The organism is Roseomonas gilardii (assembly GCF_001941945.1).
Lineage (GTDB): Bacteria > Pseudomonadota > Alphaproteobacteria > Acetobacterales > Acetobacteraceae > Roseomonas.
The window spans coordinates 632443-688923 of the sequence record NZ_CP015584.1 but is presented as its reverse complement, the minus strand read 5'-3'; the positions used below and the strand labels follow the sequence as shown (position 1 = coordinate 688923).

53 protein-coding genes and 2 pseudogenes (1 of these 55 only partly in view) are annotated in these 56481 nt (G+C 65.9%); 29 read left to right on the top strand and 26 right to left on the bottom strand.

What is annotated here, in order from left to right; translation table 11 throughout:
* Window positions 1–275: the end of an LLM class flavin-dependent oxidoreductase gene (locus RGI145_RS22535; protein ID WP_075800737.1), read on the top strand. The gene continues 1054 nt to the left of window position 1, outside the view; the window shows 275 of its 1329 coding nt (coding positions 1055–1329); its start codon lies off the left edge, out of view; its stop codon occupies window positions 273–275.
* A gap of 174 nt (window positions 276–449) precedes the next feature.
* Here RGI145_RS22535 and RGI145_RS22530 read toward each other — a convergent pair whose 3' ends face one another.
* Window positions 450–1352: a LysR substrate-binding domain-containing protein gene (locus RGI145_RS22530; protein WP_156878732.1), complete on the bottom strand. Its 903-nt coding sequence runs from the start codon at window positions 1350–1352 to the stop codon at window positions 450–452.
* A 147-nt stretch (window positions 1353–1499) separates the two neighbouring features.
* Here RGI145_RS22530 and RGI145_RS22525 point away from each other — a divergent pair, with 147 nt between their 5' ends.
* From RGI145_RS22525 to RGI145_RS25910, 8 genes and pseudogenes are all read left to right on the top strand, one after another.
* Window positions 1500–2249, top strand: a complete 750-nt coding sequence (locus RGI145_RS22525; RefSeq protein WP_075800735.1) for an SDR family NAD(P)-dependent oxidoreductase — start codon at window positions 1500–1502, stop codon at window positions 2247–2249.
* 48 nt (window positions 2250–2297) lie between these two features.
* Window positions 2298–3137, top strand: a complete 840-nt coding sequence (locus RGI145_RS22520) for a transketolase (RefSeq protein WP_075800734.1) — start codon at window positions 2298–2300, stop codon at window positions 3135–3137.
* Window positions 3134–4162 carry a transketolase family protein gene (locus tag RGI145_RS22515; RefSeq protein ID WP_075800733.1) on the top strand — a complete coding sequence of 343 codons (1029 nt, stop codon included), beginning with the start codon at window positions 3134–3136 and terminating at the stop codon, window positions 4160–4162. Before RGI145_RS22520 ends, RGI145_RS22515 begins: the two co-directional genes overlap by 4 nt.
* A 22-nt stretch (window positions 4163–4184) precedes the next feature.
* A pseudogene (locus RGI145_RS26045) lies at window positions 4185–4661 on the top strand (NAD(P)-dependent oxidoreductase); the annotation flags it as partial.
* Window positions 4635–5069, top strand: a complete 435-nt coding sequence (locus RGI145_RS26040; protein WP_257787122.1) for an NAD(P)-dependent oxidoreductase — start codon at window positions 4635–4637, stop codon at window positions 5067–5069. The pseudogene RGI145_RS26045 and the gene RGI145_RS26040, both read left to right, overlap by 27 nt.
* 35 nt (window positions 5070–5104) lie before the next feature.
* On the top strand, window positions 5105–6127 hold the full coding sequence (locus RGI145_RS22505; protein ID WP_075800731.1) for a TRAP transporter substrate-binding protein: 1023 nt from the start codon (window positions 5105–5107) through the stop codon (window positions 6125–6127).
* 102 nt (window positions 6128–6229) lie between these two features.
* Window positions 6230–8119: a TRAP transporter large permease gene (locus RGI145_RS22500; RefSeq protein ID WP_075800730.1), complete on the top strand. Its 1890-nt coding sequence runs from the start codon at window positions 6230–6232 to the stop codon at window positions 8117–8119.
* A gap of 639 nt (window positions 8120–8758) precedes the next feature.
* Window positions 8759–15136 (top strand): autotransporter domain-containing protein, encoded by a 6378-nt coding sequence (locus RGI145_RS25910; RefSeq protein ID WP_083671395.1) that lies wholly within the window; start codon window positions 8759–8761, stop codon window positions 15134–15136.
* Between the two features lie 372 nt (window positions 15137–15508).
* Here the strand turns inward: RGI145_RS25910 and RGI145_RS22485 are convergent, their stop codons facing one another.
* Window positions 15509–16195 (bottom strand): TetR/AcrR family transcriptional regulator, encoded by a 687-nt coding sequence (locus RGI145_RS22485; protein ID WP_075800728.1) that lies wholly within the window; start codon window positions 16193–16195, stop codon window positions 15509–15511.
* A gap of 37 nt (window positions 16196–16232) precedes the next feature.
* Window positions 16233–16964 (bottom strand): SDR family oxidoreductase, encoded by a 732-nt coding sequence (locus RGI145_RS22480; protein WP_075800727.1) that lies wholly within the window; start codon window positions 16962–16964, stop codon window positions 16233–16235.
* Window positions 16965–17126: 162 nt separating this feature from the next.
* Here RGI145_RS22480 and RGI145_RS22475 point away from each other — a divergent pair, with 162 nt between their 5' ends.
* The 6 genes and pseudogenes from RGI145_RS22475 to RGI145_RS25905 form a co-directional block, all read left to right on the top strand.
* Window positions 17127–17798, top strand: coding sequence for an amino acid ABC transporter permease (locus tag RGI145_RS22475; RefSeq protein WP_075800726.1), 672 nt, complete (start codon window positions 17127–17129; stop codon window positions 17796–17798).
* 24 nt (window positions 17799–17822) lie between these two features.
* The gene (locus RGI145_RS22470) at window positions 17823–18473 is read left to right on the top strand and encodes an amino acid ABC transporter permease (protein WP_075800725.1); all 651 of its coding nucleotides are present in this window, start codon (window positions 17823–17825) and stop codon (window positions 18471–18473) included.
* A 25-nt stretch (window positions 18474–18498) separates the two neighbouring features.
* Window positions 18499–19323, top strand: a complete 825-nt coding sequence (locus RGI145_RS22465; protein WP_075800724.1) for a transporter substrate-binding domain-containing protein — start codon at window positions 18499–18501, stop codon at window positions 19321–19323.
* Between the two features lie 21 nt (window positions 19324–19344).
* Complete coding sequence (locus tag RGI145_RS22460) at window positions 19345–20094, top strand: amino acid ABC transporter ATP-binding protein (RefSeq protein ID WP_156878731.1); 750 nt, start codon at window positions 19345–19347, stop codon at window positions 20092–20094.
* 21 nt (window positions 20095–20115) lie between these two features.
* Window positions 20116–20562: a type II 3-dehydroquinate dehydratase gene (locus RGI145_RS22455; protein ID WP_075800723.1), complete on the top strand. Its 447-nt coding sequence runs from the start codon at window positions 20116–20118 to the stop codon at window positions 20560–20562.
* Window positions 20563–20746: 184 nt separating this feature from the next.
* Window positions 20747–21102, top strand: a pseudogene (locus RGI145_RS25905) (IS3-like element ISMtsp5 family transposase); the annotation flags it as partial.
* Window positions 21103–21170: 68 nt separating this feature from the next.
* On the opposite strand, the gene RGI145_RS22450 reads toward RGI145_RS25905, so the two are convergent.
* Genes RGI145_RS22450 through RGI145_RS22430 form a run of 5 tightly spaced genes read right to left on the bottom strand, consistent with a single transcriptional unit; the run spans window position 21171 to window position 26516 of the window.
* Entirely contained in the window at window positions 21171–22166 is a 996-nt protein-coding gene (locus tag RGI145_RS22450; RefSeq protein WP_083671389.1) for a Bug family tripartite tricarboxylate transporter substrate binding protein, read from the bottom strand.
* A gap of 39 nt (window positions 22167–22205) precedes the next feature.
* Window positions 22206–23054, bottom strand: a complete 849-nt coding sequence (locus RGI145_RS22445) for a fumarylacetoacetate hydrolase family protein (RefSeq protein ID WP_075800721.1) — start codon at window positions 23052–23054, stop codon at window positions 22206–22208.
* Complete coding sequence (locus RGI145_RS22440) at window positions 23051–24619, bottom strand: bifunctional 3-(3-hydroxy-phenyl)propionate/3-hydroxycinnamic acid hydroxylase (protein WP_075800720.1); 1569 nt, start codon at window positions 24617–24619, stop codon at window positions 23051–23053. Before RGI145_RS22440 ends, RGI145_RS22445 begins: the two co-directional genes overlap by 4 nt.
* Window positions 24616–25509: a VOC family protein gene (locus RGI145_RS22435; RefSeq protein WP_075800719.1), complete on the bottom strand. Its 894-nt coding sequence runs from the start codon at window positions 25507–25509 to the stop codon at window positions 24616–24618. Before RGI145_RS22435 ends, RGI145_RS22440 begins: the two co-directional genes overlap by 4 nt.
* The gene (locus RGI145_RS22430) at window positions 25509–26516 is read right to left on the bottom strand and encodes an amidohydrolase family protein (protein WP_075800818.1); all 1008 of its coding nucleotides are present in this window, start codon (window positions 26514–26516) and stop codon (window positions 25509–25511) included. Before RGI145_RS22430 ends, RGI145_RS22435 begins: the two co-directional genes overlap by 1 nt.
* 116 nt (window positions 26517–26632) lie before the next feature.
* Here RGI145_RS22430 and RGI145_RS22425 point away from each other — a divergent pair, with 116 nt between their 5' ends.
* Together RGI145_RS22425 and RGI145_RS22420 are read left to right on the top strand one after the other, a co-directional pair.
* Window positions 26633–27310: a GntR family transcriptional regulator gene (locus RGI145_RS22425; RefSeq protein ID WP_075800718.1), complete on the top strand. Its 678-nt coding sequence runs from the start codon at window positions 26633–26635 to the stop codon at window positions 27308–27310.
* A gap of 300 nt (window positions 27311–27610) precedes the next feature.
* Window positions 27611–28957, top strand: a complete 1347-nt coding sequence (locus RGI145_RS22420) for an MFS transporter (protein ID WP_083671386.1) — start codon at window positions 27611–27613, stop codon at window positions 28955–28957.
* 89 nt (window positions 28958–29046) lie between these two features.
* On the opposite strand, the gene RGI145_RS22415 is transcribed toward RGI145_RS22420, so the two are convergent.
* From RGI145_RS22415 to RGI145_RS22385, 7 genes are all read right to left on the bottom strand, one after another.
* On the bottom strand, window positions 29047–30042 hold the full coding sequence (locus RGI145_RS22415; protein ID WP_075800717.1) for a Gfo/Idh/MocA family protein: 996 nt from the start codon (window positions 30040–30042) through the stop codon (window positions 29047–29049).
* Window positions 30039–30953 (bottom strand): sugar phosphate isomerase/epimerase family protein, encoded by a 915-nt coding sequence (locus RGI145_RS22410; RefSeq protein ID WP_075800716.1) that lies wholly within the window; start codon window positions 30951–30953, stop codon window positions 30039–30041. The genes RGI145_RS22415 and RGI145_RS22410 overlap by 4 nt, the downstream gene beginning before the upstream one ends.
* A gap of 11 nt (window positions 30954–30964) precedes the next feature.
* Window positions 30965–31798: a carbohydrate ABC transporter permease gene (locus RGI145_RS22405; protein WP_075800715.1), complete on the bottom strand. Its 834-nt coding sequence runs from the start codon at window positions 31796–31798 to the stop codon at window positions 30965–30967.
* Window positions 31798–32736 carry a carbohydrate ABC transporter permease gene (locus RGI145_RS22400; protein ID WP_208864027.1) on the bottom strand — a complete coding sequence of 313 codons (939 nt, stop codon included), beginning with the start codon at window positions 32734–32736 and terminating at the stop codon, window positions 31798–31800. The genes RGI145_RS22405 and RGI145_RS22400 overlap by 1 nt, the downstream gene beginning before the upstream one ends.
* 61 nt (window positions 32737–32797) lie before the next feature.
* Window positions 32798–34069 (bottom strand): ABC transporter substrate-binding protein, encoded by a 1272-nt coding sequence (locus RGI145_RS22395; protein WP_083671383.1) that lies wholly within the window; start codon window positions 34067–34069, stop codon window positions 32798–32800.
* Window positions 34070–34153: 84 nt separating this feature from the next.
* Window positions 34154–35110 carry an alpha/beta hydrolase gene (locus tag RGI145_RS22390; RefSeq protein WP_075800714.1) on the bottom strand — a complete coding sequence of 319 codons (957 nt, stop codon included), beginning with the start codon at window positions 35108–35110 and terminating at the stop codon, window positions 34154–34156.
* Window positions 35107–35799, bottom strand: a complete 693-nt coding sequence (locus RGI145_RS22385; RefSeq protein ID WP_075800713.1) for a GntR family transcriptional regulator — start codon at window positions 35797–35799, stop codon at window positions 35107–35109. The genes RGI145_RS22390 and RGI145_RS22385 overlap by 4 nt, the downstream gene beginning before the upstream one ends.
* Before the next feature lie 128 nt (window positions 35800–35927).
* Between RGI145_RS22385 and RGI145_RS22380 the strand changes: the two genes are divergently transcribed.
* Window positions 35928–37007 (top strand): ABC transporter ATP-binding protein, encoded by a 1080-nt coding sequence (locus tag RGI145_RS22380; protein WP_075800712.1) that lies wholly within the window; start codon window positions 35928–35930, stop codon window positions 37005–37007.
* Window positions 37008–37285: 278 nt separating this feature from the next.
* On the top strand, window positions 37286–37612 hold the full coding sequence (locus RGI145_RS22375) for a hypothetical protein (RefSeq protein WP_156878730.1): 327 nt from the start codon (window positions 37286–37288) through the stop codon (window positions 37610–37612).
* A 30-nt stretch (window positions 37613–37642) separates the two neighbouring features.
* Here the strand turns inward: RGI145_RS22375 and RGI145_RS22370 are convergent, their stop codons facing one another.
* Together RGI145_RS22370 and RGI145_RS22365 are read right to left on the bottom strand one after the other, a co-directional pair.
* Window positions 37643–38305 (bottom strand): LysR substrate-binding domain-containing protein, encoded by a 663-nt coding sequence (locus RGI145_RS22370; RefSeq protein ID WP_208864026.1) that lies wholly within the window; start codon window positions 38303–38305, stop codon window positions 37643–37645.
* A gap of 409 nt (window positions 38306–38714) precedes the next feature.
* On the bottom strand, window positions 38715–39626 hold the full coding sequence (locus RGI145_RS22365) for a LysR family transcriptional regulator (protein WP_335740096.1): 912 nt from the start codon (window positions 39624–39626) through the stop codon (window positions 38715–38717).
* Window positions 39627–39741: 115 nt separating this feature from the next.
* Here RGI145_RS22365 and RGI145_RS22360 point away from each other — a divergent pair, with 115 nt between their 5' ends.
* The 9 genes from RGI145_RS22360 to RGI145_RS22320 all read left to right on the top strand — a co-directional run bounded on the left by RGI145_RS22360 (window position 39742) and on the right by RGI145_RS22320 (window position 46092).
* Window positions 39742–40137 (top strand): (R)-mandelonitrile lyase, encoded by a 396-nt coding sequence (locus RGI145_RS22360; protein WP_075800709.1) that lies wholly within the window; start codon window positions 39742–39744, stop codon window positions 40135–40137.
* 8 nt (window positions 40138–40145) lie between these two features.
* Complete coding sequence (locus RGI145_RS22355; protein ID WP_075800708.1) at window positions 40146–40883, top strand: SDR family oxidoreductase; 738 nt, start codon at window positions 40146–40148, stop codon at window positions 40881–40883.
* A 4-nt stretch (window positions 40884–40887) separates the two neighbouring features.
* Complete coding sequence (locus tag RGI145_RS22350; protein WP_075800707.1) at window positions 40888–41649, top strand: glucose 1-dehydrogenase; 762 nt, start codon at window positions 40888–40890, stop codon at window positions 41647–41649.
* Window positions 41650–41673: 24 nt separating this feature from the next.
* Window positions 41674–41904, top strand: a complete 231-nt coding sequence (locus RGI145_RS22345; protein ID WP_075800706.1) for a tautomerase family protein — start codon at window positions 41674–41676, stop codon at window positions 41902–41904.
* An 89-nt stretch (window positions 41905–41993) separates the two neighbouring features.
* Window positions 41994–42464, top strand: coding sequence for a cytochrome P460 family protein (locus tag RGI145_RS22340; RefSeq protein WP_075800705.1), 471 nt, complete (start codon window positions 41994–41996; stop codon window positions 42462–42464).
* Window positions 42465–42957: 493 nt separating this feature from the next.
* Window positions 42958–44370, top strand: coding sequence for an aminotransferase-like domain-containing protein (locus RGI145_RS22335; RefSeq protein ID WP_075800704.1), 1413 nt, complete (start codon window positions 42958–42960; stop codon window positions 44368–44370).
* Window positions 44371–44480: 110 nt separating this feature from the next.
* Window positions 44481–44915: a DUF983 domain-containing protein gene (locus tag RGI145_RS22330; protein ID WP_075800703.1), complete on the top strand. Its 435-nt coding sequence runs from the start codon at window positions 44481–44483 to the stop codon at window positions 44913–44915.
* A gap of 25 nt (window positions 44916–44940) precedes the next feature.
* Window positions 44941–45090, top strand: coding sequence for a cytochrome ubiquinol oxidase subunit I (locus RGI145_RS25280; protein ID WP_390889921.1), 150 nt, complete (start codon window positions 44941–44943; stop codon window positions 45088–45090).
* A gap of 810 nt (window positions 45091–45900) precedes the next feature.
* Entirely contained in the window at window positions 45901–46092 is a 192-nt protein-coding gene (locus RGI145_RS22320) for a hypothetical protein (protein WP_075800702.1), read from the top strand.
* A gap of 224 nt (window positions 46093–46316) precedes the next feature.
* On the opposite strand, the gene RGI145_RS22315 is transcribed toward RGI145_RS22320, so the two are convergent.
* Both RGI145_RS22315 and RGI145_RS22310 read right to left on the bottom strand, forming a co-directional pair.
* Window positions 46317–47717, bottom strand: a complete 1401-nt coding sequence (locus RGI145_RS22315) for an MFS transporter (RefSeq protein WP_208864025.1) — start codon at window positions 47715–47717, stop codon at window positions 46317–46319.
* 160 nt (window positions 47718–47877) lie between these two features.
* The gene (locus RGI145_RS22310; protein WP_075800700.1) at window positions 47878–48810 is read right to left on the bottom strand and encodes a dihydrodipicolinate synthase family protein; all 933 of its coding nucleotides are present in this window, start codon (window positions 48808–48810) and stop codon (window positions 47878–47880) included.
* A 171-nt stretch (window positions 48811–48981) separates the two neighbouring features.
* On the opposite strand from RGI145_RS22310, the gene RGI145_RS22305 reads away from it, so the two are divergent.
* Window positions 48982–50010, top strand: a complete 1029-nt coding sequence (locus RGI145_RS22305; protein ID WP_075800699.1) for a LacI family DNA-binding transcriptional regulator — start codon at window positions 48982–48984, stop codon at window positions 50008–50010.
* Between the two features lie 233 nt (window positions 50011–50243).
* On the opposite strand, the gene RGI145_RS22300 is transcribed toward RGI145_RS22305, so the two are convergent.
* From RGI145_RS22300 to RGI145_RS22270, 7 genes are all read right to left on the bottom strand, one after another.
* Window positions 50244–51005, bottom strand: a complete 762-nt coding sequence (locus tag RGI145_RS22300; protein WP_075800698.1) for a LamB/YcsF family protein — start codon at window positions 51003–51005, stop codon at window positions 50244–50246.
* Window positions 51002–51397, bottom strand: a complete 396-nt coding sequence (locus RGI145_RS22295) for a hypothetical protein (protein ID WP_075800697.1) — start codon at window positions 51395–51397, stop codon at window positions 51002–51004. The genes RGI145_RS22300 and RGI145_RS22295 overlap by 4 nt, the downstream gene beginning before the upstream one ends.
* A 36-nt stretch (window positions 51398–51433) precedes the next feature.
* Window positions 51434–52429: a 5-oxoprolinase subunit C family protein gene (locus RGI145_RS22290; protein ID WP_075800696.1), complete on the bottom strand. Its 996-nt coding sequence runs from the start codon at window positions 52427–52429 to the stop codon at window positions 51434–51436.
* Complete coding sequence (gene pxpB, locus RGI145_RS22285; RefSeq protein ID WP_075800695.1) at window positions 52426–53091, bottom strand: 5-oxoprolinase subunit PxpB; 666 nt, start codon at window positions 53089–53091, stop codon at window positions 52426–52428. Before pxpB ends, RGI145_RS22290 begins: the two co-directional genes overlap by 4 nt.
* Complete coding sequence (gene accC, locus RGI145_RS22280; protein WP_075800694.1) at window positions 53084–54436, bottom strand: acetyl-CoA carboxylase biotin carboxylase subunit; 1353 nt, start codon at window positions 54434–54436, stop codon at window positions 53084–53086. Before accC ends, pxpB begins: the two co-directional genes overlap by 8 nt.
* Before the next feature lie 49 nt (window positions 54437–54485).
* Window positions 54486–54938 carry an acetyl-CoA carboxylase biotin carboxyl carrier protein gene (locus RGI145_RS22275; RefSeq protein WP_075800693.1) on the bottom strand — a complete coding sequence of 151 codons (453 nt, stop codon included), beginning with the start codon at window positions 54936–54938 and terminating at the stop codon, window positions 54486–54488.
* Window positions 54939–55054: 116 nt separating this feature from the next.
* A complete protein-coding gene (locus tag RGI145_RS22270; protein ID WP_075800692.1) occupies window positions 55055–56419 on the bottom strand; it encodes an MFS transporter in 1365 nt (454 codons plus the stop codon).
* Window positions 56420–56481 lie beyond the last annotated feature (62 nt).

Here is a 56481-nt window from a genome sequence, read left to right as displayed (position 1 = left end):
TCCGGCAGCTCTATCTCGCGATCGCGGCCGGGAACGGGCATTGCCAGGTGATCGGCACGCCGGCGGATGTGGCCGATCACATGCAGGACTGGATGGAGGCGGAGGCCGCCGATGGCTTCAACATCCTGCCGGCCCATGTTCCGACCGGCCTCCAGGACGTGGTCGATCTCGTCGTGCCGGAACTGCAGCGGCGCTCCCTGTACCGAACCCATTACGAGGGCAGCACTCTCCGCGAGAATCTCGGCATCGCGCCCGCGGTGAGTCGCTATGCCTAGGCGTGCCCTCCGATCGGATTACGAGTGCGGCACTGGAATTGACGACGCATGGCTCGACAGCGGAAGGCGAGCCTATCCACGTCGCAACCCCCACCCTGGTCCCACGCAGTCCAACGACGGCGCCCGGGGCCCCTGAAGGATTCCGCACAGCGAACACGGCAAGCCTTCCGGCCATCAGGAAGCCGGATGCCTGGTCGCCTCATCAGCCAACTGCACCACCAGCCATTCCCGAAAGGTCTTGATCTTCGGTACGTTTGCCTTGGATTTCATGAAAAGCAGGTGGTGGCAGACGCGGCGGATGCCGTCCGTGCCGAAGGGTAGCACCAGCCGGCCGGTATCGAGCTCACGCTGGACCATCAGACGGCTCTCCAGCCCGATGCCGAGCCCGTCGACCACGGCACCAACGGACATGAAGGTGCGATCGAAGCGGAGGCCCCGGTCCGTGGGAATGTCATGCGCGCCCTTGTGGTCCAGCCAGTCGCGCCAGGTGACGAGGTTCACCTCCGAGAAGATCAGCGTGTGGGAGCGGAGATCCTGCAGGGCACGGATCGGCCTGGGACCGTCCGCCACTTCCGGCGCGCACAGGACGACGAAGGTCTCCTCGGGGAAGGAGACGACCTCGACGCCTGGATCGGGAAATACGGTCCCGTAGCGGATGTCGAAATCGGCTTCCCCGGCCGCCAGGTTCACGCGATCCAGCGACGCGTTCAGCCGGATGTCGGTGCCCGGCTGCAAGGCGCTGTAGCGGGATAGGCGTGGCATCAGCCACTGCGTCGCGAAGCTGGGGACGGAGTGGATGGTCAGGATGTCCGACTTGCCCGCCCGGTCGATGTGGCGCGTCGCCGCCTCGATCAGGCCGAAGGCCTCGGCGATCTGCTCGGCATAGCGGCGCCCCGCGTCGGTGAGCACGATCGAGCGGTGCACCCGATGGAAGAGGGGCAGGCCGACCTCGCGCTCCAGGGCTCTGATCTGATGGCTCACCGCCGAAGGCGTGATCAGGAGTTCCTCGGCGGCGGCCGAGAAGGAGCCGAGCCGGGAGGCGGCCTCGAAGCAGCGGACAGCCTGTAACGGAGGCATTCTGCGCATTTTCGCATGAGCCTGATTCATCTATAGACCGATTTTATTCGTTTGAATTTGCGTCCGCAACGGCTCATCAGGAATCCATTCGAAATCGGACCGACCGCCCCGGCGGAACAAGGCCGGTACGGGAATGGAGGAACGACCATGCTGCTGCAGGGCAGGACATGCGTGATCACGGGCGCCGCGTCGGAGCGGGGCCTCGGCCGGGCGGCCGCGAAGCTCTTCGCCGAGCAGGACGCCAGGGTCGCCATCCTCGACCTCGATGAAGCCGCCGCGCAGGCTGCCGCCAAGGCCATCGGCCCGGATCATCGCGGCTATGCCTGCGACGTCACGGACCGGGATGCCTGCCTTGGCGCGGCCAGGCGCATCCGCGAGGATTTCGGCGGCATCGACGTGCTGGTGAACAATGCCGGCATCACCCAACCCGTCCGGACGCTCGACATCACGCCGGAAAACTACGAGGCGGTGACGGACGTCAGCCTTCGCGGCACGCTGTACATGAGCCAAGCCGTCATCCCCACCATGAAGGACGCCGGCCGGGGCGCCATCGTCTGCATGTCCTCCGTCTCCGCCCAGCGCGGCGGCGGTGTCTTCGGCGGCCCGCACTACAGCGCCGCCAAGGCCGGCGTACTCGGCCTGGCGCGCGCCATGGCGCGGGAGCTGGGGCCAGACGGCATCAGGGTGAACTCCATCACCCCCGGCCTGATCCAGACGGACATCACCGCCGGCAAGCTCAGCGACGCGATGAAGGCGGAGATCCTGAAGGGCATCCCGCTGAACCGGCTGGGCGATGCCATCGACGTCGCGCGCATCTGCCTGTTCCTGGCCTCGGACCTCTCCTCCTACGTGACCGGTGCCACGATCGACGTGAACGGCGGCATGCTGATCCACTGAGGCGGGCCTTGACGGCCATCGCATCCATTCGAGGGAGGAATACGCAACGTGACCCAGATCGGGCATAACCTGACCCTGGCCGAGCGGGCGCGGCGCATCCGCCGTCATGCGCTCCGCATGGGAGAGGTGCAGGGACAGGGCTATATCGCCCAGGCGCTCGGCGTCGCCGATGTGCTGGCTGTCTCCTACTTCCACGCCACCAACTATCGCCCCGAGGACCCGGAGTGGGAGGAGCGCGACCGCTTCCTCCTCTCGATCGGCCACTACGCCATCGCGCTCTACGCGGCGCTGATCGAGGCGAAGATCATCCCCGAGGAGGAGATCGAGACCTACGGCTCCGACGACAGCCGCCTGCCGATGTCCGGCATGGCCGCCTACACGCCGGGGATGGAGATCACCGGCGGCTCGCTCGGCCATGGCCTCGGCATCGCGGTCGGGATGTGCCTGGGGCTGAAGCGGAAGAAGTCGAACTCCTTCGTCTACAACCTCTTCTCCGACGGTGAGCTGGACGAGGGCTCGACCTGGGAGGCGGCGATGTCCGCCGGCTCGCACAAGCTCGACAACCTGATCGGCATCGTGGACGTCAACCAGATGCAGGCGGACGGCCCCTCCACCAGCGTCATGAACTTCGAGCCGCTGCTGCCGAAGTTCGAGGCCTTCGGCTGGTTCGCCCAGCGGGTCGACGGCAACGACATCGCGGCGCTGGTCAAGGCCTTCGACGCGGCCCGCCACCATGACGGCGCCCGGCCGCGCATCATCATCTGCGACACGAAGATGGCGAAGGGCGTGCCCTTCCTGGAAGCCCGCGAGCGCAACCACTTCCTGCGCGTCGAGGCCGGCGAGTGGACGGAAGCCCTTCAGATCATCGATGCGGGAGCCATGGCATGAGGCGCTCGAAGTACATCCGCCCGTCCCTGACGGGCGCGGACGGCAAGCCGCGACTCACGACCTCGGCGATGATCGCCTCGATCGCGGGCGCTGGGCAGAAGACGAAGCCCGCCCCCTTCGGCCACGCCCTCGCCGCGCTGGCGCGGACGGATGAGCGCATCGTCGGCCTCTCGGCGGACCTCGCCAAGTACACCGACCTGCACGTCTTCCGCGACGCCCATCCCGACCGCTTCTACCAGATGGGCATGGCCGAGCAGTTGCTGATGATGGCCTCGGCCGGCCTGGCGCGGGAGGGGTTCCAGCCCTGGGCGACGACCTATGCCGTCTTCGCCTCGCGCCGGGCCTACGACTTCATCTGCCTCGCCATCGCCGAGGAGATGCTGGACGTGAAGATCGTCTGCGCCCTTCCTGGCCTGACCACGGGCTACGGCCCCAGCCACCAGGCCACCGAGGACGTCGCGATGTTCCGCGGCATGCCGACCCTGACCATCCTCGACCCCTGCGACGCGCATGAGATCGAGCAGGCGGTGCCGGCCATGTCGGCGCACAAGGGGCCGGTCTATATGCGGCTGCTGCGCGGCAACGTGCCCTGCGTTCTCGACGAATACGGCTACCGCTTCGAGATGGGGAAGGCGAAGCTGATCCGCGATGGCAAGGATACGCTGATCGTCTCCTCCGGCCTGATGACCATGCGCGCGCTGGAAGCCGCCGAGACGCTGCGGGCGGATGGCGTGGATGTGGGCGTGCTGCACGTGCCCACGATCAAGCCGCTCGACGAGGCGACGATCCTGGCCGAGTGCGGCAAGGGCGGCCGGCTCGTCGTGGTCGCCGAGAACCACACGGTGATCGGCGGGCTGGGCGAGGCGGTGGCGGGCGTGCTGATGCGCGCGGATGTGCGCCCCGCCGGCTTCCGGCAGATCGGCCTGCCGGACGCCTTCCTCGACGCCGGGGCGCTGCCGACGCTGCACGACCAGTACGGCCTGTCCACCAGCGCCGTCGCGGCCAGCATCAAGGGCTGGCTGTGATGCCGCCCTTCCCCGAAGGCATGCGGCGATGAGGACCGTCGCCTTCGTCGGGCTGGGCGCCATGGGCCGCCCCATGGCGCGGAACCTGCTCAAAGCCGGGTTCCAACTGCGCGGCTTCGACGTGAACCCCGCCGCGCTGGAGGAGCTGGAGGCCGCCGGTGGCACACCGGCCGCCTCCGCCCGCGAGGCCTTCGCCGACGCCGAGGCCATCCTGCTGATGGTCGTCAACGCCGCCCAGGCGGAGGCGGCGCTGTTCTCCGACGGCGCGCTCGATGCCGCGCCGCCCGGGGCCGTGGTCTGCCTGATGGCGACCTGCCCGCCGCGGCAGGTCCAGGCCATCGCCGAGCGGGTGGTGGCGAGTGGCCGCCGCTTCGTCGATGCCCCCGTCTCCGGCGGCGTCGTCGGCGCGGTCGCCGGCAGCCTGACCATCATGGCCGCGGCCCCCGCCGGGACCTTCGCGGCGGTCCGGCCCGTGCTGGAGGCGCTGGGCAACCGCACGCTGCTGGTCGGCGACCAGCCGGGCCAGGGCGCCACGGTGAAGACGGTCAACCAGCTCCTCTGCGGCGTCCACATCGTCGTCGCGGCGGAGGCGCTGTCGCTGGCGGAGAAGATCGGCGTCGATACGGCGGTGATGCTCGACATCCTCACCGGCACCTCGGCCGGAAGCTGGATGCTGAAGGATCGCGGCCCCCGGATGCTGGAGGCCGATCCGGAGGTGACGAGCGCCGTCGACATCTTCGTCAAGGATCTCGGCATCGTGCTGGAGGCGGGGCGGGAGACGAAGGCGGCGCTGCCGATGACGGCGCTGGCCTTCCAACTCTTCAACGCCACCTCGGGCCGCGGCGAAGGCGCCGCCGACGACAGTCAGGTCATCCGCGCCTACCGGGCCCTCAACGGCACCGGCTGACGCCTTAGCGAACCATAACCAACAAGGAGGAAACCATGACAACAACAACGTTCCGGCAAAGCCGTCGCACCCTTCTCGCGGGTGCGGCCGCCCTGCCCCTCGTCGCCGTCTTCGGTCGCCCCGTCCGGGCCGCCGAGTTCGAGATGAAGTACGCCACAGGGCAGGACCCGACCCATCCCGTGAACCTGCGCGCGCAGGAGGCACTGAACCGCATCCGCGAGGCCAGCTCAGGTCGCGTCGATATCAAGCTTTTCCCGGCGAACCAGCTCGGCTCCGATACGGACCTGCTGTCGCAGGTCCGCAGCGGGGCGGTCGATTTCTTCAACCTGTCCTCGCTGATCCTGGCGACCTTCGTGCCTCTTTCCGGCATCACCAGCCTTGGCTTCGCCTTCAAGAGCTATGACGAGGTCTGGGGGGCGATGGATGGCGAACTCGGCGATCACATCCGGGCCGAGATCGCCAAGACACCGATCTTCACGGCCTCCCGGGTCTGGGACAACGGCTTCCGCCACATCACCTCTTCGACCCGCGAGATCAGGGGACCAGCCGACCTGAAGGGCTTCAAACTGCGCGTGCCGCCGGCGCCACCGCTGACCTCGTTGTTCAAGGCGCTCGATGCCGCGCCCTCCCCCATCAACTTCAACGAAGTCTATACTGCCCTGCAGACCAAGGTGGTGGAAGGACAGGAGAACCCGCTCGCCATCATCGCCACCACGCGTCTCTACGAGGTGCAGAAGACCTGCAGCCTGACCGGGCATGTCTGGGACGGCTACTGGGTGCTCGGCAACAAACGTTCCTTCGCCCGCCTGCCGAACGACATGCAGGCGATCGTCACGCGGGAGCTCGACAAGTCGGCGCTGGACCAGCGGGCGGACATCGCGCGATTGAGCGAAAGCCTGCAGGCGGATCTCAAGGCCAAGGGCATCACCTTCATCGACGTCCAGCGGGACGAGTTCCGAAAGGCCCTGGCCGATACGAGCTTCTATGCGGAGTGGAAGCAGAAGTACGGCGCCACGGCCTGGGGGTATCTGGAGAAGGTCTCCGGCAAGCTCGGCTGAGCGGACACCCGGAAACACGGGACCGGCGGGCGTGGATGGCCGGGCGCGCGCGCCCCGCCATCCGCGTTCTTCCTGGCAAGAAAAGAACGGGAGGAGGATGCCATGAGCATTCCGAGCGACAGCGTGGAGGTCTCGCCGCATGGCGTGCCGGCGAGCCGGCACCGGCCGGAGGCCTGGGTCGAAAGGCTGAACAACATTGTCGGCGTGCTGGTGGAGTTCCCGGCGGCGATGCTGGTCCTGGCGGAAGTCGTCGTCCTCCTCATGGGCGTGATCTGGCGCTACTTCCTGCATCAGCCGCTCATCTGGTCAGACGAACTGGCCTCGATCCTCTTCCTCTGGCTCGCGATGCTGGGCTCGGTCGTGGCGCTCCGGCGTGGCGAGCACATGCGTATGACGGCCATCGTCGGCAAGCTGGCGCCACCGCAGCGTGCCTTTCTCGACCTGATCGCAATTGCGGCCGCCCTGGCCTTCCTGTTGCTGGTCGTCCACCCGGCCTATGAATTCGCGGCGGAGGAGGTCTGGGTCACGACTCCGGCCATGGAGATCGCCAATTCCTGGCGCGCTGCCGCACTACCGGTGGGGATGGCGCTGATGATCCTGGTCGGCGTCATCCAGATCTTCCGCCTCGGCCGCGCCCGCGACGCCCTCCTCGCCCTGGCGACGGTGGCGGCCCTTGTCGGCATCGCCGCGCTGGTAGGCCCTTCACTCAGGGGGCTCGGCAACTGGAACCTGTTGATCTTCTTCGTCTTCGGCGTCGGCAGCATGGTGCTTCTGGGTGTGCCGATCGCCTTCTCTTTCGGCCTCGCGACCTTCGCCTACCTGGCGCTCACGACCACGACGCCGATCGTCGTTGTGGTGGGCCGCATGGATGAGGGCATGAGCCACCTGATCCTGCTCGCCGTCCCGCTCTTCGTGCTGCTGGGCCTGCTCATCGAGATGACGGGCATGGCACGCGCGATGGTCGGGTTCCTGGCCAGCCTGCTGGGGCATGTACGCGGTGGACTCTCCTATGTGCTGATCGGCGCGATGTACCTCGTCTCCGGCATCTCGGGGTCGAAGGCGGCCGATATGGCAGCGGTCGCCCCCGTCCTCTTCCCGGAGATGAAGCAGCGCGGGGCGAAGCCGGGCGACCTGGTCGCGCTGCTCTCGGCCACCGGGGCCCAGACGGAAACGATCCCGCCCTCCCTGGTGCTCATCACCATCGGTTCCGTGACAGGCGTCTCGATCGCGGCGCTCTTCACCGGCGGACTGCTGCCGGGCGTGGTGCTGGGGTTGACCCTCGCGGCGCTGGTCTGGTGGCGCTACCGGAACGACGATCTGTCCTCCGTGCGGCGTGCCACGGGGCGCGAGATCGGCAAGGCCTTCCTGATCTCCCTGCCCGCGATCGCCCTGCCCTTCATCATCCGGGCGGCGGTCATCGAGGGGGTCGCGACGGCGACCGAGGTGTCCACCATCGGCATCGTCTATGCGGTGGTGGCCGGGCTGCTGATCTATCGGCGCTTCGATTGGAAGCGTGTCTATCCGATGCTGGTGGATACGGCCTCGCTGTCCGGGGCGATCCTGCTCATCATCGGGGCCGCGACCGGCATGGCCTGGGCGCTCACCCAATCCGGCTTCTCGGGCTCCCTGGCCGAGATCATGAAGGGTCTCCCCGGCGGCGCGCCCGCTTTCCTCGTGGTCTCGATCCTGGCCTTCATCGTGCTGGGATCGGTGCTGGAGGGTATTCCGGCCATCGTGCTCTTCGGCCCGCTGCTCTTCCCGATCGCCCGGCAGATCGGCGTGCATGAGGTGCATTATGCGATGGTGGTCATCCTGGCGATGGGCATCGGCCTCTTCGCACCGCCGTTTGGGGTCGGCTACTACGCCGCCTGCGCCATCAGCCGCATCCATCCCGACGAGGGTATGAAGCCGATCGTGGGATACATGATTGCCCTCTTCGTCGGGCTTGTCATCGTTGCCGTCGTACCCTGGATCTCGATCGGATTTCTTTGAGGGTGTTTCAAGGATGGCCGGCTGTCATCCGGACGCGGGTCATCCCTCCCCGCAATGCCTGGAAGGCTTCTGCACGGGTATGATGGTACTGATTGGCTGGTAACTGGTCGGAAGCGCCCCCCCGGATCATCGCAGGGGCTGAGAAGTCTGGGCCCGCGGCCTGATCGATCCCGTGCCAGCCGCGTCGGGGAACGCGGCTGGCCTCTCGGCGAGGAGACGCCGATGGGCCCGAGCCGGACCCGTTGCCGGTGGCCCTTCAGCGTGCGTGCCGTCTCGGGCATGCGGCGGATGAAATCCGCTCCCCCCCGAAAATTCAGCCGGTTCATCAACCAAAATTTATTTGGTGGCGACCTAATTCGACCCCGCTTCGCTCGGCTCGGGTCATGTTCCTGATTCGACCGGCCGAGGCGGCGGGGTGCTCTCGGCTGAGAGGCCCTGCACCGTCAACACGGCGTCCCAGAGGTCGATCACTTGTCGAAGAAATCCCCGAAACGCTCCACCCGCACCAAGAGGATGGGTGCGGCGGCAGCCAGTGCGGTCTTCGCTGTCGGTACAACCACGCCGATCTCCGCCCAGCAGGTTCTTACAGGCAGCCTCGACGTTGCGGGGTCCGTGAACGGTAATCGCCAGGGAGGGTACGTGATCCTCAACGGCGGATCGCTGGGCCTGTCGGATGGCACTTTCTATAACTTCCGCACGGTCGGCGGCGCCGGCAGTGGTGGCGGTGCCGGGCTCGGCGGCCTTGCCTTCATCGACAACGGCGCGACCCTGACTCTGAACAACGCCACGGTGATCGGCAACTCGGCGATCGGCGGCGCCGGCGGGAACGGTTCCGCCATTGGCGGCACGATGAACAGCCTGGGTGGCGGTTCCATTGGCGCCACGGGCGCGGCGGGAATCACCTTCCCCGACAACGAAAGCCTGATGGGGGATGGCAACGGCAACGGCCTGGCCGGCACCGTGGGCGGCAGCGGCGGGACGGTCGCCCTGGGTACGGGCGGCACCGGTGGCCGTGGAGGCAACGGGCAAGAGGGTTGGGGCCATAACCCGCAACTCATCCTGGATGTGACCAACGCTTCCATCGGGGCAGCCTCCGTGGCGGCAGCCCTCGCGGCCAAGCTGACCGAGTCCACGGCGCTCTGCGCCAGCCCCTTCACCGTGGCGGCATGCCCGGGCTCCGCGGCCGAGGCGGTGCAGCTCGGCCTCGATGTGGCGCAGGCCGGGATCACCCTTGGTCAGGCGTCCGCCCTGCTGGATGCCTGGAACAACGCACTGGATCGCGGTTCGGTGGGCCTGGGCGGCGATGGCGGCGCTGGCGGGACCGGCGGGGATGGCTCCGCCTATTATGGTGGTGGTCGCGGCGGGAACGGCGGCACCGGAGGAGCCTCAGGTGGTGGTGGCGCGAAGGCTGGGGTCGGCGGAGACGGTGGAACCGGCGGTGCCGGTGGCTTCGGTGCCGGCGGCGGCAGCGGTGGCAATGGAGGCTCCGGCAGCATCGCGGGCGCGGCAGGCGCGGGTGGCGCGGGAGGCTTCGGCGGCGGCCAGGGCAGCAGCGGCGTCGGCAAGGACCAACCCACCTCCACTGGCGGCGGTGGCGGCTCGGCCTATGGCGGTGCGGTCTTCGTCCAGGCGGGCGGCACGCTCCATGTCACGGGCGATACGACCATCGGCCAGAACAACGTCACGGGCGGCGCAAGCCTGAACGGCGGGAAGGCAGGCGATTCCGCCGGCACCGACATCTTCGTCATGACGGGCGGCAATGTGGTGCTGGACCCCGGCACGGGCCATGTCGTGACCATCAACGGCACGATCGCCGATGACAGCGAGGCCAGCATCGGGGGCTCCGTCGCAGAGGGTGCGGGGGCGGACGTCCATGTCAAGAGCGGCCTGGTTCGCCTGAACGGCGCCAATACCTATACCGGCCAGACCGTCATCGATGGCGGCGCGCTGGAGGCTCAGGACGGCGTCGGCATCAACCGCAACAGTAACATCCGCCTGAATGGCGGCGTCCTGCAGACCTCCGGGGTCTTCGACCGGTTCCTGGGCACCGAGAGCGATCGGATCCAGTGGAGCGGCAGCGGCGGCTTTGCCTCGTCCAACGCGGATACGCTGCGAGTCCGGCTTCAGGGTGGCATGGCGCTCACCTGGGCCGAGGACAGCTTCGTGCCGGATGGCCATGCGCTGATCTTCGGCTCCGACACGAGCCTCGGCAACGTGCTTCTGGAGAACGGCATCGACCTGAACGGCGGCATCCGGACTATCCTGGTTTCGCCCAATGCCGACGGCCGTGGCTATGCGGTGATCAGCGGAGTGCTGGCGAATGGTGGCCTGACTGTCGGCGATGCCGGCCACACCGGCCGGCTGATGCTGACGGCCGAGAACACCTATGCCGGCAAGACGACCATCAATGCCGGCGCGACGCTGGTGCTGGTGGGCGACGGTGGCATCGCACATTCCGCCGTCGTTCAGACCGACGGCTTGCTCGACGCGACCGGTGCCAGCCGCGACACGCACCTCGTTGCGCTGCAAGGCAACGGCGAGGTCCGCCTTGGTGTCCACGACCTGTCGATCACCAATGGGTCCGGGACTTTCGCCGGCGCCATCACGGGCTCCGGTGGCCTCGCCGTCCAGGCGGGCGACATGACTCTCTCCGGCACCAACACATACAGCGGCCAGACGAACATACGGGCCGGTGCCATCCTGCGCCTGGCGGGTGAAGGCTCCGTGGCTGCTTCCGCCGGCCTGAACGTGGATGGCACCTTCGATATTGCCTCCACCGTCGTCGGTGCTCTGGTGAAGACCCTCTCCGGTAGCGGGCAGGTGCAGCTCGGCGACAGAACCCTTGCGGTCGGTGGCGGATCGACGACCTTCGCAGGTGTCGTCGCCGGCACCGGCAACCTGGACATTCTGGGCGGAACTCAGACGCTCAGCGGCAGCAACACCTTCTCCGGCGAGGCCTATATCGGGCCGGATGGCAGGCTGGCCCTGGCCGGCGCAGGTGGCGTTGCCGCAGCCTCGCGCGTCGTGGCGGATGGGAGTTTCGATATCGCCGCGACGGATGACGGCGCACGCATCCGCACGTTGGCCGGCACCGGGGCCGTCACACTCGGCGATCGTATCCTCACGGTCACGAATGGCGCAGGCACCGATTTCTCCGGGCGGATGTCCGGGTCGGGCGGCCTGACGGTGAGTGGGGGCACGCAGATCCTTTCCGGCGTGAGCGACTACACCGGCCAGACCCGGGTGACGGCAGAAGCGAATCTCGGCCTCGCCGGTGCTGGCTCCGTCGGTGAATCCGAAGTGGTGGTCGACGGGACCCTCGATGTTGCGGCGGGTGACGCGCCGGCGATACGCACCCTCTCGGGAAGCGGTTCCGTGCTTCTCGGCGACAAGACGCTGGCCCTGAACGGCGCTGATACGCGCTTCGACGGCGTTATCGCAGGCGCGGGCGGCGTCACCGTGCTGGCCGGGCGGCAGGAGCTGACGGCCGTCCAGAACTTCTCCGGCGATGCGCGCGTCGCCGCGGGTGCCACCCTCGCCCTGTCCGGCGCCGGTTCGGTGGAGAATGCCTCCGCTATCCGGACCGATGGTGTTTTCGACATCGCCGCGACGAACGCCGGTGCACGCATCCGTACTTTGTCGGGTGCCGGTGCCGTCACCCTGGGCGATCGCGACCTCACGGTGACGGCAGGTTCGGACCGCTTCGATGGCGGCATCGCCGGCAATGGCGGCCTGATCGTGGAAGGCGGGCGGCTGGACCTCGCCGCCGCCAGCACCTATGCGGGCGTGACACATGTCATGGCCGGGGCTGGCCTCGGCCTGGTGGCCGGCGGCAGTGTCGCCAACTCCGCCCGGGTCCAGGTCGATGGCCTGTTCGATCTGTCGGGCGATGTCGCGCTGCGCTCCATCCGGGACCTGGACGGCATCGGCCGGGTGGCGCTTGGGGACTCGACGCTTGAGGTGACGAATGGTGCATCCACCTTCGCCGGCACGATCGACGGCACGGGGGGGCTGGTTGTCTCGGGCGGAACGCAAGGCCTGTCCGGCAACAACACCTATACGGGCCATACGCAGATCGCTGTGGGTGCCACCCTGGCTCTGAGTGGCGATGGCGCGATCGAGCACTCCTCGGCCATCGGCAACGACGGTGTCCTCGACATCGCGGCAACCTCGGCAGGTGCCCGCGTGCGGAGTCTTTCCGGTCAGGGCCGGGTGGAGCTCGGCGAGCGCGTGCTGAGCCTGACCGCAGCCGCCGACCGTTTCGACGGTATCCTCGCTGGTGCCGGTGGCCTGGCTGTCGAGGCGGGCGAGCAGTCGCTCACGGGCGCAAACACCTATACCGGCACGACGCGGGTCGATCCTGGGGCTATCCTGAGGTTGGAAGGCGCTGGCGCGATCGATCAGTCGGCCGTCGCCAGAATCGACGGCGCCCTCGACCTGTCTCCCGGCCTGCCCGTCCAATCATTGCGGACGGTCGCCGGTACGGGTGTCATCGCACTGGGCTCCAATACGCTGAACATCTCGGCAGGGTCCACCGAGTTCGGCGGAACCATCGCGGGAAGCGGCGGCCTGCAGATCGCCGCGGGCACGCAGGTCCTGTCGGGCAGCAACATCTATACTGGCTCGACCGTCATCGCGTCGGGAGCGGGGCTAGCGCTGAGCGGGCCGGGCTCCATCGCGACCTCGGCGGGGTTGATCAACGACGGCAGCTTCGATATCGGCGGCACCGCCGACGGGGCGGCCATCCGGACCCTGTCCGGCGCCGGACGTATCGATCTCGGTGCGAGGACGCTGACGCTCACCGATGCTTCCGGAAGCTTCTCGGGAACGATCGCGGGCACGGGTGCGCTTTCCGTGACCGGCGGAACCCAAGTTCTGACGGGCGCCAGCACCCACACCGGCGGCACTTTCGTCAGCAACGCGACGCTTTCCGTGAACGGCGACGCCGCGCTCGGTGCCGCGTCCGGCCCACTGGGCCTGGACAATGCCCGGCTCGTCACGCCACAGGGCCTCGTCTCAGCCCGTGACATCTCGCTGACCAACGCCAACATGGTGGACACCGCCCGGCAGACCGTTTCCCTGTCCGGTACCATCAGCGGGACAGGTGGGCTGATCGCCGCCGGTGGCGGACAGCTCTCGCTCAGTGGCAACAACACCTATTCTGGTGGCACGTTGGTGAAGGAGCAGACCACCCTCGCCGTCGGCACCGACCAGGCGTTGGGTGCCAAGCAGGGCGCGTTGGTGGTGGAAAGCGGACGGCTTCTCGCGACCGGTGATTTCTCCACCGAACGCACCATCGTGGTCAGGGAAGGTGGTACACTCCAGACCGACGGCTACCGTGTCGATCTGCGCGGAGACATCGTTGTCGAGAAGAAGGACAGCATCGCAGGGGGTGTGCGTCTCTTCGCTGGCACGGTTGGCGTCTATGGGCCGATGACCGTGGACGCACAGGGGCTCACCGTCTTCGAAGGGGGCACACTTAACGGCACGGGTACGGTTTCCCTCGCCACCACCGTCCGGGGCACACTGGCACCTGGCAACAGTCCGGGCGTGCTGTACGCGACCGCTCCCGTCACGATGGCAGCGAACTCGTCCTATGCCGTGGACATCGATGGGCCTACCGCCGGCACCGGTGCGGGTCATCACGACGCGCTCGTGGTCGAGGGGGCATCCTTCACCGCTGGTGGCGAGATCCGGCCCCAGCTCCGGGGTATCAGCGGCGATGCGGGCAATGCCTATACGCCCTCCATCGGCCAGGCCTTCCGGATCGTGCAGGCCGATGCAGGTGTGTTCGGCAGCTTCTCCGGCTTGGCACAGCCTGCTGCGGGACTGCCGGTCGGCACGCGCTTCGACGCCCTCTACGGTAGCCAGGATGTCACGCTCTACGTGACACCCCGGAACTATGCCGATCTGTCCGCCTTCGGTATTTCGCTCCGCGGCAACCAGACTGCGGTGGGCGAGGCACTGAATGCTCTGCGTCCCGTTGCTGGGCAGCGGGTCAGCGAGGCCGTGACGAAGGAGCTCCGCACGCTGTTTCCGATGTCGCCTGATGCGATGCCGCAGGCCATGAACCGGCTCGGCGGCACCGTCTATGGCGATGCCTTGGTCTCGGCCGCTTCCAGCAGCCGGATGTTCGGAGATGCGATTGCCGGTCGTACGACCGAACGCAGCTCGGTGTCCTCCGCCGATGGACGCTACACCAGCTGGATCTCCGGCTTTGGCGCTTCGTCCCGCATCGGCGCCGACGGCAACACCGGCTACAAGACGTCCGGTGGCGGTGTCGCGGTGGGTGCCGAGACACGGGCCAACAGCGAGATCCGCCTCGGCGGCGCCATCGGCTATGATGGCATGAGGGTCTCCTCGAACGACACAGCGTCGAGCGCGCGGATGGATAATACGCATGCCGCCGCCTATGGTGTCTGGGAGAGAGAGCGCTACAGCATCACCGGCCATGCAGGTGCCAGCTTCTCCGAAATGCGGATCAAGCGGAACCTGGGTGTCTTCCGGACCGAGGCGGAAGGGCATGGTTCGGGCTTCGGCGCCATGGCCGGACTGGAAGCGAAGGCTTCCTATAGCCTCGCTGGCTTCCGGATCCAGCCTGCAGTCGGTCTGCAGCTTGATACGGCAAGCCGGGGCGGCCTCACGGAAGCAGGGGCCGGCGCGCTTTCGCTTCGCACGGAGGATGGCGATGTGGCCTCTCTCCGTGGGTCGCTGGGCTTCCGTGTGGAGCGTTCGTTCCGCCTCGCGGAGGGATGGGGTCTCGCTCCCGCGCTTCGCGTCCGTTACTCGCATGAGTTCGCGGACGATGGAACGAGCACCGACGCTGCCTTCGTCGGTGGTTCCGGAAGCCGGTTCCGTCAGGCTTCGGCTCATTTGGGCCGGGACGGCGGAGATCTGCAACTGGGGTTGAACCTCAGCATGCCATCCGGTGTCTCGTCCTTCGTCAACTATGTGGCCGAGGCACGTGGCAATATGACGGGCCAGGCCGTGACCGGCGGCCTGCGTTACAGCTGGTGATATGTTCGTGGGGCGGGATGGCACAGCCACCCCGCCCCGCTCATGGAGAGATCGAGTCTCACGATACCGCAGCCCGTTCCGATTGCTGCGAGGTATCCACGGTACGTCGCTTCCGCTGCGTCAATCCCGGTTGCTCACGCCGGACGGTACGGCCAGCGAATGTCCAGTGCCAGGTCGGCCTCGCGCTGTGCGGCGCGGCTGGAGCCCGGTTCACCGGACGACTGACTATGCCACCCAGCCCCGACCTGCTGTTGCGCTTGTTCCACTGCGTGAAGGCACTGCTGTCTCCTAATGCTGCGCGTGCTGGCTGACGATGACGGGGTCTAGCGACGCAGACACTGGTCTGGGTTTCACTTTTCCCCCGACTGCGATCTATGGCGCGCGAACGAAACGCAAGACCATATCAACAATGGCATCCTGCCTCTGCGCGAGAACGGCTGGATCGAACAGGTTGCGTCCGAAGACAGCCGACAGGGTATGCCTGTTCGAGACGTACATGAAACCCAGGGCGGAAATGCTGATGTAAAGATCGAGCGCGTCTATCCCATCGCGAAATTCACCGCCAGCAGCACCGCGCTTTAGAATATTCTCGACGATATCGATGATCGGTCGATTCAGTTTTTCCACCAGTCTGGAAGACTTCAGATACCGCGCACCATTCTGGTTCTCGATGTTGAGGATACGCACGAAGTCGGGATGCTCGACATAATAGTGGAAGGTGAACTGGACGAGTTTGGCAAGAGCCTTGGTCGGGCTGAGGGATGCGAACTCGACGGCTTCCTCACTCAATCGGATACCAGCATAGACCTCTTCCAGGACCGCTACGTAAAGCTGCTCCTTGCTGCCGAAATAATGGTACAGGACAGCCTTGTTGCTGTTGGTGCGGCTGACGATGCTGTCGATCCGTGCCCCGCCATATCCATGCTTCGCAAACTCGGCAATCGCCGATTCCAGCAGTTCCCTTCGGCGACGCTCTGGTGCGCGTTCGCCTGGCGCTACCAATGTGACTGTGGGCTTGCGGCGCCGAAGTTGTGATCCCGGTGCGCGCGGCGATGTCATGGTCCGATGACTTGCTTCAGTTCCGGCTTTCCCAGGCTTAATAGGTAGCACGGCCGCCTGAGAGATCGAACACCGCACCTGTAGAGAACGAGCATGCGGGCGAAGCAAGCCATCCCACCAGTGCCGCGGCTTCTTCCGGCCGGCCCAGGCGGCCCATGGGGATCTTCCCTTTCATGGCAGCGATATATTGTTCGGTCATCTGTTGAAGAAGCTCGGTCTCAATCATGGCCGGCGCGATGCAGTTCACCCGCACGTCGGTCAGAGCGAGTTCCTTGCCGAGGGATTTGGTCAGCGCGATGACACCCGCCTTCGACGCGGAATAGGCACCTCCATAGGCGTTTCCCTCCTTCCCGGAAATCGACGCGATATTAACGATGCGGCCGTAGCCTGCTTCCGTCATATGGGGAACGACTGCCCTGCAGCACAGGAAGGTGCCATCGAGGTTGATCGACATCACACGCCGCCAGTCATCGAGGCTGTATTCGGCCACGGAGAAATTCGGCCCGGTGATGCCAGCCGAGTTGATCAGGTTGGCAATGCCCGAAGCCCTCTCGATTGTCTCCTCGAAGCCGCGTGCGACGGAGGCCTGATCCGTCACATCCACGATCAGGCCTAGACCCCCTTCAAACTCCGCCGCCTTTTCGGCGACGTGCCGATCCAGGTCCCACAGGACAATCCTGTCACCACGCTTCGCCAGATAGCGGGCGATGGCGAGCCCAAGGCCACCACTGCCGCCCGTCACGACTGAGACCTGCTGCGCGGCTTCCATCCTGGGCTTCCTCCGTTTGTTTTGCTGCGTTGCAGTAAAGGGCGGAGCCGATACTGACCAATAACTTGACCTCAACCAACCAGTCGGTTAACAGCATACCAGACGTTCGTCCAGCGTCGCATGGCAATGCCGTAAACGGCCTTAGAAAAACCGGGAGGAAGCTTGGAATACAGCTTCGACTTCGCTGTTGTCATCGACCAGTGGCGGGAGCTCTTCTGGGGCTGCCTCCTGACGCTGCAGCTTACGGCGTTGGCTGTTCCTATTACACTGGCTATCGCAATCCTGGCAGTATTCGTGCTGCAGGTGCGAGAGCGCGTCAGTACGACCATCATCCAGGCCTTCGTGGAAATCGTACGCAATACCCCCTTCCTCGTACAAATCTTCTTCCTTTTCTTCGGCCTTCCCACGATCGGCATCCGCCTGGACCCGAACATCGCGGCCGTCCTGGCGCTCGGCCTCAACGGAGCGGCCTATGCAATCGAGATCATCCGTTCCGGCGTGGATGCTCTGCCAAAAGGCCAAGTCGAGGCTGGCAAGGCACTTGGGATGAGGCCGTTCCAGATCTTTCGCCACATCATCCTGAAGCCGGCATTGCGGACCATCTATCCGGCGCTCACGAGCCAGTTCATCTTCCTCATGCTGACGTCGAGCATCGCGTCATCCATAACCGCACGCGAGCTCACCCATGTCGGAGCGGAGATCGAAGCGACGACTTTCCGGAGCTTCGAGGTCTATTTCGTGATCACGGGACTGTATCTGCTGATGTCGATCTTCCTGTCGAAAATATTCGCGGTGATTGGCCGCCTGAGCTTCTCCTATCCCACCAGCCGTTGAGCGCCGATCAATGGAAGAATGCCGATGATCACCTCACTTGGCCCTGCGCAGTTCGAGTTGCTTTTCAGAGGTCTTCTCTGGACGCTGGCGCTGTCGGGCATAGGCTTCGTTGCCGGTGCGCTGGGCGGTCTGATGATTGCCCTTTGCCGCAGCTCAGGTCTCCGGTGGCTGGAGACTCTGGCTGCCGGCTTTATCGAGATCTTCAGGGGCACACCGCTTCTGCTGCAGCTCTTCATTGTTTATTACGGCGTGGCTTTGCTCAACTTCTCCATCGATCCATGGCTTGCAGTTTCGATCGCCTTCATGCTGCATGCCAGTGCCTTTCTCGGTGAGATCTGGCGAGGAAGCATTCAGGCGATTCCGGGGGGCCAGAGCGAGGCGGCTGTCGCGCTCGGCCTGCGGTACGCAGATCGCCTGCGGTACATCATCCTCCCACAGGCGCTCAAGATCTCGATCCCTGCCACGATCGGCTTCCTGGTCCAGTTGATCAAAGGAACCTCTCTGGCAGCCATCGTGGGCTTCACCGAACTCGCCAGGACCGGGCAGATCCTGTCCAACATCACTTATAGGCCGTTGCTGATCTACGCGATCGTCGGCCTGATCTACTTCGCTGCCTGCTGGCCTCTTTCACGGCTCGGCAAGGCGATGGAGCGCCGACTGACTCCGGCGAGATAATGGAAAAGCAATTGGGAGGACACCAATGACCCTTCATTTGAACCGGCGCCATCTTCTGGGTGCCTTCGCCCTGACCGCCACCGGGCTGATGGCGGCGAGCCCAGCTTTTGCCCTGACGCCGGACGACATCAAGAAGCGCGGCAGCCTCCGGATCGGCGTGCTTTCGGAACTACCGCCTTGGGGGTTTCTAGACGCCGGTGGGCAGCCGGCTGGCTATGATGTCGATGTCGGCAAGCTCATCGGCAAGAAGCTCGGCGTTCCGGTCGAGTTCGTCGGCATGACGGTCGCTGCGCGTATCGCGCAGGTCATGACCGGCAAAGTGGACATGCTCCTTGCCACCATGGGCATGTATCCGGATCGCGCGAAGGTCGTGCAGTTCACCAAGCCCTATGCCGGGCTGAAGATCATACTTCTGGCAAAGAAGGACCAAAAAATCGAGAAGATCGACGATGCCTCCGGTTTGCGCATTGGAGTCACACGTGGTTCGGCTCAGGACACGGCGATCTCTGCTGCCCTGAAGAATGCCGACATCCGCCGCTTCGATGATGATTCCGCGGCCATTCAGGCGCTTATCACCGGCCAGGTGGACGCCATCGGCGCCAATACGACCTATATGATCAATATTAATAAGATCTTCCCCAACAACAACTTCGAGCAAAAGCTCGTCTTCAACGAGCAATGGATGGGCATCGCGGTGAAGCCGGGACAGAAGGAACTTGTGGATTGGCTCAACGCGTTCATCGATGAAGTCAAGGCGAATGGGGAGCTGGAGAAGATCAGCCAGCATTGGATTGGCCAGAAACTTCCGGTCTTCCCGACGCAGATCGAGGGTGTTCCGTTCAGCGCATAAGGCTGGGATGAAATGAACACCATGCCGATTGAGACGCAAACGGCCATTCTTATGGAGAAGGTCAACAAGCACTACGGCTCTTATCATGCCCTTCGGAATGTGGATTTCACCGTCGGGACCGGCGAGCGCGTTGTGCTTTGTGGCCCATCCGGCTCCGGAAAATCGACGCTTGTCCGGTGCATCAACCGCCTCGAGATTATCCAGTCCGGCCGGATCGTGGTGGATGGCGTGGACCTGGGTGGCGGTCGGCATAATGTCGACCAGGTGCGTCGTGATGTCGGCATGGTGTTTCAGCAGTTTAACCTGTTCCCGCATATGACGGTGCTGCAGAACTGCATGCTGGCACCGATGCGGGTGCGTGGGCTTTCGGCTCAGGAAGCCCGGGCAGTGGCGCAGCGACTGCTCGATCGGGTGCAGATTGGCAAACAGGCGGAGAAGTACCCCGCCCAGCTTTCCGGCGGCCAGCAGCAGCGTGTCGCGATTGCACGGGCTCTCTGCATGCAGCCACGTATCATGCTGTTTGACGAGCCGACCTCCGCTCTCGATCCGGAAATGGTCAAAGAGGTCCTCGATACAATGACGGACCTCGCCAGCGAAGGCGTGACGATGGTCTGCGTCACCCATGAGATGGGATTTGCACGCGCTGTCGCTGATCGCGTCGTGTTCATGGCGGATGGAGAGATTGTCGAGGAAGGGCCGCCTGGGGAGTTTTTCTCCTCACCGAAGCATCAGCGGACACGTAACTTCCTGGGACAGATCCTCAACCATTGAAGCGATGAGCAGGAGCACCAAATGAATAAGTCCATCTTCATCCTGAACGGTCCGAACCTAAATCTGCTCGGCCAGCGCGAGCCCGAGATTTACGGCTACGACACGCTGGACATGATCCGCGAACGATGTGCCGCCCGTGCCAATGCCCTGGGCGAGACTATTGAATTCCGGCAGAGCAATCACGAAGGCGCCCTGGTTGAGAGCGTGCATGAAGCGCGCGATGTGGCATCTGGCATCATTATCAATCCAGCTGGCTATACCTTCACTTCAGTCGCGCTCATGGATGCCTTGAAGATGTTCAACGGTCCCAAGATCGAGCTCCACATCAGCAATGTGCATAAGCGGGAGCCTGTTTACCACAAATCCCTGATGAGTGCTGTTGTCACTGGCCTCGTGGTTGGCTTCGGCGCCTATGGCTACGAGATGGCCGTCGATGCCATGCACTACCTCTGCGATGAGGAAGCGTAACGGCTCTGCGACGCTCCGTATGGTATGCATCGGCGCTTTTCTACGTTCCAGCAAGCTCAGCGATCGCGTTTTTGCCAACGATGCTATGTTGATGTTTGCTGTGACGACCGGAACTGGTTCGCTCAATAACCAAGCCGGTCGGTCTCCTGGTAGAGGCCCTGGATCTCTTTCTTGAAGGCAGGGCTCGCGGGCGTTGACCGTGACGGCAGCCACTCTGAACGGCTGGGGTGACGCCTTCCCGGCGACACGGCCCACCGGCGGCGAGAGGTTGAGGAGCGCACGGCTCAAGGCACGACTGGGGGAGATGCTACTCGAGCGTGAGCTGCTGGAGGCCAGAGTCGCAGCCCTGGAGAGCGGCTGCCCTTTGGCCCAAAGGAGATCGAGGCCACGAGCCAAGTCATGCCGCATAGCAACGGCGCATCCTATGGCTTGGCCCGGGTGTGTCGTGTCTGGCGCGCGGCCCGGGCCACGATCTACCGCCGCCGCCTGCCGCCCCGGACGCAATCCCCTTGGCGCCGAGGGCCGATGCCGCCCGTTCCTCGTCGGTAACCCTGGACCAGAGAACCCGCCTCATGGGCTGGTGACACTGCTCAGGGTTGCCCATCACCTCAACCTTTACTGGCCACTCCTGTCAGGCGCACCAGCGCCTCACCGCTGCTCCGGTCCCGCGCGATGAGCGCTTTGAACTCACCCGGCGAGTTGCCGACGCCGTGGAAGTATTGCGGCAGCAAGACGCGGCGGCGGAACTCCTCATCCGTCACCACCTGACGGACGGCTGCGGCAAGACGTGTCGAGATGCCTGCATCGATCCCCGGAGGCGCCGCCAGGCCCCACCAGGCGCCGGCATAGGGAAAGTCATACCCCAGCTCAGCCATGGAGGGTGTCTCCGGGAGATCGGGCAAGCGCCGGTCGCCGAGGACCGCCAGCGGCCGGATCCTGCCTGCCTGGATCTGCGGCATGGCCACCGCCATGCCGACATAGGAAGCCTGCACCCGCCCCGCGGAAAGTTCACGAATGGCGTCGGCGACACCGCGATAGGGTACGTGCTCCAGCTCGATCCCTTCTGTCTTCTTGATCCACTCCCAGAGGAGGTTCGGTGTCGAACCCGCGCCGGAAGAACCGTAGTTCAGGCCCTTGCGCCCCCGGGCCCAGGCGATGAAGTCCTTCAGGTTGCCGGGTGGCGCCTCCAGGCTGGCCAGGACCACCGAAGGGCTCGTAGCCAGTTGCGTGACTGGTTCGATCGAAGCAAAGCGCTGATAGAGCTGTGGCTCGATGAAAGGCATGGTGGTCATGACCTCCACATTAACGGCGCAGAACGTGCTCCCGTCCGGCGCAGCCTGGGCGCAGGCCTCGAGGCCGATCACGCTGTTGCCGCCCGCCCGGTTCTCCACGACGACGGGCTGGCCAAGGACAGGGCGCAGCCCTTCGGAAACCGCGCGCACCAGCAGATCGAGATTGCCGCCGGGTGGCTGCGGCACGATGATCCGTATGGGGCGCTTCGGCCAGTCCTCCTGTGCCATTGCTGGCATCCCGGCCAGACCGAGGGTGCCGAAAGCCGTCAGCCCCCTCAGAAGCGCCCGGCGATCTATGTCGCTTTTCGGCATGACTTGTTTTCCTCCTGGACGTTCCCCGCAGAGCCTGGACTAGCTCTCGTCGGCGACCCCGTTGATGAGCAGGCCAACCTTGTCGATCTCGACCTCCACGGTATCGCCGGGCTTGAGCCAGAGTGGAGGCGTGCGCTTGGCGCCGACCCCGCCGGGCGTACCGGTCGCGATCACATCGCCTGGCTCCAGCCGTGTGAAGGCCGAGCAGTATTCGATCTGGCGCGGAATATCGAAGAGCATCTCCTCGATCAGGGCGCTCTGTACCACTTCCCCATTCACGCGCGTCTGCAGCCTTAGCTTGTCGAGCGCTCCCACCTCGTCAGGCGTGACGAGCCAGGGACCGAAGGCGCCCGTATCGGGAAAGTTCTTGCCTGGCGTGAACTGATGCGTGTGCCGCTGCCAGTCCCGCACGCTGCCATCGTTGTAACACGCATAGCCGGCGATATGCGCGAAGGCATCGCCGCGGGTGATGTAGCGGCCCGGCCGGCCGATGATCACGGCGAGTTCGCCCTCATAGTCCAGATCCGTGGAGACGCGGGGACGAATGATGTTGGCCCGGTGACCCGTCTGGGAATTGGCATAGCGGGCAAAGATGGTGGGGTTCTCGACCTCGCTCCGGCCGGTTTCCTTGCGATGGTTCTCGTAGTTCAGGCCGACACAGAGGATCTTGTCCGGATTCGGGATGACCGGCAGCCATTCAACAGCCGAAAGAGCATGGCGCGGAGCCCGTGGAGCCTCGCCTGGAAGATCGGGCAGCGCGCCGGCGGCGATGGCTGATTTCAGGTCCGGAAGGCGGCCGCCCAGGATGGCGCCCAGGTCGGCCACGGTGTCATCTTCGACAAGGCCCCAGCTGGTCTTTCCATTCAGGCGGAATGTGGCAAGCTTCATGCGATCTCCTGCGCGACGGTTTCAGGGTGAAGGCGCCCGGCAAAGCGACGGACCAGCGCTTCGAGCGCCAGTTGGTCACCTGCGGTGCCGAAAACATAATGGTCGGGACGGACCAGGGCAGCGATGACACCATGACGGCCGAACCAGTCCGCGAGCACATGGTCCTGCTCCGAGAGGACAGTGCACGGCCCGGACACGCCATCGGATGGCGGGAGGCGCAGTACGCGCAACTCTCCTGGAAGGTCGGCCGGAACTGCGACGTCCCTGGCCAGTACCAGCCGCCAGCCGGTGCCGGCCCTCGCATCCATCAGCACCGGCCCGGATAGCCCATCGACGAGAGGTTGGGGGAAAAGCGTACCACGTGCGGGATGCGGGGTCGCATCGAGAAAGCCCGTCTCCAGCGGCGGCACGATATCCTGCCGCGTGACAACAGGAGCCCTGCCACCGTTCCCCGCCAGCAAGGCCTCGTCGCGCCTGCGGGCAGCCTCGGGGTCACGCTCGCAGATCTGCCGGCCGATCGCCTTGATCCGTCCGGTCAGGGTCCGGACATGCTGGGAACGCTCCTCGGCGTAGCTATCGAGCAGTGCCGGTGCAGCACCGTCGCGCACGGCCATCAGCTTCCACACGAGGTTGCTCACGTCGCGGAGCCCCTGGCACATGCCCTGGCCGATGAAGGGAGGCTGCTGGTGCGCGGCGTCGCCAGCGAGAAAGACGCGCCCCCGGCGCCATTCCGCCGCGACCAGGGCATGGAAGCGGTAGCTTGCCGCGCGCCAGAGCCGGGCCGATTCCGGCGTGACCCAGGGGGTCAGCAGGCGCCAGACATTCTCCTCTCGCTGCATCTCCTTCGGGTCTTCGCCGGGCAGCAGCATGATCTCGAACCGCCGGTGATCGCCGGGCCCAAGGATATAAGTGGTCGGCCGCGCGGGGTTGCAGAACTGAGCGGAGGTTTTGGGAAGGCTGTTCGGGGTACCTGCCGTGAGCAACAGGTCCACCACGAGCCAGGGCTCGTCGAAGCCCAGATCCTCGAAGCGGATGCCGAGCGAGCGTCGCACGAAGCTCGAGGCGCCGTCACAGGCGATGGCTTGGCCGACCCTGACGCTTTCCTCCTCGCCAGATTCAGCCCGCAATTGCAGGATCACGCCATCCTCGTCCTGCTCGATGCCGACAAGCGTGGTGCCGAGCAGGACCGTAACGCTCTCCTGCGCCGAAGCGTGGCGGCGGAGGATGGCCTCGACCGGCGGCTGCGAGAAGACGAGGCTCGGCGTATAGCCCATCGGCCAGGGCGGCGGGACCATGTCGATCCGACGGATGAGTTGTCCCAAGGCACCGAAATGCTCGGAAGCGGTGAAGGGCGCAGTGTACGGCAGCACCTCCGCCAGCAGGCCCATATTGTCGAAGAGCCTGATGATCTCGTGGTCGAGCGCGATGGCACGCGGCAGGTCATAGACTTCCTTGTCGCGGTCGATGACCAGGGTGGAGAAGCCGGCCCGGCCCAGGAGGCCAGCGGCCACGGCACCGGAGGGGCCGAAGCCGATGACGGCGACATCGTAGGAGCGCTTTGTCATCGCGCGTATCCGATCGCGAGCTGGGCTTTCTTTGTGGCATCGGGCTTGGGGGGAGCGATGCCCCAGTGGTCGGTGCGGCCCGGCGGCCAGACCCAGTGCTCCGGGCCACGAGGAAGGTGGCCATCGCCCACCTGCTCCACCTCAGCGGTGTATTCGATGACGATGCCGGAGGGATCGATGAAGTAGGCAAAGACATTGTCGCCCGGCCCATGCCGGCCTACCCCCCAGGCAATGGGAAAGCCCGCATCGATCATGCGGCCCGCGCCCAGCATCACGCCCTCCCAGCCCGGCATCAGAAAGGCGATATGGTTCAGCCCGTTCACCGGCGCCTCGGCCAGAACGATGGCATGATGGTCGCTGTTGCAGCGTTCGAAGGCCATCAGGCGGGAGCGGTCGCTCAGCGCGAAGCCCAGCCCTGCCTGCAGGAAGGCGGCGGTCTCATCCACGTCGCGACAGTTGAGATTAAGATGTGCCAGGCGCTCGGGCTTCGCCGGGTCCGGCGCCAGCGCTTCCCGCCGGGTATCACCATGGACGAGACGCAGCACCAAGCCATCGGGCATGCGCAGACTGGCACCAAGGCCGCCGCCGGGCTCGGAAAGGGCGGCCGGCGGCGACACCATGGTGGCTCCGGCCTCGACGGCCTGAGGGCATAAGGCTTCCAGCGCCTCGGCACTGGCAGCACGGAAGGTCATGGAGCCAAGGCCGGGAATCTCCCCTTCGTGCAGGGTGAGCACATGGTGATCCGTCCCCGTGGCGCGGAGCCATGATGAACCCGGCATCCGCTCGACCACGGCGAGGCCCCAGGTCTCGGTATAGAAACGCTCTGCCATAGCAAGGTCGGGTACGATCAGCTCGGCGCTTCGCAAGGCGCTAAGGGGAAATTCGGACATCAGGCCATCCCGAGAAAATGTCGTGCCGTGCCGGCAAGGATGCGGTCGCGCTCGCCCCCGGCCGGGAAGATCCGGCAGATACGCCCGGCCGGGTCATCATCCCGGAAGGCAAATGGGGCATCGGTTCCGAGCATCAGCCGCTCCGTTCCGAAAACTTCGATGAGATGCCGCAGCAACGGTTCGTCGAAGACCAGCGTGTCGAGATAAAGCCGCCGCGCCATGCTCCCGGGGCTCTCCGGCATGCTCTCGCGCAGGGCCGGGAAGGTCCTCCAGGCCTGCTCCAGGCGTGGCAGCAGCGCGGCAAGAGTTCCGCCACCGTGGCTCAGGCAGAGCCTCAGCCGCGGGTGACGTGCGAGAAGTCCGGCGGTGATGAAGGCCGCGCCGGCGAGGCCGATCTCCGATGGATAACCCAGGGCCTGCTCAAGGTTCCTGGGGCCGATCACCCGCTCCATTCCCACAGGGCGGACAGGATGGACGAGCACCGGCATGTCCAGCGCCTCGGCCTCCGCGAAGAAGGGTTCGAAGATCGTGTCGGCAACCACCGTACCGTTGACGTTGCTGCCGATCTCCACGCCGGTGAAGCCCGCGGTCTTGAGGCGATGCAACTCCGTGAGGGCGCGATCCATATGTTGTAGAGGAAGGGCCCCGAAGCCGACGAGCCTGCCTTTCGCCTCTTTCACCATGCGGGCGATATCGTCGTTGATGAAGCGCAGCAGGTCGTCCGCCGCCTCGGGAGGCATCCAGTAGGAGAAGAGTTCCGGCATCGGGCAAACGACCTGCGCCGCGATCCCCTGTTCATCAAGGACCGCGAGCCTGGCCTGGACGTTCCAGCAGTGCTCGGAGACGGTGCGATAGGCCCTGCCGTCGATCATGACATGGCGTTGCGCGTCGCCGGCCGGCACCATGGCGGGCCAACCCCTCGGTGCATCGGATCGGGCCGGGAAACCTCCCGGTACGACATGCGAATGCAGGTCGATAGGGCCCGCGGGCGGGGCGGGTAACGGCATGAACATTCCCTTGCCGGTTGCTTACCGGTGTCGAGCCATGAATGATGCATATTTAAAGGCATGTAAAGGAGAATGTATATTTTCTCGAAGGCTATCAGGCGATATATGCTGCCAGGATGAGTCTGACCCGCCCTTCGCCCGCCACCCACGCTTCCAGTGTCTTTGAACGCCTCCGCGCCGACATCCTGGATGGCCGCCTTTTGCCGGGCAGCCGACTGCAGATCCGGAACCTGATGGAGAGCTATGGCATCGGTCAGACGCCTCTGCGCGAGGCGCTCAATCGCCTGAGCGCGGAAGGTCTCGTTGTGTCAGAGGACCAGCGAGGCTTCACCGTGCCCGGTATCAGCGCCGAGGACCTGGTGGAACTCACCCGCACACGTTGCTGGCTGGAGGACCGGGCCCTACGCGAATCCATGGCAGCAGCCACCGAGGAATGGGATGAGGCCGTGCTACTGGCGGGCCACCGGCTGGCAAGAACGCCACGCGCGTCGGAAGGGGAAACAGCCATGAAATGGGAGGAGCGGCATCGCGACTTCCATCGGCTGCTCATCAGCCGCTGCGGCTCCAGGTGGCTCATAGGCTTCTGCGAACAACTGACGGATAGGCACCAGCGCTACCGGCGCCTGGCGGCGCTGCGGGCTTTTTCCGAGCGTGATGTCTCGGCCGAACACACCGCGATCATGGAGGCGGTGCTGCGACATGACGTGGAGAGCGCGGCATCATTGCTGACCGAGCATTACCAGCGGACGGCAGCCGTGATCTTGGAAGACGAGGCTTTGTTCAGACGCAACTGACAGCCTGTATTTTTCGAACTGAAACCATGAGTGGAACAGCTGCCGCGCTGCAGGCGCCGTAGGGCAGAGCGCGCTCGCACCGCGAGTCAAGAACAGCAACAAACAGATCAAGATTAAAAGTTATTTATCCACCATCCAATCCACATTCCACGGATTATATATTTTCGTCTTGCATCACACAAATGATGCATATTATGACCGCTTGGCTCCAGGGCTGAGAGGCACGCAGCCTTCGACAGAAAGCCTATTAGGCCCAGGAAACAGAGCCACCAGCCTGCCCCTGTGGCGAGGAAGCCAAGAATGCAAAATCAGATCGAGAATTCCGCGTTGCCAGCGCGCGGCAAAGCGTCCGACAGCAGAACGAAGGCATATGTGGTGCTGGTGCTGTTGTTTCTGTTCCAGATGCTGAACTTCTTCGACAAGCTTGTTTTCGGACTGTCGGCCGTTCCGATCATGCAGGAGCTGTCGCTCTCGCCGAAGGAATTCGGACTGATCGGGAGCAGCTTCTTCCTGCTGTTCTCGCTGTCCGGGACCTTGGTTGGCATCTTCGTCATCGGCCGCGTACAGACGCGATGGGTGTTGATGTGCATGGCCCTGATCTGGTCCGTGTCTCAGTTGCCGATCTTCTTCAGCAGTTCCGTTGCCGTAATCGTGGTGTGCCGTGTCATCCTCGGCGCCGGGGAGGGCCCGGGCCTGCCGACCGCCTTGCATGCCTGTTACGACTGGTTCCCGCGCGAACGCCGCAGCGTGCCTAGTGCCGTCGTCCTACAGGGCATCAGTGTCGGCTTCCTGGTGGGCAGCCCGGTCCTCAGCTACATCATCCACGAGTTCGGCTGGCGCTATGGCTTCCTGACCTGCGGGCTGCTCGGCGCCACCTGGCTGGTTGCCTGGATGCTTCTGGGTGGGGAAGGCCCTTTCGCCCAGCCGAGGTCGACCGAAAAGCTGGCCCCCGCTGTTGAAACCCGGCTTCCGGCGCGGGTCCTCTGGCTTGATCCCAGCATCCTCGGCGTGATGATCATGTCGACGATGTCCTACTGGATCGTCGGCATGGCCGCGACTTGGCTGCCTCCCTATTTGCAGCTTGGTCTCGGTTATTCGCCACTGACCGTCGGCTGGATCATCTCGGCTATCTATCTCTTCCAGTCTCCCCTGCTGCTGGGTGCCTCATGGGTCACGCAGCAGTTGCAGTCACGCGGCTGGAGCATGCGCTCCAACTATGGCCATGCCAGCACATTGGCGCTTGCTTGCAGCGGCCTTGCCCTGGTGCTGGCCACTCAGACAGCCGGCGTCGCGCAGATCGTGTTGATCGCGATCGCCTTCGCGGCGCCCAGCCTCACCACGATCTTCGGTCCTGTCCTGCTTAGCCATGTCGCGCCCGCCGCGCAGCGTGGCATGCTGGTGGTGGTCATCTATTCCGCGAACTCGGTGTCCGGCCTCCTGGCGAACTATGTCACCGGCTGGGTCGTGGACATGGCGGGAGGCGACCTTCCTCATGGCTTCATCAATGCCATGCTGACGGCCGGAGTGGTGTTGCTGAGCGGTGCCGTCGCAAGCCTGCTGTTGATCTTTCCCGAGCGGACCTTGCGACGCTTCGCCGGATACAAGGCGACATCGGAAGAACTGTTCAAACCCGTCGAATTGGCGTGATGAGAACGGTGCGCAAGGTGACGTAAGCCCTGTGGCCACGGGTGGGCTTGTGCTGCAGATGGCCCTGGCCCACCTCGCTCCCGGACGCCTCAAATCCCGAGTTGCCGCCGCATCACCTCCAACCGCTCCATGGCCACGACTCCGGCGGCGATATCCGGTGCCCCGGTCTTCTGCCCCGCCAGGGCTGGGACGACATCGGCGAGAAGAGCATGATAGCCCTTGTAATCCTCGTTCGCGGCCGCGGTGAAGTTCGGGCGCCAAGTGAGCGTGTCCTCGCTCTCCAGCAGGGTCGCGGCGGGATCGGCGACCTTGAAGGGCGGGTTGCGGTGCCAGGTCACGTTCACGACATTGTCCACCTCGATGCGCTGGTGGTCGCCCATCAGCTCGATCCGCTCCACGGGGGCACCACGGCTCTGCATCGTGCCCATGGCGACCGTGCCGATCGCACCGCACTCGAAATCGAGGGCGAGGTGGAAGAGGATGCGCCCCGGCTTGCGTTCCACCTTCCGGGCCTGCATGCCCACGACCGGCGAGACGAGATGCGAAACCAGGTCCATGTAGTGGACGCAGTGGTGTAGCAGGAAGCCCGTATAGTCCACGTTCCCTTCGAAATACCCGGGCGCCGTCATGTAATATCCGGTCAGGCCATAGATCGGGCCGAACTTCCCCGATTCCAGTATGTTCTTCGTGATCTTGTTGCCGACCGAATAGCGCTTCATGAAGCCAAGGAGCAGCGGCTTGCGGGCACGCTCGGAGGCGGCCAGGAGTTCCCTCGCCCCTGCTGCGGTCCCGGCCGGGGGCTTCTCCATGAAGACCGGCAGGCCACGTTCCAGCGCTGCCTTGCCGAAGGCCAGGTGCTGGTCCGGTCCCACCGCCATGCCGATTGCGTCGAGGCCGCGTGTGGCGATCAGGCTGGCCGCATCGCTGGTCAGCTCACGCACGCCGAACTGGCGCCCTGCCTGGGCCAGGCGGTTCCCGTCCACGTCGCAAAGGGCAGCGAGTTCCACGTCATGCCGCAGAAACTGCGGCAGCAGCATCTGCGTCGCATGGGTGCCACAGCCGATCCAGCCGATCCTGAGGGTCAACGTCGGTACTCCGTCAGCAGGAGGTGGGACTTGATGAAGTGGACCGCGGCGTCCAGGCGCGCGCTTTCATCCTCATGCGGCGGCCGCCACTGGGCGAAGGGCACACCGAAGCGGTCGTCGTTGCGGCGGAAGGGTTCCAGCGAGACAGGCCCCTCGTAGCCTACCTCGTGCAGCGCGCGGCAGACGGGAACCCAGTCGATCGAGCCCGTGCCCGGGAAGCCACGATGATTCTCGTTGGCCTGGAAATGAATGAGATGCCGACCGCCCAGGCGGATCGCCTCGGCGATCGAGGCTTCCTCCATGGCCATGTGGAAGGTGTCGAGCATCAGCCCGACCGCGGGATGCTCCACCGCCTCCAGCAGTTCCATCGCCTGCTGCGTGGTGCAGAGGACGTCGCTCTCGAAGCGGTTGAGAGGCTCGATCGCCAGCCGGATGCCGCAGCCCGCCGCATGCTCGCCGGCGGCCCGCAGCCCGTCCACGCAGCGCGCCTTGCGGGCCAAGCGTTCCTCCTCCGCCACCGGCGCCGGGGGGCGTCCGGCGAAGACCAGGGGGTTGCCGGTCAGCGGCCCGCCGACGATCGTGGCGCCCAGGGCAGCGGCACAGTCCGCAGCGTAGCGCAGGTAGTCCACGCCCGCGCGGCGCTTCGGCTCCTCGACGGAGGACAGGTTGCGGTCGAGATTGACCCGGGCGGCGAGCACCACACCCAGACCGGCATCGCGCAGCGCCCTGGCGGCCACGGCGAGGTCCATCTCGCCCGGCTCCGGCACCAGCAACTCGACGAAGTCGAAGCCCAGCGCGCGCATGCGGTCGAAGAGGTGGAAGTGATTTTCGGTGAAGGGCCGCGCATACTGCATGGAGATGAGACCGACGGGATTCACGTGCCGCCCGCCATCGCTTTGTCCGCTTGTCATGATGTTCCGTTTCATCCCTTGACGGCGCCCTGTGTCAGGCCGCCCACGAGGCGGCGCTGCACGAGCAGGAAGAGGATCGTGACCGGCAGGGCACCAACCACGCCGCCGGCGGCGAGGAGGCCCCATTCGATCTGGTATTCGCCGATCAGCGTCTGGATCGCGACCGTGACGGTGCGGACATTCCTGCCGCCGAGGGTCAAGGCATAGAGATACTCGTTCCAGGCGGTGATGAAGATGTAGATGCCGGTGGAGATGATCCCCGGCAGAGCCAGCGGCAGCACCACGCGCCGCAAGGCGGCGAGACGCGAGCAGCCGTCGATCATCGCCGCTTCGTCGAGGCTTTTCGGGATGGCACCGACATAGCTGCGCAGCATCCAGACGGCGAAGGGGATCGCCACGGTGGAGTTGGCCAGGATCAGCGCCAGATGCGTGTCCAGCAGCCCCAGTTTCCGCATCAGGATGAAGAGCGGAAGGATCAGCAGCACCACCGGGAACATGTTCACCAGCAGGAACTGCAGCATCAGGAGCCGCCGACCCCGGAAGCGGAAGCGCGAGAAGGCATAAGCCGCCGTCACCGAGACGGTGAGCCCGACCGCCACCGTCCCGAGCGCGACGATGAGGCTGTGCCCCATATTGCCGAGGAAGGAGGTCTGCCGCAGCAGGCGCAGGTAGTTGTCCGCGCTCCATCCGGCCGGGGAGACGGACACACCGCTGGCCGCGATCCGCGCACTGGGGGTGAGCGAGGTCAGGATCATCCAGAGGAAGGGACCGATCGCCAGTAGCACGATCAGCGCCACGGGCAGGTGGATGGTGAGCAGGCGGCGGGCGAAGCCGTGGCGGCGCATCACTCGGCTTCCTTCATCGTGCGGGACAGGTAGAGCGCCACGATCCCGGCCAGCAGGATGGTGAAGGTGACGGCGATGGCCGTGCCATAGCCGAAGTCGAGGTTCTGCCTCGCCTTCACGAAGGCGTAGAGTGGCAGGGTATAAGTCGCGTAGCCGGGGCCGCCACCGGTCATCACGAAGATGACGTCCATCGAATTGGCCACCCAGATGACCCGCAGCAGCCCGGCCGTGGCCAGGACCGGGGCCAGGCCAGGCAGGGTGACATAGCGGAACTGCCGCCAGGGGGAGGCGCCGTCGATGGAGGCGGCCTCGTACTGGCTCTTCGGGATGCCCTGGAGGCCGGCCAGGATCATCACCGCGAAGAAGGGAAAGCCCTGCCAGGTCAGGGTGGCGATCACGGCATAGAGGGCGGTATCCGGATCGGCCAGCCAGGGCACCGCCGACTGGATAATGGAAAGGCGCAGCAGCAGGTCGTTCGCCACGCCCGTGCTGGGATCGTAGATCCAGCGCCACATCAGTGCGATCACCACGCTGGGCAACGCCCAGGGGATCACCACCAGCGCTCGGGCGATGCCGCGCCAGGCGAAGTCCTGGTTCAGTAGCAGTGCCGCCACGAGGCCGAGCCCCATCTGCAAGGGCACGGTAAGGCCGATCCAGAGCGCGGTCTGCCAAAGCGCCGTCCAGAAGACGGGATCGGAGAGCAGGCGCAGGTAGTTGTCCAGCCCGACGAAACGGCTGGCATTGGGACGGAACAGCACCAGGTCGTAGAAGCTGATCCAGACGGCCTGCACCATCGGCACGAAGACGATCAGCAGGGTGACGAGCAACGCCGGCGCCAGCAGCAGATAGGGCATGGCGCGCAGGCGCAGCATCGCCCGCGCCCGCCATCCGTTCGTCGTCATCCCGCCGGGCATCGCCATGGAAACGGTCTCGCTCATGCGGATCTTCCCTTCTTGCGGCGGAGCCGGGGGCATACGCCCCTCCCCTGCCCCGGCACGATCAGCGGAAGGGCTGTTCGAGCTGCGTCATCATCTGTTGCGACGTGATCCGCCCGGTCAGCGCCTGCTGCATGGCCGTCTGCCACTCGGTGTTTACGAAATCCGCCGTGGCGGAATTCTGCGGCAGCACGGCGGCGAAAGGCAGCGAGGAGACGGTCGCATCGACGAAGCGCTTCGGATGCCCCGTCCAGTTGGCGGAAGCGGATTCCGTCACAGGCAACTGCCCGGTGGCCTTGATGAAGGCCGCGTTGTTCTCGCCCTCCGCCAGGAAGGAGATCCATTTCCAGGCGGCGTCCTTCACCCGCGAGGCGGAGAAGATGGCAAGGGATTCGTCCCCGTAGGACGTCCAGGCCTTGCCGTCGCAGTTCGGTACCGGCACGGCGGAGACCTTGTCGCCCAGCGCCGCGACGAGATCGTTGGCCGAGCCGATATGATGGATGGTCATCGCTGTGCGGCCGGACTTGAAGGCGCCGATGATCTCCTGGAATCCATCATTGGGTGCCGAAGGCGGGATCGACTTGTCCTTCTGGAACATGTCCAGCAGCCACTGATTGGCTGTGACCGCCTGGGGCGAGGTCAGTCCGCCCTTGGTCAGGGAGGCGCCGCGGGAGAAGACGAAACTGCCCCACTGGTCCCAGCCGCCCTTGCCGCCGCGGAAGCCGAAGCCGTAGCGGTCCGGCGCCTGGGTCAGCGCCTTGGCGGCGGCACGGAACTCGTCGCAGGTGCGCGGCGGCTGCAGGCCAGCAGCCTGAAGCAGGTCGGCCCGGTAGTAGAGGTAGAGCACCACATACTGGACCGGCAGATAGTACTGCCTGCCGTTCGGGCCGGCATTGAGCTTCAGCAGGTTGTCCAGCAGGTCAGCCTTGCCCGGCCACTGGGCGATACGGGCATCCAGCGGCTCCAGCGCCTCCATCTCCACCAGGCGCGGCTGGGCGAAGAGCTTCACCATCGCGGCGTCGGGCGCATTGCCTCCGACCAGCGCTGTGTAGAGATTGTCGTAGTAGCTGTTCCAGGGAACGTTCTCCGCCTGGATCGTGATCCCCGGATGGGCAGCCTGGAACTTCTGGACCAGCGCCGTCATCGGGTTTTCGGGATTGTCGACGTGGTACCAGAAGCGGACCGTCTCGGCCTGGGCCGTGCGGGCGGAGAGACCGCCGGCCGCTAGCCCCGCGAGCGTCAGGCCCGCCAGGGCCAGCCGGCCCAGGCTGCGCCGGCTCGTTCCCAGCCTGGCGGCATGGCGGCGGAAGGCAAGTCCACGCAGTCGTGCGATCATTCCTGTGTCCTCCCAGACAAGTTTCCTACACGGCCGCCGTATTCGGTTCGGCCGTTCCAATGCGCGGCAGCTAAGGCGCGATGGTCATGCGATCCGCCGGGCGAAGGCGCCGGCGGCGGCGATCGCCTCGCGGGCCTGCGGCAGGTGTTCCGACATCTGCAGGAAGCCGTGCACGACGCCGTGCACCACTACCGCCTCCTCCGTCCGGCCCAGGGCACGGAGGCGGGCGGCAAAGTTCAGCGTGTCGCTCAGCAACGGATCGATCCCGGCCGCCATGAGATGCATTGGCGGCAGCGCGCGCAGCGCGGCCTCGGAGGCATGCAGCGGCGCCACGAGGGGGTCGCGGCGACGGTCCCGGTCAGCGAGGTAGAAATCCCAGTAGCGCTGCATCTTGGCCCGTGTCAGCCCAGGCCCTTCGGCGAAGACGGTGTAGGATTCCGTGCCGAAATCCGCATCCATGACTCCGTAGAAGAGCAGCAGCGCGGCGGCTGGGGATGCGCCCGCTGCCTGCTCGTGGAGTTCGGAGGCCAGGGCCAGATTAGCACCCGCCGAATCCCCCGCTAGCAGCAGAGGGCCTTCCGGCAAGCCGGAGGCGGCGAAGGACCGCCGCCGCGTCGCGACCACGTCGTGCAGCCCCGCGGGAAAGGGATGCTCGGGCGCGAGCCGGTAGTTTGGCAGGATCACCGGCAGTCCGGAGGCGACGGCAAGGCCACGGGCACAGCGCTCATGGGTGCGGGCGTCGCAGAAGGCGAAGCCGCCGCCATGGACGAAGAGGATGGCACCGGGCCGCGCCTGTTCCGGACGCAGGACGAGGAGCTCCTGCTCCGGCGTGCCCAGCACTGGATCGGCCGGGACCACGGCCCAGCGCGCCTCGGCCAGGGATGGGAGGTTCCGGTTCCATCGTTCCGCCAGTCGGGCCGCCAGGGCGCGCCCCTCGGCCGGCGGCAGGGTGGTGGTGTCCGGCTGCGGCCCGTCCTCCGCCGCCACGCGCTCCGCCAGGGCCCGCATCTCCGGCGCCAGTTCGGTGGGGAGTTCGCTCATGGGACGATGTCCGGAAAGATGTTCGGGCCGAGATCGACGATGGTCGCGATGTGGTGCTGCAGAGCGGTTGCGGCGGCCCCGGCATCGCCCTGTGCGATGGCGGCGATGATGGCCTCGTGACGCAGGGCGGTCTGGCGCAGGTCGCGTGGGCCGAGGCTGCGGGAGATCTTGTAGCGGTGGTTGTGTACCAGGCAGCGATGCAGGATCGGATCCAGCGCGGCGAGGCCGGCATCGGCGAAGAGGCGTCGGTGGAAATCCCGGTCGAGCGCGGCGAGCTCAAGCTCGTCCCCGCCTTCGGCGGACTCCTCCATCTGCCTCATCAAGGCGTGGAGGTCGGGCACGAGGTTGCGTGACGGATGGCGCATGGTGCGACGGATGCCGCGCGTCTCGATCGCCTGACGGATGTGGAACATCTCGACCGCCTCGTCCGTCGTGCATTCGGAAACCTGGGTGCCGCGATAGCCCTTGCGCTGGACGAGCCCTTCCTCCTGGAGCTGGAGCAATGCCTCGCGCACCATGCCCTGGCTGCACGAGAAGCGGTTGGCGAGGTCGAGTTCCGTCAGCACCTGCCCGGCCTCCAGCTCACCCAGCATGATCTGCCGCTTCAGCACCAGGAATGGCAGGGATGCCTTGCCGGCCGCCCCCCGGGCCGCGCCTCGACTGGGGGGCGCCAGGACCGCCTCGCCCATGGCCGAAACTCCTTGTCACTCGATATCGATATCATTATTGATAATATGCAAGACAGGCAACAATGAAATTGCTGAACGGGGACAATCCCAGCCCGGGACAGACCCTGTTTGAACAGGAGGAAGGTTCCATGGCGGCCATCACGCTGCGTGGCATCCGGAAGGACTATGGTGCCCTGAACGTGCTCCAGCAGGTCGATCTGGACATCGAGAGCGGCGAGTTCATCGTGCTGGTAGGCCCTTCCGGCTGCGGCAAGTCCACGCTGCTGCGGATGATCGCCGGGTTGGAGGAGATCACCGCCGGCGACCTCAGCATCCGCGGCCGCAGCATCGGCCACCTGCCGCCTGGCGAGCGCAACATCGCCATGGTCTTCCAGGATTACGCGCTCTACCCTCATATGAGCGTGGCCGAGAACATGGGCTTCGGCCTGAAGATGCGAAACCAGCCGCCCGGCGGTGTCGAGGCGGAGGTCAGGCGCGCTGCCGGCATCCTGAAGATCGAATCCTTGCTCGACCGGCGCCCGGCGCAGCTTTCCGGCGGGCAGCGTCAGCGTGTCGCGATGGGGCGCGCCATCGTGCGCCATCCGGATGCCTTCCTCTTCGACGAGCCTCTGTCCAACCTCGATGCCGCGCTGCGCGTCGAGATGCGGCTGGAGATCGCGAAGCTGCACAGGCGCCTCAAGGCGACGACCATCTACGTCACGCATGATCAGGTGGAGGCGATGACGCTGGCCGACCGGATTGTCGTGATGAACGGCGGCAGGATGGAACAGGTCGGGGCGCCGCTGGACCTCTATCACCACCCGGACACGCTCTTCGTCGCCCGCTTCATCGGCAGCCCGACGATGAACACCCTGCCTTGCGAAATCCATCCGGACGATACCGGCGGCTGGATGGCGATGCCCGCCGGTGCCGTGCGTCCGGTCCGCCTGCCCACCCCTGTGCCCGCCACCGGCGCCGTCGTGATGGGCATCCGGGCGGAGGACCTCTTTCCCTGCGACGAGGAAAGCGCCTGGTTCTCGGGGCGGCTGACCATGGTGGAGCATCTGGGCAGCCAAGTCTTCGGCTATCTCGGCCTGGAGGGGGACCGCATCCTGACACTGGAATTCCCGCGCGGTAGCGGTGTCCAGGCGGGCGATGCGGTAAGCGTCGCCGGCGATCCGGCCCGATTGCATTTCTTCAACACCGCGGAGGGCAGGCGGATCGGGTAGAATGGCGGTGGCACCATGTCAGGTGTTGCCCTGGAGCGCACCTTCGCCCGGCTTGCCCGTTTCCGGTACCCGATCGTCTGTTGCAAGCGCCGCGCCGGCCGGCACCTCGCCCCGCAAACCCTTGCCCGTGCCCTCATCTGCCCGCAGAGGAGTACGAGGAAGCGTTGAGGAGGCGACGGGTCTCGATTCAGCCTGGACTAGAGGTCGCCTCCTGACGATGGGCTCTCCGATCAGATCATGAGGTTTTTATGCCCGTAGATGGCGAAACTGAAGTCTCAATGGGTGCTGTCTACGACGGCGATGGCAGGCTGGTCCTGGGCAGTGGTCCCACCTTCTCGCTCGGCCTGGTCACGGATTGCGCCTTCCAGGCGGTGCTGCACAACCTGGATGAGCCGGGAAACACGATCGAGCCAGGGGACCGCCTCTGGCTCCTGCCCGAAGGTCTGGTCCCGGGCGCTACCCTTCCAGAGCACGTGCTGGCCAGCCTCGCCGCGGTGGTGCGGACTGGCGGCAAGGTCGTCGTGATGGCGGACGGTGCCAAGGTTGGGAACTGGGCCTGCGAGGCCATCGAGCGGGTGCTCGACGCGCGCCAGGGCAGCGCCTGACCGCGCGTTCCCGGCAGCGGCCCTCCTTCATCATCCGGGATAGGCCTCCCGGCAGACCGTCACGACCGTCTCGCGCAGCCAGCGATGCGCCGGATCGGCGTCCAGGCGAGGATGCCACATCGCCGAGATCAGGAACTCCGGCGCCGGCACCGGGAGACCCAACCCCTCCAAGCCGGATGTGACGGTTGGATCGCCCAGCAGCCCGTTGCCGAGGCAGGATCGCGGCACCAGCGCCACCAGGTCCGATTGGCGCGCGATCCGCATGGCATCCGGATAGCCGGGCACGGCGACGGCGATCCGCCGCCCGAGGCCAAGCCGCCCCAGGGCGGTATCGACCGCCTCGCCCGTCTCCCCTTCCCGCGATGCCGCGACGTGCCGACAGGCGGCGTAGCGTTCCGGCGTCACCTCCCCGACCGCCAGGAGCGGATGCCCCGTCCGGACCACGCCGACGAAGCGGTCGCGGAACAGGAAGCGGGTGCGGATCTCCGGCGCGGAGGTGCCGTGCAGGCCGATCTCCAGGTCGATCAACCCCTCGCGGAGCGGGCCCGCCTCCTTGTCCGGCTTCGGAACGAAGCGGAGTTGGACCTGCGGCGCCGCTCGCGCGACGGCTGCCACGACCGGGGCGGAGAGGACCTCTAGGAAGCCCTCGCTGGCCCGGATGGTGAAGCTCCGCTCCAGCGAGGCGGTGTCCACCCGGGCAGGCTGCGGCCGCAGGACCGCCCGCGCTTCCCGGGCCAGCTCATGGACGCGATCCCGCAGCTCAGCCGCGCCCGGCGCGCACCGGTTGAGGTCTCCTCCGAACCCGGAGTGGTTCAGTCCTTCACCCGCGGCACCCCCTGCGACAGCGGGAAGAAGGGCAAAATCCGCCCGACTTGCGTCTCCGTCAGCCAGAACAACTTCGCCATGGCAGCACCTTCGGCTGCCGTGAAATCACAACGCTATCAGATCGCAAGGTCAGATTTAATAGGTTCTGAGCTTGAGCTGGGACGGCGCGCGTAAGCCAAGCACGACGAGGGCAGGCGGGATAACTTCTGGCCGTACCCAATAGCAGCCATGACGCCACGAGCAGACTGCATGAAACGCCATCGGCACCCGCCGCTGTTCAGGCCCGGTAACGCAGTGCATCCACTATCAGCGCAAATGCAGGCGTCGGCTGACGGCGACTGGGATAGTAGAGGTGGTAGCCCGAGAACGGCTCGCACCAGTCCTCCAGCACTCGCACCAGCCTGCCATCCGTGACATACGGCTGTACATGCTGCTCAGCGAGATAGACGAGCCCAAGTCCATCCAAGGCTGCATTCAGCATCAACGTCGTATTGTTGAACACGAACTGCCCCTCGACGCGAACCTTGACCTCCCGCTTTCCTTTCTCGAACTCCCAGGCGTACAGCCCACCATGCGTCGGCAGGCGCAGGTTGATGCAGTTGTGCGCGGTCAGGTCCTGCGGCTTGCGCGGCTGCGGCCGCCTCTCGAAGTAGGCGGGGGAGCCCACCACTGCCATGCGCATGGGTGGGCTGATGGGCACGGCGATCATGCCCTTGGCGAGTGTCTCGCCCGGTCGCACCCCGGCGTCGAACTGCTCGGCGGCGATGTCGGTCAGGCCGTAGTCGACAAAGATCTCCACCTTGATGTCCGGATACTCCGACAGGAGGGGTCCCAGGACAGGCATCAGCACGGACATGGCCGCGTTCTCGGTCGCAGAGATGCGGATGGTCCCCGACGGCTTCTCGCTGAACTCGCTCAGGGCGGCGAGCTCGGCGTCGATCTCGTCCAACCGCGGCCCGACATTGCGCAGCAGGTGCTCCCCTGCTTGCGTGGGAGAGACGCTACGGGTGGTCCGGGTGAGCAGCCGCAGCTTGAGCCGGGCCTCCACCTCGCGCACCGTCTGGCTCAGCGCCGACGGCGACACGCCGAGCTTCGCGGCGGCCCTGGTGAAGCTCCGCTCCCGCGCGACGGCGAGCAGGGCACTCAGATCATCCAGTTTTGCTTTCACCATTTTGAAGAAGCTCTTCAAAGTCTATGCGGGTTTTAGGCTCTAATCCTGGGGCAATCCATCCATTACCTCTTTGACAGACATGTCGCGGTCACCCGCCAGGGCGCTCCGCTTCGAGACGTGATGGAGAAGCCGAATGGACATCAAGCGCCCGGGCACCCAGCCTTCCAACAAGGGACCGGCGGAGTACTTCACCGGCACCGTCCGCATCGATCCACTGTTCAGCCCGCCGGACCCGGCCCGCGTCGCGGGCGCCCTGGTCACCTTCGAGCCTGGCGCCCGCACCGCCTGGCACACGCACCCGCTGGGGCAGACGCTGGTTGTCACCACGGGCTGCGGCTGGGTGCAGCGCGAGGGCGGCCCGATCGAGGAGATCCGCCCGGGTGACGTGGTGTGGTTCCCACCGGGTGAGAAGCACTGGCACGGCGCGACGGCAACCACCGCCATGAGCCACATCGCCATCCAGGAGAAGTTCAACGGCTCCCCCGTGGACTGGATGGAACACGTCACCGACGAGCAGTACCGGCGCTGAGGCGGGTCATGACCCAAGGCATTCAGGACAAGGTCGTCGTCATCACCGGCGCCAGCAGCGGGCTCGGTGCGGCGACGGCGCGGCGGCTTGCCCGCGACGGCGCCCATGTGGTGCTCGGCGCCCGGCGGCTGGAACGGCTCCAGGCGCTCGCCGGGGAGTTGTCGCTCGGCCAGGACGCCGTCGTGCAGACCGACGTCACCGAGCGTGAGCAGGTGCAACGCCTGGTGGATCGCGCGATGCAGATCCATGGCCGCATCGACGTGATGCTCAACAACGCGGGCCTCATGCCCTTCTCGCCGCTGGAACGGCTGAAGGTGGAGGAATGGGACCGCACCATCGACGTCAACGTCAAGGGCGTGCTCTATGGCATCGCCGCTGCGCTGCCGCACATGAAGGCGCGCAAGAGCGGGCATATCATCTCCGTCTCCTCCGTCGCGGGCCACAAGGTGAACCCGGCGGGTGTCGTCTACGCCGCCACCAAGCACGCCGTCCGCGTGATTTCGGAAGGCCTGCGGCAGGAGGTGAAGCCCTACAACATCCGTAGCACCATCATTTCGCCCGGCATGGTCGACACCGAGCTGGTGGACAGCATCACCGAACCCGACATCGCCGAGGCGGTCCGCAAGCGCTACCAGGGCGCCATTCCGGCCGACGCCTTCGCCGACACGGTCGCCTTCGCGATCAGCCAGCCGGACAACGTGGACATCAACGAGATCCTCTTCCGGCCCACGAGCCAGGAGTACTGAGGTCATGACCCTGTCCTTCCACGACAAGGTCGCCCTGGTGACCGGCGGGAGTTCCGGCATGGGCCTTGCCACCGTGCGCGCCTTCGCCGAAGCCGGGGCCGCCGTGGCCCTGGCCGACCGCGACGAGGGCGCGCTCGGCGCGGCGGTCGAGCATCTGAAGGGTTCCGGCTTCCAGGTACTCGGCGTTACCTGCGACGTCACTGACGAGGAGCAGGTCGCCGACGCCGTCGAGCGGACGGTCGCCGCCTTCGGGCGCCTGGACGCCGCCTACAACAACGCAGGCATCCAGTCTCCCGCTCGGGAAATCGCCGACGTCGGCAACGACGAGTACGAGCGTGTCATGGCGGTGAACCTGCGCGGTATCTGGAATTGCATGAAGCACGAGCTGCGCCAGATGCGGACCCAGGGCAGCGGCGCCATCGTCAACTGCTCCTCCATTGGTGGGCTGATCGGCCTGCCAGGCCGGGCGGCGTACCACGCCTCCAAGCACGGCGTGATCGGCATGACCAAGAGCGCCGCCCTTGAGTACGCGGCGAAGGGCATCCGCATCAATGCCGTCTGCCCGGGCACCGTCGAGACACCGATGGTGGCGGAGATGCTGGCCCAGGAACCGGAGGCGATGAAGGAGATCATGCGGGACCAGCCTATCGGACGGCTGGGACGGCCGGAGGAAATCGCCTCGGCGGTGCTCTGGCTGTGCGGCCCTGGTGCCAGCTTCGTCATCGGCCATGCACTCGCCGTCGACGGCGGATTCACCGCGCACTGACTGGCCCCGAGAAAAGGCAGGATCATGCCCCACGTCATCGTCAAGCTCTACGCCGGAAAGTCCGAGCAGCAGAAGGCACGGATCGCCGAGGAGGTGACCAAGGCCATCACGGCCACCACGAGCAATGCGGAACGTTCGGTGTCGGTCAGCATTGAGGACATCCATCCGAGCGACTGGGCCGAGACGGTCTACAAGCCTGATATCCTGGGCAAGCCCGACACGCTCTACAAGAAGCCGGGGTACAACCCGTTTTAGCGGCGTCCGCCACCCGCTCCTGAGGGCGGCACCAACAGGTCACCGGGCCCGGTCCCAACACCCTTTATCGGCAACGAGGAAGGCAGAGCATGAAGCCCATGCTGCTCCACGGCCTGTCGGCTGCGTTGATGATCGGTGCTGCCGTCACAGCCGCCTGGCAGGCCTGGGCGGGAGGAGACCTCGTTCACTTCCCCGAGGACTACCGGCGCGGCGTGCACTACGCGACCGTGAACCGCGGCAACATCCGCGAGGAACTCTTCACCAGCCGCGAGGCGATCGAGGCGGTGAAGCGTGGTGAGCCTTTTCCCAGCGGCACCGTCATCACGATGGAGGACCACCGCGGCGGTGAACTCCACCGCTTCGTCGTGATGGAAAAGCGCGCGGGCTGGGGCGCCGAGTACCCGCCTGCCCAGCGCAACGGCGAGTGGGAATACCAGTCCTTCGCCCCGGACCGCACCGTCAACACGAGCGAGAACCTCGCCCGCTGCTTCTCCTGCCACAAGTCGCGGGAGGGGCAGGACTTCGTCTGGACCGCCGACCGGATGAGGAACACCCCCTGACATGTCTGCTGCATCCTCACCCATCCACAGCCAGACGCCTGACCGATAGCATCGTCACATCAGCCCAACACAAACTGCGGGAAAGCCGGACCGGGGACCACCTCAGCCCTCGGTCTGTGCCAGTGCAGACCAGCGGCATCTCCAGTGCATTGGCGAGCAGTCGGATGACGCCGAAGAAGATGCGCTGCTCCGATCCCCAATCGGCTTTGCCTTCGTCCAGTGCCAGGGCGTGACGGTCGAGCCATGAGATCAGAAAGGGCGGCAGGACGAATGCTGATCCTGGCAAGGGGGCAGCAAAAGACCAGAATGGCGCGTGCGGTATGTTGTTGTGTCGCAATAAAATCCGCATCCGGTACTGTCAGGAACCCCACATCCCGACGGCTTTAATCCGGCTCTGGATTACTCTTAACGGATATGCAAGTGAATCATACCCACCTTGAATGCATACAATCAAGGAGTAAGATGACATATTGTAGGCGAATGAGGTTCAGGCGTGTCCCGCTCCATTGACGATCTGACTTGGCTGCCCATTATCGATCGGTCTGCGGGTCCCTTGTACCGGTCCATCGCGGATGCGCTGGATCTGGACATCAAGGCTGGGCGCATTGCCGAGGGTATTCGCCTGCCACCCCAGCGACTGCTCGCGGAGAGGCTTGGCGTCGACTTCACCACCGTGACTCGCGCCTACGCGGAGGCAGCCCGACGCGGCTTGGTGGAGGGACGGGTGGGCCAGGGCACCTTCGTGCGCCTCCATCGCGCCGATCGACCGGCCGAGATGGGGGCTGGGTTCCGGCAGGAAATTCCTTCCGTCGATCTTCGGATGAACGCGCCACCTCTGCCGGGAGAGCAAGGCCTGCAGGATGCCCTGCGGCATGATATGGGTACCTTCGCCGCAGGCTTGAGCCTGGATCTTCTGCTTCGCTATCAACAGGTCGGAGGTAGCCCGGCGGACCGCCAGGCGGGGGCGGACTGGCTGCGGGGGCGCTTGGACGTGCCCTCCGAGCGGGTGCTGGTTTGCGCGGGTGCGCAAGGTGCCCTGCTCGCTTTACTGAGCGTGTTGTGCGAGCCGGGCGATCTGGTGTGCTGTGAGGCGCTGACCTACCCGGGGTTCCGCAGCCTAACGGCCCATCTCCGGCTGCGGCTTGCCCCGATAGCCATGGACAGCGATGGCCTACTACCCGATGCCTTCGAGGAGGCCTGCCGGGACAATAGCCCCAAAGCACTGTATTGCACCCCAACCTTGCACAATCCCACCACGGCGACGTTACCGCTGGAAAGGCGCAAGGCACTGGTGGATATCGCCCGCAGGCATGGCGTGCCCATCATCGAGGATGACGCCTACGGCGCCCTGGCACCGGATGGACCGCCGCCCCTGGCAGCCCTGGCACCAGAGGTGGTCTTCCATGTCTCCGGCTTGGCCAAGCCCGTCTCGCCCGCCTTACGGATCGCCTATCTCGCCGTGGCTGAACCCCGCCAGCTATCACGGCTTGCCGCAGCCGTGCGGGCGACAACGGGGATGGCCTCGCCTCTGACCGCGGCCCTGGCAACGCATTGGATCGGCAGCGGCATGGCTGCCGAAATCGTCACCGGCATCAGGCGGGAAACCGCCGCGCGGCACGCCGTCGCCATGGAGACGTTGCCAGCGGAGCTGATCGCCGCCAGTTCCTCGGCTTTCCACCTGTGGCTACGTATGCCCGGAGAGTGGACCCGGGGCGAGTTCACCGCGCGCCTGCGCCCGGCAGATGTCGGCATCGTCGGCAGTGATGCTTTTGCCGTCTCAGCGCCGCCCGAGGCGGTCCGTATCGCACTTGGCACCGCGAGGGACAGGCCAAGCCTGCGCGATGCGTTGCAGCTCGTGGCGGACCTCCTCGCCGAAGCGCCAGCCATGTCCTCACTCCTTGTATGAATCTTCCCTCCCATTGAATGCATACATTTTGACAGGATAAAAAATAAAACACATACATATAGAAATTGCATGCAGGCATTGCTGGGCAGTGCCCTCCAAAGGAATGCGTGATGTCATCCGACTCGGAGTGGCCGCCCCTCCCCCCTCTGCGCACCGGCCTGAAAGGACACTGCCCACGCTGTGGCCAGGGGCACCTGTTCCGCGGCTTCCTCAAGCTGCGGTCCCGCTGCGAGGTGTGTGGCCTGGATTACTCCTACGCGGACCCGGCAGATGGGCCGGCTTTCTTCGTCATCTGCTTCGCCTGCATCCCCAGCGTCGTCCTGGCACTCTGGATCGAAGCCCGCTTCGCGCCGCCTAGCTGGGTCCACCTCGTCACGACACTGCCGTTCATGTTGCTGACCTGCATCCCACCTCTGCGCCCACTGAAAGGATGGTTGGTGGCCAGCCAGTTCTTCTTCAAAGCCGAGGAAGCACGCTTCCACATGGTGGCGTCGGTGGAGCAGCCCGGTGCCGCGCACAAAGGCGCCGATCGGCGCCCGATCTGACTGTCACCGGGCACCGGAGATTCGCATGCTTGGCTTGAATGCGCTGATACTGGCTCGGATCCAGTTCGGCTTCACCGCGTCATTCCACATCATCTTCCCGGCGATCACGATCGGGCTGGCCAGTTCTAAAGGCAAAATGACAGGCGCAGCGAACAGTCGAATGTGGCTCTGTTGAGTCTGCTGGAAGAAACGATGGACAAGGACCTCGCCGCCATCGAGGAAGAACTGGAGGCATTGCGGGACGCACCAGCGTCTTAGCCATCGGCACCGCAGACACCGCGTCGTCTACGGTTGCCCGCCGAGTTGTCGCGTACCGACACCCACCTTGGACCGGCCTCATGCCTATCTCCAGGACGCACTGACCCGCCTGCCGACGCTGCCCAAAGCCGCATTGGTGAATTGCTGCCGCGTCACTGGATATCGATCGACTAATCTGAGGCGTCTATGGGGTGTTCGGTGGGCACTTACGGTCCGCTGGTTTCATTTTTCTTCTTTTTCTTCCCTTCATCGTGATGCCACTTGATGGCGAAGAACATGCCCGTGCCTAACACGAGAATCTTGAACGGAAAGAAGACCAAAGGGAACCAATCCCACATTTTGAATACTTCCAGGCTATGACACTATCTATCGTCAGGAGCATTGCCTCAGAACTTCTGCTTCAGCAGCTTCGCTCTTTGTCACATTGGCCGGATGACATCGCGTGTTCGTTTGAGACGCAGAACCAAGCATTGCATGCATGCAAGGCATCGGCGCATGCTCCCTTGGAACATACAAAATCAGCACGAATGCATGCAATGGGACAATTTGTCTCATACAATCGGTGAAGACATGGCAGGAGCCTCTGGCAGGATATCCGACCTCTGCTGCAGTACAGCGCGGAGGCTCTGTGGGTCCTGGGCGGCACCCAACCCAATCCGAACAGCCTCGGGCGGCACTGAACAATGTCCGCATCATCGGCCTCGACCTGCGCGAAGAGGGTCCTGCGGTGTTCGACCGCTTCAAGACGAGGGCGGAGGGCACCTTGTGGTACTATGGCGCCCTGGCCGAGGTGTGCGCCCGCCGGTTGGACAACTCGCTGTCGCGCGAGCTGACCTGTGCCGTCCGTGACATGCAGGAACTGGTGGCCGCGGCCGATCCCGCGGGACGATGGACGGATGGGAACCGACTGACCTCCTGATGCCGAACGGTGCCGCGCGCGCCGCCGAACTCCGCGAACTCGCCGCCCAGGCCGCGGGCGTGCCGTCACCATCTGCGAGTTCATAGCCCCCATGCCACTCGCATGAACGAGGGGTTCAAACCGGCCACACTTACTGTCCGGGTCCGTGCACGGAACGCGGAGGCTGGAAGCCTCCGCGCGGTAGTTCCTGCGTCATGCCATCCAAGGGAAAACGTATCGATCGGCTAGGGCGACAACTCTTCCAACACGCGACCCTTGGTCTCGATCCCCAGGGCCATCATGATGAAAGCACCGACCAGGAGGACCGCGGCGAAGACCGCGAAGACATACTGGATGCCGAGTCCGCCGATGATCATGCCCGCCAGCACCGGCCCCGCCGAGGAACCGAGCCGGAGCCAGGCACTGCCCAGGCCCGTGCCGATCGCCCGCAACCGCGTCGGATAGAGTTCCGCGGAGTACAGGTAGAGCGAGAAGGTAATCGTCTGGACACAGGCATAGGCGAGACCGGCCAGGATGAGAACCTCGAGTGCGGACGTGGCGCCGATCGCGAAGAGCGCCAGGAGCGGCACCGCCCCTCCCACGAAGGCCATGATGTACCAGCGCTTGCGTCCCACCTTATCGATCAGCAGGGCGCAGATGACCGCCGCGACCACGCCGGCAAAGGAGGTCAGGAAGCCGTAGCCGAGGCTGGTCTGGAGAGGCAACTGGAAGGTTTCGCGGTACAGCGTGGGCAACCAGGTGATCGTGCCGTTGGCCACGATATAGGCGCAGAACCAAAGCGCCCAGATCATCAGGGTGCGCTTCAGGTAGATGCCCTGGAACAGCTCCCGCCAGCCTTCCGCCGAAGCCTTGCGCACCGGCGCCACGACAGGGACAGGCGGCGGCAGTTCCTGCCCGCGCCGCCGCGCGCTTTCCTCCAGCGAGGAGACGATGCGGTCGGCTTCCTCGTAGCGGCCCTTCGAAGCCAGCCAGCGCGGTGACTCCGACATGAAGAAGCGCAAGGGAAGCATGACCAGGGACGGCACCAGGCCGATGATGAACATCGCCCGCCAACCATAGACCGGAACCAGGAAGTAGCCGATCGCGCCCGCCCCCACCAGGCCCATCAGGAACATCACCTCGTAGAGCAGGAAGAAGCGTCCGCGTCCCTTGGAGCCGATGTATTCGTTGATATAGGCACTCGCCACCGGCACTTCGCCGCCGGTCCCAATGCCCTGCACGAAGCGGAACAGGATCATCGACCAGGCGCCCCAGGCGAAGAGACAGGCGAGGTCCATCGCAACGAAGAGGACGATGGTGAAGAAGAGGATGCGCAGCCGGCCATAGCGCTCCGCCAAGCCGCCGAAAAGCACCGCGCCGATCAACTGGCCGAGATAGCCCGCGGCGAGGATCAGGCCGACCTGCTGGGGCGTCAGGCTCCATTCGCGCACCAGCACGGGCATGGCGTAGGCGATCGCCAGGACCGTGTAGCCATCGAAGAAGGTCGCCGCGCCGACGATGTTGCGGGTCCAGAAGACCTTGCGCGTGATGGGTAGGCGCTCGAGGCGGGCACTGATGTCGGCGGGGCCGTCCATCGTCTTTGCCGCCGTACGGTCGATCAACTGTGGATCGGCCTGCATAAGCATATGTCTTCTCCCTGGATTGGCCCTGGTTCTTCTTGTTATGGCCGGCTGTCTTCGGGGCGCCGGAGGCGATGATCGGAGCCTGCCCTCGATCCCGCTCCGTCAGGAGCGGGATCAGGGCCTGTTCCCCGTATCGGGGAAGCGTCTGCCTATGGCAGCCGGATCAGGCGGCCAGCGCCTCTTCCACTACGGTCAGGCCGGAGGCCCTGACGGCGGCGCGGATCTCCACGTCGGCGGCGTCCCCCAGCGGCTTCAGGGGCTCGCGCACATTGACGTTGTCGATCAGCCCGCGGGCGCGCAGCGCATGCTTGAGCGCCACCGAGCCCTCCATGTGCGAGCCGCGGTGATAGACGGCCCGGGTGATGGGCAGGAGCTGCTCGTGGTACTTGCGCGCGAGCCTGTAGTCCTGGGCCTTGCCGGCCTCCAGGTACTCGATGAGCAGCTCCGGCGCCATGTTGCCGTAGCCGACCAGCAGGCCGTCGACGTCGAACATGGTCGGCAACAGCCATTCGTCGTGGCAGGACATGATGGCCAGGTCCGGGAAGGCGTTCTTCAGGGCCGGGATCTCGTTGTACCAGCGCTTCATGTCGCGCACGCCATTCTTGGTGGCGGTGACGCCCGGGATGGCGGCGATCTCGAGTTGAGTGTCGAGGTCGTAGTTCGCCTTGGTCGCGGCTGGGTACTGGAACAGGATGCATTCCAGGCCGGACTGGGCAATCGCCTTGTAGCGGTCCTGTGGGGCGCCCTTCTGGTAGCCGAAGCGCAGCCAGCCATGGTTCGGATAGACCAGAGCGGCCGACGCGCCGACATCGAACTTCTTCTGCGCCTCGATCTCCGCGACCTTGGTGCCTTCCCCGGTGATGCCGGCCACCACGGGAAGCGGCGTCGCATCCTTGTAAACCCGGATCAGCTCCAGTTGTTCGTCGTGGGTGAGGAAAGTGCCTTCGCCGGCATGGCCGAGGATGACGAGGCTCTTCACGCCGGGGATCGAGGCCAGCCACTGGGCGAGCCGGGCGTTCGCCTTGAAGTCGACGTCGCCATTGTCCTTGAACAGCGTTACGGGGGCGGGGTTCAGCCCCTTCCAGTCGATGGCCATGACCTGATTCCTTCCCTGAAGGTGTTGAGGCGGGACGTACCCAGAGCTGCCGATCCTTGTTCATGACGTTTGCAAGGATCGTTACCGGGAACGTTCCCATAGATGATCTTGCGCGGCCGTTCCTGTCAACCGATAAATGAAGGGAACCCGACGTGGCTCGAGAGGCTGAGCATGATCCAGGACGATGAGACCCAGGAGCGGCCCGGACGTGTCACGATCCTCGATGTGGCTGCGGCGGCGGGAGTGTCGAAGTCCACCGTCTCCCGCATCTTGGACGAGCGCCTTCCCCGCTCGGAGAACGAGACAGCCCGGAAGGTCCGTCAGGTGGCAGCCCAGCTCGGCTACATCCGCGACGTCTCGGCGGCGAGCCTCCGCCGGGGCCAGACCAACACGATCGGCGTCATCGTCCCGCGCCTCACAGACACGGTAATGGCCATGCTCTACGAGGCACTGGCCCGGGCCTGCACCCGCTCCGGCCGCTTCGCGATCGTGGCAACGACCGATGACGAGCCCCAGGCTGACCGTGCCGCCGCCCAGGCCCTCCTGCAGCGGGGCGTGGACGGGCTTGTTCTCTCCACCGCGCGGGAAGGGGACGATTTCGCGCAGGAACTGGCGGAGCGCGGCGTGCCTTGCGTCCTGGCCCTGCGCAGCGACGGGCGGAGCCTGGCATCGGTCGGCGACGACCGGCTCGGAGGCTATCTCGCCACGCGGCACCTCATCGATCTCGGCCACCGCCGCATCGGCATCATCGCGGGCCCGCACTATGCGTCGAGCAGCCTTGGCCGTCTGGACGGCTATCGTCAGGCCCTGCGGGAAGCGGGCCTGCCGGAAGATCGGCTTCTGGTGTCCGAATCGACTTTCGGGATCGATTCCGGCGCGGAGGCCACCGAAAGGCTGATGGGGCTCGCGAAACCGCCCACGGGAATTTTCGCGGTCAACGACAACACGGCCATCGGCGCCTTGTCCGCGCTGTCTCGGCTCGGCCTCTCCGTGCCCGATGACGTCTCGCTGGTCGGCTACAACGACATCCCGATCGTCAGCCGGCTTCCCACCCCACTGACCACGGTGCGCGTTCCTTTCGATCAGATCGCGAGTGCTGCACTTGAGCTGATGATGCAGGGCTCGACGGGCGAGCGCATCCGCGTCGCGACCCCTACCCTCATTCCGCGCCGATCCACGGCGTCACCAGGACGCTCCTGAAAATACCACTCAGTAAATATAAGAAAAACTAAATCAACCTGACGAAATAAAGTAAGTATATTTTATATAATTGTTCCGACCAACGGGTAAACTTCACTCCCCTATACATATATTTCATGGCGATTTCTTGCATTGCAAAAGGACACCGTTCGGGTGACCGGCCCTTGATGCCAGGAGAGCGTCCGCTCATGCCTCGTCGTTGAAGCGGCAAAGGAGGTTTCACGACCAGACAGTCAGAGCCTGGACAGAGGGGTGATCTGCGCCCCTGCTGCCAGGATCGCGGATCGTATCGTCTCGCCGAGCTGCACGGCGCCCGGCGTGTCGCTGTGCACCAGGATGGAATCTACCGACATCCGCAGCACCCCGCCATCGATGGTTTCTAGGGTGCCGTCGCCGAGCAGCCTGGTGATCCGGTCATGGATCCTGCTGGGATCCTTCACCACCGAACCAGGCACCGACCGGGACACCAGCAGGCCCTGCCGGTCATAGGCGCGATCCGCCAGGAAGGATCGCACAACCCGGAGGCCATGCCGCTCCGCGGCCTTCTCGGCCTCCGTACCTGGCAGGCCCAGGAAGATCAGGTCGCGGTCGAAGATCCGGACGGCCCGTAGCAGCACCTCGGCCACCTCTGCATCGACGAAGGAGAGGTTGCCGAGGGCGCCATGGAAATTGGCATGCGTCAGCCGGTGCCCCGCCGCCTCCGCGATCGCCCGCAGCGCGCCGAGCTGGTAGAGCGTCATCATCTCCAGCTCGCGGACGTCGATGCTCATGGGCCGGCGTCCAAAGCCCTGGCGGTCGGCATAGCCGATATGGGCGCCCACATCCGCGCCGCGTTCCAGCGCGAGGCGGACGGTCCTGTCCATGATCACCGGATCGCCGGCGTGGAAGCCGCAGGCGATGTTCGCCGAGGAGACCAGGGCCAGGATGCCGGCGTCATCGGCCGCGCTGTAGATGCCGAAGCCTTCGCCGAGATCCGAATTGATGTCGATCTTCATGGTGTGGTCTCCGCCAGCGGTTCGATCTCGAAGAGCCGGTCGCCATGGCCCACCAGCGCCCCATCGGGAATGCCTGCGTCCCGCAGGATGCCGTCGGCTGGCGACCGCACGGCCAGCAGGGCCGGGCCGAGCTGGATCTGGCCCAGGATCGCGCCCCGGGTGACGGCCGTGCCGGGGGTGGGCGTGTCCGGCCCGGTCCGGAAGGTGCCCATGGAGGGCGACGCGACCGCCATCGCGGCCGACCGGCCACGTGGCTCTGCCGCGACCGGTCCAGGCAGGGATGGCATGAGCCGGAGGTCGATGCGGCGGCCCCTTGCCTCGACCACCAGTTCACCAATCCCATGGGCCGCCGCGAAGCGCGCCAGCCCGGCGATATCCTTCACCTCAACCATGCAACGCCTCCTCCTGTTCCGTTCCGTGCGGCGGCGTCACGCCATGCTCCGCCTGACCCGGTCGAGCCGGGCGAAAAGCCGCTCAGCGGCCAGCACCTGCCGGCGCAGGGCCGTGACGGCCGCCTCCCGCTCCACCACCGTGAAGCGCAGCGTGCCGCCCAGCCGGGCCTGGCCGAGACGCCAGAGATCCGCGCCGATCACGGCGGCGATCTTCGGATAGCCGCCGCAGGTATTGGCGTCGCTGAGCTGGATGACCGGCTGGCCGGAGGGCGGCACCTGGATGGTGCCGGGCAGGATGCCGTGCGACAGCATCTCGATCCGGCGCGTGGGTGTCAGGCCCGGCCCGGCCAGCCGGTAGCCGACGCGGTTGCTGTCCGGCTGGACCGTCCATTCGGCCTCGACCAGGGCCTGCCGCGCCGCCTCGTCGAAGAGATCATGCTCCGCCGCCGCGACGAGGCGGATCGGCGCATCCGCCGGCCCGCACAGTTCCTCCAGGCTCTCCGTTGCCAGGCCCCAGTCGCAGGCTGGCGCGGCCTGCCCCCGGGCCCGCAGCGGCACCCGGTCGCCCGGTTGGAGGGCGCGGCCTTCCCAGCCGCCGAAGCCGCCCTTGAGATCCGTGCTCGCGGAGCCGAGAACCGGCGCGAGGTCGAAGCCGCCGGAGACTGCCAGGTAGCTGCGCATGCCGATGCGCGGGGCGCCACCCCGCAGGACCTGTCCCGCCCGCGCGGTCATGCACCACATCGGCGGCACGGCCCAGCCGTCGAGCGTCGCCGCGCAATCGGCGCCAGCGAGGGCGAAGACCGTATCCACGCCGAAACGCAGTTCGAAGCCGCCGAGGGTGAACTCGATGCCGGCGGTCCCGGCCTCGTTCCCGGTCAACCGGTTGGCGATGGCCAGCGCCAGGGGATCCATCGCGCCGGAGCGCCCGACGCCCAGGGACAGGAAGCCCTGGCGGCCGAGATCCTGCACCGAGGCCAGCGGGCCGGGCGAGAAGATCTCGATCGCGGCTGCCGCGGTGGTTCCTGCGGTCATGGCGCGAGGCTCTCGATCGTGAAGCGGATCATGTCGCCCGGTGCGAGCAGGGCCGGCGGGTCGCCCCCGGGATCGAAGAAGGGCAGGTCGGTCGTTCCGATCACATGCCAGCCGGAGGGCGAGGTGCGGGAGATGACGCCCGTCTGCGCGCCGCCGATGACCACGGACCCGCTTTCCACCCGCACACGCGGCACATCGCGGCGCGGCACGACGAGGGCGGGATCGAGGCCGGCGAGGTAGCCGAAGCCCGGCTGGCTGCCGAGGGCATAGACGACATAGCGGCCGGCGCTATGCCGTCGCGCCACCTCCTCGGGCGAGAGCCCCGTCACGGCGGCGACATGCGCCAGGTCGTATCCGGACGTGCCGCCGTAGCGTACGGGGATCGTCACCTCCTTGCCCGTCACGGCACTGCGGCCGGCGCTGGCCCAGCAGTGCCGGATCGCCGCCACAGCCGCCTCGCCATCGCTACAGGGGTCGATCACCAGCAGGAGGTTGTTCATTCCCGGAACCGCCTCGCGCACGAAGGGGAGGCGGACGACCTCCCGCGCCAGGGTCCAGAACCGCTCCTGCAAGGCCGTATCCAGCGGTGCGGGGTCGGACTGGCAGAGCACGGCGCCTTCGCCCAGCCAACTGGTGTGAAGCGGGGGAAGAGCCTCAGCCATGGTCGCGCTCCTTCAGCCAGTGCTCCAGGTGATGGATGCCGACGCCACCCTGGCGGAAGCCGGGTTCCGCCAGGATCGCCTCGTGGAGCGCGATATTGGTGGCGATGCCTTCGACCCGCGTCTCGGCCAGGGCGGCGCGAAGGCGCGCCATGGCTTCTTCCCGATCGGCGCCGTGGGCGATCACCTTGGCGATCATCGAGTCATAGTAGGGCTGCACCGAGTAGCCGCTCTCGACATGCGTCTCGACGCGGATGCCGGGGCCGCCGGGTGCCCGCCAGCGGAGGATCCGCCCCGGGCAGGGGCGGAAGGTGAAGGGGTCCTCGGCGTTGATCCGGCACTCGATGGCATGGCCGCTGCGCCGGATCTCGGCCTGGGTGAAGCCGAGCGGCAGACCCGAGGCGATACGGAGCTGCCAGGCGACGATGTCGATCCCCGTCACCATCTCGGTGACGGGATGCTCGACCTGGACACGCGTGTTCATCTCGATGAAGTAGAAGGCGCCGCCCTCGTAGAGGAACTCGAAGGTGCCGGCGCCGCGATAGCCGATGTCGAGGCAGGCGGCAGCGCAGCGCGCGCCCACCTCCTCGATCAGCGCGCGGGGGATGCCCGGCGCCGGCGCTTCCTCCACGACCTTCTGGTGCCGCCGTTGCAGCGAGCAGTCGCGCTCGCCGAGCCAGACCGCGTTGCCATGCGCGTCCGCCAGCACCTGGATCTCCACATGGCGGGGGGCTTGGAGGAACTTCTCCATGTAGACGTCGGGGTTGCCGAAGGCCCGGGCGGCCTCCTCCCGTGTCGTGGCGACGGCCTCGACCAGCCGATCGGGCGCCTCGACGATCCGCATGCCGCGGCCGCCACCGCCGCCGGCCGCCTTGATGATGACGGGATAGCCGATTTCCGCGGCGATGCGGCGGCAGGCCGCGTCGTCGGCCGGCAGGGCGCCGTCCACGCCCGGCACGCACGGCACCCCGGCGGCGCGCATCGCCCGCTTGGCGGCGATCTTGTCGCCCATCGTCTCGATGGCCGCGGCGGGCGGGCCGACGAAGACCAGGCCTGCTTCCTCCAGGGCACGGGCGAAGCCGGCATTCTCGGAAAGGAACCCGTAGCCCGGATGCACAGCGTCGGCGCCGGTCAGTTCCGCGGCCAGCAGCAGCCGGTCGATGCTGAGATAGCTGTGCGCGGCCGCCGCCGGCCCGATGCAGAGCGCCCGGTTGGCGGTCGCGACATAGGGGGCTTCGCGGTCGGCCTCGGAGAAGACCTGGACGGATTCGATGCCGAGCAGGCGGCAGGCCCGCTGGATGCGCAGCGCGATCTCGCCACGGTTCGCGATCAGTACCCGTTTCAGCATGCCATCCGTCCCGCCGCCCACTGCTCCGCCATTACTCATGGATGCGCCCTCAGCCGATCTCGAAGAGCGGCGCGCCCTCGTCCACCATCGCGCCATTCTCGGCGAGGATCCGCAGGACCACGCCGTCCGCCGGCGCCTTGACCGGTGTCAGCATCTTCATTGCCTCGATGAGACCGAGGGTTTGGCCGGCCGCCACGGCCGCTCCCACTTCCGCGAAGGGCGGCTCCGTGGGGCCGGCGCGTCGGTAGAAGAGTCCGGGCAGCGGCGCCGCGCAGCGATGCGGCGCGGTCTCCGCGCCATCCACCCCGCCCGGTGATGCGCCGCCGGCGACGACGGGGGCGGGATCGGCCGCTGCTCCGGCCGCCGGAGGCGGGGCCTCCCCGGCCGATGCCACACCGTGCCTGACGATCCTGACGCTGGTCTCGCCCTCTCGGTATTCCAGCTCGGCGATGGGCGCCTCGCTCACGAGGCGGATCAGCGTCTTGATCTCATCGATGTCCATCGCACTCTCGCTCGGATGTCTTGGCGGGGCACTGCCCCGGGGATGGCGGAACGGGATTGCCCGGCGGGGCCAGCCCGCCCGGCCATCCCTCCCTTTGGGGGGCTCTGGCGGCCCGCTCAGCGGCTGGCCACGCTTCCGCCTACCTCTTCCGCCTCGATCGCCTCCAGGCTCCTGCTGCCGGTCTCCACCGCGAGCAGGCCGATCGTCACGGCCTGGATGACCAGCAGCACGGCCACGCCGCTCACCACCGCCAGCATGCCGCCGGCCTGCACCAGGAACACGGAGGCGAAGGGGATGCCGATCGAGGCGAGACGCCCCGCGGTCACGGCCCAGCTCGTCAGCCGCATGCGGACCTGGGTCGGGAACAGCTCCGGAAGGTAGCCGGCCTGGATCACCGAGACCAGGAAGTAGACGAGGCTGAACATGACGAAGCCGAGCGCGGTCGCCACGACCTGGGATTCCACCAGGGCGAAGCACGGACCGATGATGGCGGCGAGCAGCGAGCCACCGACGATCGCCGGCTTGCGCCCGATGCGGTCGCTGAGGAAGTAGGCGAGGATGGCACCGGCCGGACCGCCCAGGGTCATCAGCACCGACTGGCCCAGCGACTGGTTGATCGGGATGCCCTGGCGAGCGAGGAAGGTGGGCAGCAGGGCGATGAAGCCATAGATCGCGGCGCTCTGCACGATCTGCGTGATCGCGCCGATCACGAGCGGCCGGCGGAAGCGCGGATCGAGCGGGCCGATCCCGGCCGCACCGGGGCTGACGGCCGGCTGTGGCGCCGGCATGGCGGCGGCGGCGGCCGGTGCCTCGGCCTCGATCCGGGCCACAATCGCGTCGGCCTCGGCCTGTCGGCCATTCCTTTCCAGCCAGCGCGGCGATTCCGGAATGTTCTTGCGGGCGATGAAAACGATCAGGCCACCAATCCCGGCGATGACGAACATGGCACGCCAACCCAGGGTGGGGATCACGATCCAACTCATCAGAGTGGCGGCGAAGAGACCGAACTGCGCAATGCAGGAGAGCAGCGCCGCCCAGCGGCCACGCCAGGCCGGCGGGACGAACTCGCTGAGCAGGCCGTAACCAATCACCAGCTCGGCGCCCAGACCGATCCCGGTGAGGAAGCGCGCACCGATCAGCAGCTCCATGTTCGGCATCACCGCACAGAGCAGCGAGGAAAGGCCGAAGACGAGGAGGTTGAACTGGTAGGTGAACTTCCGGCCGTAGCGGTCGCCGAGCATGCCCGCCATCAACGAACCAATCAGCATGCCGAAGGCCGTGGCGGACAGGAAGGCGGCATTCTTCTCGACGGTCGACCAGCCGCTCTGGACAATCGAGCCCAGGACCGAATTGGCGAGGTAGATGTCGAAGGCGTCGAAGAACAGGCCGGCGCCCACCAGCAGCAGGATCCTCTTGTGGAACGGCAGGATCGGAAGCCGGTCCAGGCGTTCCGAAACCGAAGCGGTATGCGTGGCCCTCATCACAATTCCTCGCGTCATCAGCGCGTATCAGAAGACAGAGCATTCAGTATTAAAAGAGATTT

Bases quoted from the DNA above. Each gene is read 5' to 3' on its own strand.
- RGI145_RS22440 (WP_075800720.1), bottom strand. From the start codon at position 24,619: ATGACAAAGCGCTCCTACGATGTCGCCGTCATCGGCTTCGGCCCCTCC.
- RGI145_RS22330 (WP_075800703.1), top strand. From the start codon at position 44,481: ATGTCATCCGACTCGGAGTGGCCGCCCCTCCCCCCTCTGCGCACCGGC.
- RGI145_RS22275 (WP_075800693.1), bottom strand. From the start codon at position 54,938: ATGGACATCGATGAGATCAAGACGCTGATCCGCCTCGTGAGCGAGGCG.
- accC (WP_075800694.1), bottom strand. From the start codon at position 54,436: ATGCTGAAACGGGTACTGATCGCGAACCGTGGCGAGATCGCGCTGCGC.
- RGI145_RS22460 (WP_156878731.1), top strand. From the start codon at position 19,345: ATGCCGATTGAGACGCAAACGGCCATTCTTATGGAGAAGGTCAACAAG.
- RGI145_RS22450 (WP_083671389.1), bottom strand. From the start codon at position 22,166: ATGCCGAAAAGCGACATAGATCGCCGGGCGCTTCTGAGGGGGCTGACG.
- RGI145_RS22420 (WP_083671386.1), top strand. From the start codon at position 27,611: ATGCAAAATCAGATCGAGAATTCCGCGTTGCCAGCGCGCGGCAAAGCG.
- RGI145_RS22470 (WP_075800725.1), top strand. From the start codon at position 17,823: ATGATCACCTCACTTGGCCCTGCGCAGTTCGAGTTGCTTTTCAGAGGT.
- RGI145_RS22295 (WP_075800697.1), bottom strand. From the start codon at position 51,397: ATGGTTGAGGTGAAGGATATCGCCGGGCTGGCGCGCTTCGCGGCGGCC.
- RGI145_RS22270 (WP_075800692.1), bottom strand. From the start codon at position 56,419: ATGAGGGCCACGCATACCGCTTCGGTTTCGGAACGCCTGGACCGGCTT.
- RGI145_RS22525 (WP_075800735.1), top strand. From the start codon at position 1,500: ATGCTGCTGCAGGGCAGGACATGCGTGATCACGGGCGCCGCGTCGGAG.
- RGI145_RS22350 (WP_075800707.1), top strand. From the start codon at position 40,888: ATGACCCTGTCCTTCCACGACAAGGTCGCCCTGGTGACCGGCGGGAGT.
- RGI145_RS25280 (WP_390889921.1), top strand. From the start codon at position 44,941: ATGCTTGGCTTGAATGCGCTGATACTGGCTCGGATCCAGTTCGGCTTC.
- RGI145_RS22290 (WP_075800696.1), bottom strand. From the start codon at position 52,429: ATGACCGCAGGAACCACCGCGGCAGCCGCGATCGAGATCTTCTCGCCC.
- pxpB (WP_075800695.1), bottom strand. From the start codon at position 53,091: ATGGCTGAGGCTCTTCCCCCGCTTCACACCAGTTGGCTGGGCGAAGGC.
- RGI145_RS22340 (WP_075800705.1), top strand. From the start codon at position 41,994: ATGAAGCCCATGCTGCTCCACGGCCTGTCGGCTGCGTTGATGATCGGT.
- RGI145_RS22435 (WP_075800719.1), bottom strand. From the start codon at position 25,509: ATGTCCGAATTTCCCCTTAGCGCCTTGCGAAGCGCCGAGCTGATCGTA.
- RGI145_RS22345 (WP_075800706.1), top strand. From the start codon at position 41,674: ATGCCCCACGTCATCGTCAAGCTCTACGCCGGAAAGTCCGAGCAGCAG.
- RGI145_RS22375 (WP_156878730.1), top strand. From the start codon at position 37,286: ATGGGTGCTGTCTACGACGGCGATGGCAGGCTGGTCCTGGGCAGTGGT.
- RGI145_RS22430 (WP_075800818.1), bottom strand. From the start codon at position 26,516: ATGCCGTTACCCGCCCCGCCCGCGGGCCCTATCGACCTGCATTCGCAT.
- RGI145_RS22395 (WP_083671383.1), bottom strand. From the start codon at position 34,069: ATGATCGCACGACTGCGTGGACTTGCCTTCCGCCGCCATGCCGCCAGG.
- RGI145_RS22465 (WP_075800724.1), top strand. From the start codon at position 18,499: ATGACCCTTCATTTGAACCGGCGCCATCTTCTGGGTGCCTTCGCCCTG.
- RGI145_RS22455 (WP_075800723.1), top strand. From the start codon at position 20,116: ATGAATAAGTCCATCTTCATCCTGAACGGTCCGAACCTAAATCTGCTC.
- RGI145_RS22305 (WP_075800699.1), top strand. From the start codon at position 48,982: ATGATCCAGGACGATGAGACCCAGGAGCGGCCCGGACGTGTCACGATC.
- RGI145_RS22485 (WP_075800728.1), bottom strand. From the start codon at position 16,195: ATGACATCGCCGCGCGCACCGGGATCACAACTTCGGCGCCGCAAGCCC.
- RGI145_RS22515 (WP_075800733.1), top strand. From the start codon at position 3,134: ATGAGGCGCTCGAAGTACATCCGCCCGTCCCTGACGGGCGCGGACGGC.
- RGI145_RS22505 (WP_075800731.1), top strand. From the start codon at position 5,105: ATGACAACAACAACGTTCCGGCAAAGCCGTCGCACCCTTCTCGCGGGT.
- RGI145_RS22360 (WP_075800709.1), top strand. From the start codon at position 39,742: ATGGACATCAAGCGCCCGGGCACCCAGCCTTCCAACAAGGGACCGGCG.
- RGI145_RS22310 (WP_075800700.1), bottom strand. From the start codon at position 48,810: ATGGCCATCGACTGGAAGGGGCTGAACCCCGCCCCCGTAACGCTGTTC.
- RGI145_RS22425 (WP_075800718.1), top strand. From the start codon at position 26,633: ATGAGTCTGACCCGCCCTTCGCCCGCCACCCACGCTTCCAGTGTCTTT.
- RGI145_RS22410 (WP_075800716.1), bottom strand. From the start codon at position 30,953: ATGACAAGCGGACAAAGCGATGGCGGGCGGCACGTGAATCCCGTCGGT.
- RGI145_RS22385 (WP_075800713.1), bottom strand. From the start codon at position 35,799: ATGGGCGAGGCGGTCCTGGCGCCCCCCAGTCGAGGCGCGGCCCGGGGG.
- RGI145_RS22400 (WP_208864027.1), bottom strand. From the start codon at position 32,736: ATGAGCGAGACCGTTTCCATGGCGATGCCCGGCGGGATGACGACGAAC.
- RGI145_RS22445 (WP_075800721.1), bottom strand. From the start codon at position 23,054: ATGAAGCTTGCCACATTCCGCCTGAATGGAAAGACCAGCTGGGGCCTT.
- RGI145_RS22480 (WP_075800727.1), bottom strand. From the start codon at position 16,964: ATGGAAGCCGCGCAGCAGGTCTCAGTCGTGACGGGCGGCAGTGGTGGC.
- RGI145_RS22300 (WP_075800698.1), bottom strand. From the start codon at position 51,005: ATGAAGATCGACATCAATTCGGATCTCGGCGAAGGCTTCGGCATCTAC.
- RGI145_RS22530 (WP_156878732.1), bottom strand. From the start codon at position 1,352: ATGCCTCCGTTACAGGCTGTCCGCTGCTTCGAGGCCGCCTCCCGGCTC.
- RGI145_RS22500 (WP_075800730.1), top strand. From the start codon at position 6,230: ATGAGCATTCCGAGCGACAGCGTGGAGGTCTCGCCGCATGGCGTGCCG.
- RGI145_RS22355 (WP_075800708.1), top strand. From the start codon at position 40,146: ATGACCCAAGGCATTCAGGACAAGGTCGTCGTCATCACCGGCGCCAGC.
- RGI145_RS22390 (WP_075800714.1), bottom strand. From the start codon at position 35,110: ATGAGCGAACTCCCCACCGAACTGGCGCCGGAGATGCGGGCCCTGGCG.
- RGI145_RS22380 (WP_075800712.1), top strand. From the start codon at position 35,928: ATGGCGGCCATCACGCTGCGTGGCATCCGGAAGGACTATGGTGCCCTG.
- RGI145_RS22405 (WP_075800715.1), bottom strand. From the start codon at position 31,798: ATGCGCCGCCACGGCTTCGCCCGCCGCCTGCTCACCATCCACCTGCCC.
- RGI145_RS22315 (WP_208864025.1), bottom strand. From the start codon at position 47,717: ATGCTTATGCAGGCCGATCCACAGTTGATCGACCGTACGGCGGCAAAG.